Source organism: Bradyrhizobium ottawaense (assembly GCF_900099825.1).
Lineage (GTDB): Bacteria > Pseudomonadota > Alphaproteobacteria > Rhizobiales > Xanthobacteraceae > Bradyrhizobium > Bradyrhizobium ottawaense_A.
Genome location: NZ_LT629693.1, coordinates 618428 through 672203 on the forward strand (window position 1 = coordinate 618428; position 53776 = coordinate 672203).

The 53776-nt window shown below is 60.9% G+C and carries 66 protein-coding genes and 3 pseudogenes (1 of these 69 only partly in view); 31 read left to right on the top strand and 38 right to left on the bottom strand.

All coding sequences use genetic code 11. The features are described 5' to 3' along the window. Positions 1 to 383: 383 nt before the first annotated feature. The 7 genes and pseudogenes from BLR13_RS03090 to BLR13_RS03120 form a co-directional block, all read right to left on the bottom strand. Positions 384 to 1337: a polyphosphate kinase 2 family protein gene (locus BLR13_RS03090; RefSeq protein ID WP_074827729.1), complete on the bottom strand. Its 954-nt coding sequence runs from the start codon at positions 1335 to 1337 to the stop codon at positions 384 to 386. An 18-nt stretch (positions 1338 to 1355) separates the two neighbouring features. Then, a complete protein-coding gene (locus BLR13_RS03095) occupies positions 1356 to 2027 on the bottom strand; it encodes a Dps family protein (protein WP_079586835.1) in 672 nt (223 codons plus the stop codon). A 227-nt stretch (positions 2028 to 2254) separates the two neighbouring features. After that, positions 2255 to 2602, bottom strand: a complete 348-nt coding sequence (locus BLR13_RS03100; protein WP_074827724.1) for a hypothetical protein — start codon at positions 2600 to 2602, stop codon at positions 2255 to 2257. Between the two features lie 424 nt (positions 2603 to 3026). Further along, the gene (locus tag BLR13_RS03110) at positions 3027 to 4040 is read right to left on the bottom strand and encodes a DUF6352 family protein (RefSeq protein WP_074827720.1); all 1014 of its coding nucleotides are present in this window, start codon (positions 4038 to 4040) and stop codon (positions 3027 to 3029) included. Beyond that, positions 4037 to 4336 carry a DUF6505 family protein gene (locus tag BLR13_RS39890; RefSeq protein WP_154070875.1) on the bottom strand — a complete coding sequence of 100 codons (300 nt, stop codon included), beginning with the start codon at positions 4334 to 4336 and terminating at the stop codon, positions 4037 to 4039. Before BLR13_RS39890 ends, BLR13_RS03110 begins: the two co-directional genes overlap by 4 nt. Positions 4337 to 4385: 49 nt before the next feature. Next, a pseudogene (locus BLR13_RS41540) lies at positions 4386 to 4595 on the bottom strand (Crp/Fnr family transcriptional regulator); the annotation flags it as partial. Between the two features lie 382 nt (positions 4596 to 4977). Then, a complete protein-coding gene (locus BLR13_RS03120) occupies positions 4978 to 5277 on the bottom strand; it encodes a hypothetical protein (RefSeq protein WP_074827717.1) in 300 nt (99 codons plus the stop codon). Positions 5278 to 5488: 211 nt separating this feature from the next. Between BLR13_RS03120 and BLR13_RS03125 the strand changes: the two genes are divergently transcribed. Continuing rightward, positions 5489 to 5677, top strand: a complete 189-nt coding sequence (locus BLR13_RS03125; RefSeq protein ID WP_074827715.1) for a DUF2188 domain-containing protein — start codon at positions 5489 to 5491, stop codon at positions 5675 to 5677. A 456-nt stretch (positions 5678 to 6133) separates the two neighbouring features. Here BLR13_RS03125 and BLR13_RS42390 read toward each other — a convergent pair whose 3' ends face one another. The 6 genes and pseudogenes from BLR13_RS42390 to BLR13_RS03150 form a co-directional block, all read right to left on the bottom strand. Next, on the bottom strand, positions 6134 to 6625 hold the full coding sequence (locus BLR13_RS42390) for a cytochrome d ubiquinol oxidase subunit II (RefSeq protein ID WP_349532634.1): 492 nt from the start codon (positions 6623 to 6625) through the stop codon (positions 6134 to 6136). Continuing rightward, a pseudogene (locus tag BLR13_RS42395) lies at positions 6609 to 7139 on the bottom strand (cytochrome d ubiquinol oxidase subunit II); the annotation flags it as partial. The gene BLR13_RS42390 and the pseudogene BLR13_RS42395, both read right to left, overlap by 17 nt. Continuing rightward, positions 7136 to 8536, bottom strand: coding sequence for a cytochrome ubiquinol oxidase subunit I (locus tag BLR13_RS03135; RefSeq protein ID WP_074827714.1), 1401 nt, complete (start codon positions 8534 to 8536; stop codon positions 7136 to 7138). The gene BLR13_RS03135 and the pseudogene BLR13_RS42395, both read right to left, overlap by 4 nt. A 318-nt stretch (positions 8537 to 8854) precedes the next feature. Then, entirely contained in the window at positions 8855 to 9280 is a 426-nt protein-coding gene (locus BLR13_RS03140; RefSeq protein WP_074827713.1) for a DUF3775 domain-containing protein, read from the bottom strand. 4 nt (positions 9281 to 9284) lie between these two features. Next, positions 9285 to 10025: a universal stress protein gene (locus BLR13_RS03145; RefSeq protein ID WP_074827711.1), complete on the bottom strand. Its 741-nt coding sequence runs from the start codon at positions 10023 to 10025 to the stop codon at positions 9285 to 9287. 157 nt (positions 10026 to 10182) lie between these two features. Further along, complete coding sequence (locus BLR13_RS03150; RefSeq protein ID WP_074831994.1) at positions 10183 to 10668, bottom strand: DUF1931 family protein; 486 nt, start codon at positions 10666 to 10668, stop codon at positions 10183 to 10185. Positions 10669 to 10830: 162 nt separating this feature from the next. Between BLR13_RS03150 and BLR13_RS03155 the strand changes: the two genes are divergently transcribed. Then, positions 10831 to 11061: a DUF2188 domain-containing protein gene (locus BLR13_RS03155; RefSeq protein WP_074827710.1), complete on the top strand. Its 231-nt coding sequence runs from the start codon at positions 10831 to 10833 to the stop codon at positions 11059 to 11061. 90 nt (positions 11062 to 11151) lie between these two features. On the opposite strand, the gene BLR13_RS42535 is transcribed toward BLR13_RS03155, so the two are convergent. Continuing rightward, complete coding sequence (locus BLR13_RS42535; protein WP_079586833.1) at positions 11152 to 11493, bottom strand: hypothetical protein; 342 nt, start codon at positions 11491 to 11493, stop codon at positions 11152 to 11154. Positions 11494 to 12224: 731 nt separating this feature from the next. On the opposite strand from BLR13_RS42535, the gene BLR13_RS03165 reads away from it, so the two are divergent. Further along, positions 12225 to 13229, top strand: a complete 1005-nt coding sequence (locus BLR13_RS03165) for an NADP-dependent oxidoreductase (RefSeq protein ID WP_074827708.1) — start codon at positions 12225 to 12227, stop codon at positions 13227 to 13229. A gap of 207 nt (positions 13230 to 13436) precedes the next feature. Here BLR13_RS03165 and BLR13_RS41545 read toward each other — a convergent pair. Continuing rightward, positions 13437 to 13774 (bottom strand): annotated as a pseudogene (locus BLR13_RS41545) (site-2 protease family protein); the annotation flags it as partial. Positions 13775 to 13851: 77 nt separating this feature from the next. On the opposite strand from BLR13_RS41545, the gene BLR13_RS03175 reads away from it, so the two are divergent. Then, positions 13852 to 14115, top strand: coding sequence for a hypothetical protein (locus BLR13_RS03175; protein WP_074827705.1), 264 nt, complete (start codon positions 13852 to 13854; stop codon positions 14113 to 14115). Continuing rightward, complete coding sequence (locus BLR13_RS39895) at positions 14112 to 14267, top strand: response regulator (RefSeq protein ID WP_143039799.1); 156 nt, start codon at positions 14112 to 14114, stop codon at positions 14265 to 14267. The genes BLR13_RS03175 and BLR13_RS39895 overlap by 4 nt, the downstream gene beginning before the upstream one ends. Positions 14268 to 14434: 167 nt before the next feature. Here BLR13_RS39895 and BLR13_RS03180 read toward each other — a convergent pair whose 3' ends face one another. The 6 genes from BLR13_RS03180 to BLR13_RS03200 form a co-directional block, all read right to left on the bottom strand. Further along, complete coding sequence (locus BLR13_RS03180; protein WP_244525072.1) at positions 14435 to 15646, bottom strand: c-type cytochrome; 1212 nt, start codon at positions 15644 to 15646, stop codon at positions 14435 to 14437. A gap of 31 nt (positions 15647 to 15677) precedes the next feature. Next, a complete protein-coding gene (locus tag BLR13_RS03185) occupies positions 15678 to 17456 on the bottom strand; it encodes a GMC family oxidoreductase (RefSeq protein ID WP_074827701.1) in 1779 nt (592 codons plus the stop codon). 11 nt (positions 17457 to 17467) lie between these two features. Continuing rightward, on the bottom strand, positions 17468 to 18190 hold the full coding sequence (locus BLR13_RS03190; RefSeq protein WP_074831991.1) for a gluconate 2-dehydrogenase subunit 3 family protein: 723 nt from the start codon (positions 18188 to 18190) through the stop codon (positions 17468 to 17470). Positions 18191 to 18398: 208 nt separating this feature from the next. After that, a complete protein-coding gene (locus tag BLR13_RS03195; protein WP_143039798.1) occupies positions 18399 to 18893 on the bottom strand; it encodes a hypothetical protein in 495 nt (164 codons plus the stop codon). Positions 18894 to 18933: 40 nt separating this feature from the next. After that, on the bottom strand, positions 18934 to 19221 hold the full coding sequence (locus BLR13_RS39900) for a hypothetical protein (protein WP_074827697.1): 288 nt from the start codon (positions 19219 to 19221) through the stop codon (positions 18934 to 18936). Positions 19222 to 19262: 41 nt separating this feature from the next. After that, on the bottom strand, positions 19263 to 20078 hold the full coding sequence (locus BLR13_RS03200) for a universal stress protein (RefSeq protein WP_074827696.1): 816 nt from the start codon (positions 20076 to 20078) through the stop codon (positions 19263 to 19265). 328 nt (positions 20079 to 20406) lie between these two features. On the opposite strand from BLR13_RS03200, the gene BLR13_RS03205 reads away from it, so the two are divergent. Then, positions 20407 to 20637, top strand: coding sequence for a DUF2188 domain-containing protein (locus BLR13_RS03205; protein WP_074827694.1), 231 nt, complete (start codon positions 20407 to 20409; stop codon positions 20635 to 20637). 24 nt (positions 20638 to 20661) lie between these two features. On the opposite strand, the gene trxC is transcribed toward BLR13_RS03205, so the two are convergent. Then, the gene (gene trxC / locus BLR13_RS03210; protein WP_074827692.1) at positions 20662 to 21114 is read right to left on the bottom strand and encodes a thioredoxin TrxC; all 453 of its coding nucleotides are present in this window, start codon (positions 21112 to 21114) and stop codon (positions 20662 to 20664) included. Positions 21115 to 21341: 227 nt separating this feature from the next. On the opposite strand from trxC, the gene BLR13_RS03215 reads away from it, so the two are divergent. The 4 genes from BLR13_RS03215 (at position 21342) to BLR13_RS03230 (ending at position 24006) form a co-directional block, all read left to right on the top strand. Next, the gene (locus tag BLR13_RS03215; protein ID WP_074831989.1) at positions 21342 to 22082 is read left to right on the top strand and encodes a rhomboid family intramembrane serine protease; all 741 of its coding nucleotides are present in this window, start codon (positions 21342 to 21344) and stop codon (positions 22080 to 22082) included. A 33-nt stretch (positions 22083 to 22115) separates the two neighbouring features. After that, positions 22116 to 22979, top strand: a complete 864-nt coding sequence (locus BLR13_RS03220) for an SDH family Clp fold serine proteinase (protein ID WP_074827690.1) — start codon at positions 22116 to 22118, stop codon at positions 22977 to 22979. A gap of 194 nt (positions 22980 to 23173) precedes the next feature. Continuing rightward, complete coding sequence (locus BLR13_RS03225; RefSeq protein ID WP_074827688.1) at positions 23174 to 23584, top strand: hypothetical protein; 411 nt, start codon at positions 23174 to 23176, stop codon at positions 23582 to 23584. A 26-nt stretch (positions 23585 to 23610) separates the two neighbouring features. After that, positions 23611 to 24006, top strand: coding sequence for a PRC-barrel domain-containing protein (locus BLR13_RS03230; protein WP_079586830.1), 396 nt, complete (start codon positions 23611 to 23613; stop codon positions 24004 to 24006). 11 nt (positions 24007 to 24017) lie between these two features. Here the strand turns inward: BLR13_RS03230 and BLR13_RS03235 are convergent, their stop codons facing one another. From BLR13_RS03235 to BLR13_RS03250, 4 genes are all read right to left on the bottom strand, one after another. Further along, the gene (locus tag BLR13_RS03235) at positions 24018 to 24491 is read right to left on the bottom strand and encodes a phosphate-starvation-inducible PsiE family protein (RefSeq protein ID WP_074827686.1); all 474 of its coding nucleotides are present in this window, start codon (positions 24489 to 24491) and stop codon (positions 24018 to 24020) included. A gap of 26 nt (positions 24492 to 24517) precedes the next feature. Continuing rightward, positions 24518 to 26062 carry a DHA2 family efflux MFS transporter permease subunit gene (locus tag BLR13_RS03240; RefSeq protein ID WP_074827683.1) on the bottom strand — a complete coding sequence of 515 codons (1545 nt, stop codon included), beginning with the start codon at positions 26060 to 26062 and terminating at the stop codon, positions 24518 to 24520. Between the two features lies 1 nt (position 26063). Beyond that, positions 26064 to 27083: an HlyD family secretion protein gene (locus BLR13_RS03245; RefSeq protein ID WP_074831983.1), complete on the bottom strand. Its 1020-nt coding sequence runs from the start codon at positions 27081 to 27083 to the stop codon at positions 26064 to 26066. Positions 27084 to 27584: 501 nt separating this feature from the next. Beyond that, positions 27585 to 28694: an AI-2E family transporter gene (locus BLR13_RS03250; protein ID WP_157793679.1), complete on the bottom strand. Its 1110-nt coding sequence runs from the start codon at positions 28692 to 28694 to the stop codon at positions 27585 to 27587. A 214-nt stretch (positions 28695 to 28908) separates the two neighbouring features. On the opposite strand from BLR13_RS03250, the gene BLR13_RS03255 reads away from it, so the two are divergent. From BLR13_RS03255 to BLR13_RS03285, 7 genes are all read left to right on the top strand, one after another. Next, positions 28909 to 29367 (top strand): hypothetical protein, encoded by a 459-nt coding sequence (locus BLR13_RS03255; RefSeq protein ID WP_074827677.1) that lies wholly within the window; start codon positions 28909 to 28911, stop codon positions 29365 to 29367. An 8-nt stretch (positions 29368 to 29375) separates the two neighbouring features. Beyond that, complete coding sequence (locus BLR13_RS03260; RefSeq protein ID WP_074831979.1) at positions 29376 to 30197, top strand: universal stress protein; 822 nt, start codon at positions 29376 to 29378, stop codon at positions 30195 to 30197. A 108-nt stretch (positions 30198 to 30305) separates the two neighbouring features. Continuing rightward, positions 30306 to 30737: an Hsp20/alpha crystallin family protein gene (locus BLR13_RS03265; RefSeq protein WP_074827675.1), complete on the top strand. Its 432-nt coding sequence runs from the start codon at positions 30306 to 30308 to the stop codon at positions 30735 to 30737. Continuing rightward, on the top strand, positions 30730 to 33162 hold the full coding sequence (gene lon, locus BLR13_RS03270) for an endopeptidase La (protein ID WP_074827672.1): 2433 nt from the start codon (positions 30730 to 30732) through the stop codon (positions 33160 to 33162). Before BLR13_RS03265 ends, lon begins: the two co-directional genes overlap by 8 nt. Positions 33163 to 33763: 601 nt before the next feature. Beyond that, positions 33764 to 34381 carry an HdeD family acid-resistance protein gene (locus BLR13_RS03275; protein WP_074827670.1) on the top strand — a complete coding sequence of 206 codons (618 nt, stop codon included), beginning with the start codon at positions 33764 to 33766 and terminating at the stop codon, positions 34379 to 34381. Positions 34382 to 34790: 409 nt separating this feature from the next. Beyond that, complete coding sequence (locus BLR13_RS03280) at positions 34791 to 36500, top strand: PAS domain-containing sensor histidine kinase (protein WP_074827667.1); 1710 nt, start codon at positions 34791 to 34793, stop codon at positions 36498 to 36500. Further along, on the top strand, positions 36490 to 37119 hold the full coding sequence (locus BLR13_RS03285; RefSeq protein WP_074827665.1) for a response regulator transcription factor: 630 nt from the start codon (positions 36490 to 36492) through the stop codon (positions 37117 to 37119). The genes BLR13_RS03280 and BLR13_RS03285 overlap by 11 nt, the downstream gene beginning before the upstream one ends. A 9-nt stretch (positions 37120 to 37128) precedes the next feature. Here the strand turns inward: BLR13_RS03285 and BLR13_RS03290 are convergent, their stop codons facing one another. Further along, entirely contained in the window at positions 37129 to 37821 is a 693-nt protein-coding gene (locus BLR13_RS03290; RefSeq protein WP_157793681.1) for a helix-turn-helix domain-containing protein, read from the bottom strand. A 261-nt stretch (positions 37822 to 38082) separates the two neighbouring features. Between BLR13_RS03290 and BLR13_RS03295 the strand changes: the two genes are divergently transcribed. The 10 genes from BLR13_RS03295 (at position 38083) to BLR13_RS03340 (ending at position 45721) form a co-directional block, all read left to right on the top strand. Beyond that, positions 38083 to 38595 carry a redoxin domain-containing protein gene (locus BLR13_RS03295; RefSeq protein ID WP_074827662.1) on the top strand — a complete coding sequence of 171 codons (513 nt, stop codon included), beginning with the start codon at positions 38083 to 38085 and terminating at the stop codon, positions 38593 to 38595. Beyond that, the gene (locus tag BLR13_RS03300; RefSeq protein ID WP_074827660.1) at positions 38561 to 39100 is read left to right on the top strand and encodes a DsbA family protein; all 540 of its coding nucleotides are present in this window, start codon (positions 38561 to 38563) and stop codon (positions 39098 to 39100) included. Before BLR13_RS03295 ends, BLR13_RS03300 begins: the two co-directional genes overlap by 35 nt. A 126-nt stretch (positions 39101 to 39226) precedes the next feature. After that, positions 39227 to 39697 carry a PRC-barrel domain-containing protein gene (locus BLR13_RS03305; RefSeq protein WP_074827658.1) on the top strand — a complete coding sequence of 157 codons (471 nt, stop codon included), beginning with the start codon at positions 39227 to 39229 and terminating at the stop codon, positions 39695 to 39697. A 26-nt stretch (positions 39698 to 39723) separates the two neighbouring features. Beyond that, positions 39724 to 40377 (top strand): hypothetical protein, encoded by a 654-nt coding sequence (locus tag BLR13_RS03310; protein ID WP_074827656.1) that lies wholly within the window; start codon positions 39724 to 39726, stop codon positions 40375 to 40377. Positions 40378 to 40608: 231 nt separating this feature from the next. Beyond that, positions 40609 to 41262 carry a BON domain-containing protein gene (locus BLR13_RS03315; RefSeq protein ID WP_074827655.1) on the top strand — a complete coding sequence of 218 codons (654 nt, stop codon included), beginning with the start codon at positions 40609 to 40611 and terminating at the stop codon, positions 41260 to 41262. Between the two features lie 58 nt (positions 41263 to 41320). Further along, positions 41321 to 41791: an Hsp20/alpha crystallin family protein gene (locus BLR13_RS03320; protein ID WP_074827653.1), complete on the top strand. Its 471-nt coding sequence runs from the start codon at positions 41321 to 41323 to the stop codon at positions 41789 to 41791. A 175-nt stretch (positions 41792 to 41966) separates the two neighbouring features. After that, a complete protein-coding gene (gene dnaK / locus BLR13_RS03325; RefSeq protein ID WP_074827652.1) occupies positions 41967 to 43880 on the top strand; it encodes a molecular chaperone DnaK in 1914 nt (637 codons plus the stop codon). 51 nt (positions 43881 to 43931) lie between these two features. Next, the gene (locus BLR13_RS03330; RefSeq protein ID WP_074827650.1) at positions 43932 to 44471 is read left to right on the top strand and encodes a nucleotide exchange factor GrpE; all 540 of its coding nucleotides are present in this window, start codon (positions 43932 to 43934) and stop codon (positions 44469 to 44471) included. Between the two features lie 45 nt (positions 44472 to 44516). Beyond that, positions 44517 to 45431, top strand: coding sequence for a DnaJ C-terminal domain-containing protein (locus BLR13_RS03335; RefSeq protein WP_074827648.1), 915 nt, complete (start codon positions 44517 to 44519; stop codon positions 45429 to 45431). 2 nt (positions 45432 to 45433) lie between these two features. Then, positions 45434 to 45721 (top strand): chaperone modulator CbpM, encoded by a 288-nt coding sequence (locus tag BLR13_RS03340; protein ID WP_074831974.1) that lies wholly within the window; start codon positions 45434 to 45436, stop codon positions 45719 to 45721. A gap of 41 nt (positions 45722 to 45762) precedes the next feature. Here the strand turns inward: BLR13_RS03340 and BLR13_RS03345 are convergent, their stop codons facing one another. The 4 genes from BLR13_RS03345 to BLR13_RS42400 all read right to left on the bottom strand — a co-directional run bounded on the left by BLR13_RS03345 (position 45763) and on the right by BLR13_RS42400 (position 48327). Next, entirely contained in the window at positions 45763 to 46947 is a 1185-nt protein-coding gene (locus tag BLR13_RS03345) for a hypothetical protein (protein WP_074827646.1), read from the bottom strand. 84 nt (positions 46948 to 47031) lie between these two features. Then, positions 47032 to 47415 carry a DUF1772 domain-containing protein gene (locus BLR13_RS03350; RefSeq protein ID WP_157793682.1) on the bottom strand — a complete coding sequence of 128 codons (384 nt, stop codon included), beginning with the start codon at positions 47413 to 47415 and terminating at the stop codon, positions 47032 to 47034. Positions 47416 to 47494: 79 nt separating this feature from the next. Continuing rightward, a complete protein-coding gene (locus BLR13_RS03355) occupies positions 47495 to 48151 on the bottom strand; it encodes a universal stress protein (protein ID WP_349517090.1) in 657 nt (218 codons plus the stop codon). Then, positions 48148 to 48327, bottom strand: coding sequence for a hypothetical protein (locus BLR13_RS42400; protein WP_349517089.1), 180 nt, complete (start codon positions 48325 to 48327; stop codon positions 48148 to 48150). The genes BLR13_RS03355 and BLR13_RS42400 overlap by 4 nt, the downstream gene beginning before the upstream one ends. 300 nt (positions 48328 to 48627) lie before the next feature. Between BLR13_RS42400 and BLR13_RS03360 the strand changes: the two genes are divergently transcribed. Beyond that, on the top strand, positions 48628 to 48840 hold the full coding sequence (locus BLR13_RS03360) for a DUF6894 family protein (protein ID WP_074827642.1): 213 nt from the start codon (positions 48628 to 48630) through the stop codon (positions 48838 to 48840). 69 nt (positions 48841 to 48909) lie between these two features. Here the strand turns inward: BLR13_RS03360 and BLR13_RS03365 are convergent, their stop codons facing one another. After that, complete coding sequence (locus BLR13_RS03365) at positions 48910 to 49197, bottom strand: hypothetical protein (protein ID WP_349517088.1); 288 nt, start codon at positions 49195 to 49197, stop codon at positions 48910 to 48912. 232 nt (positions 49198 to 49429) lie between these two features. Between BLR13_RS03365 and BLR13_RS03370 the strand changes: the two genes are divergently transcribed. Further along, complete coding sequence (locus BLR13_RS03370; RefSeq protein ID WP_074827640.1) at positions 49430 to 49855, top strand: hypothetical protein; 426 nt, start codon at positions 49430 to 49432, stop codon at positions 49853 to 49855. 13 nt (positions 49856 to 49868) lie between these two features. Here the strand turns inward: BLR13_RS03370 and BLR13_RS03375 are convergent, their stop codons facing one another. Genes BLR13_RS03375 through BLR13_RS03390 form a run of 4 tightly spaced genes read right to left on the bottom strand, consistent with a single transcriptional unit; the run spans position 49869 to position 51961 of the window. Then, entirely contained in the window at positions 49869 to 50069 is a 201-nt protein-coding gene (locus BLR13_RS03375) for a DUF2905 domain-containing protein (RefSeq protein ID WP_074827638.1), read from the bottom strand. A gap of 24 nt (positions 50070 to 50093) precedes the next feature. After that, on the bottom strand, positions 50094 to 50828 hold the full coding sequence (locus BLR13_RS03380) for a Bax inhibitor-1/YccA family protein (protein WP_074827637.1): 735 nt from the start codon (positions 50826 to 50828) through the stop codon (positions 50094 to 50096). 25 nt (positions 50829 to 50853) lie between these two features. Next, entirely contained in the window at positions 50854 to 51105 is a 252-nt protein-coding gene (locus BLR13_RS03385) for a hypothetical protein (protein WP_074827636.1), read from the bottom strand. A 49-nt stretch (positions 51106 to 51154) separates the two neighbouring features. Then, positions 51155 to 51961, bottom strand: a complete 807-nt coding sequence (locus BLR13_RS03390) for a hypothetical protein (RefSeq protein WP_244525073.1) — start codon at positions 51959 to 51961, stop codon at positions 51155 to 51157. Between the two features lie 61 nt (positions 51962 to 52022). Between BLR13_RS03390 and BLR13_RS39905 the strand changes: the two genes are divergently transcribed. Both BLR13_RS39905 and BLR13_RS03395 read left to right on the top strand, forming a co-directional pair. Continuing rightward, positions 52023 to 52184, top strand: coding sequence for a hypothetical protein (locus BLR13_RS39905; protein ID WP_154070873.1), 162 nt, complete (start codon positions 52023 to 52025; stop codon positions 52182 to 52184). Between the two features lie 59 nt (positions 52185 to 52243). Continuing rightward, positions 52244 to 52756: a DUF6894 family protein gene (locus BLR13_RS03395; RefSeq protein ID WP_079586821.1), complete on the top strand. Its 513-nt coding sequence runs from the start codon at positions 52244 to 52246 to the stop codon at positions 52754 to 52756. A gap of 52 nt (positions 52757 to 52808) precedes the next feature. Here the strand turns inward: BLR13_RS03395 and BLR13_RS03400 are convergent, their stop codons facing one another. Together BLR13_RS03400 and BLR13_RS03405 are read right to left on the bottom strand one after the other, a co-directional pair. After that, complete coding sequence (locus tag BLR13_RS03400) at positions 52809 to 53495, bottom strand: response regulator transcription factor (protein WP_074827632.1); 687 nt, start codon at positions 53493 to 53495, stop codon at positions 52809 to 52811. 105 nt (positions 53496 to 53600) lie between these two features. Next, positions 53601 to 53776, bottom strand: the 3' end of a protein-coding gene (locus BLR13_RS03405; protein ID WP_074827630.1) for a response regulator transcription factor. The gene runs 229 nt beyond the window's last position; the window shows 176 of its 405 coding nt (coding positions 230-405); its start codon lies off the right edge, out of view — the gene reads right to left on this strand; its stop codon occupies positions 53601 to 53603.

Sequence of the window (53776 nt, forward strand, 5' to 3'; positions counted from 1 at the left end):
CGGCAAGAAGCCGGCCAAGGAGGCGGCCGCGAAGAAACCGGCGGCCCAACGGAAGGCTTGAGCTCTTCCGTTAAGGAGGCGGTCCGGCCTCCCGAAGCGTCTGGATCATGCGGTCGCGATGCACCGGCGAGCGAACTACCGCGGCGGCGCCTTCGTCGGCGAACATGGCAGTTGGGACCGGTCACGCTTCAACGGCTACAAGGTCGTTTTCGTACCGTTCAGCGGCGGGCGTCCGAGCAGCAAAGCCGAGGACAGCTTACGCGATCTTCGGCCAGGCTGCAAAAACCGGTGCGCTGAAGGTCTTGATCGAGGCTTAGGGAGGCAATTTCACCGATCTTTTTACGAGCAGCGACTCGACGAGCGGCCGCAGGAAGGTGTACATCTTAACTTGCTCTTGTTACAGCAGAGCCCCGGCCTTCTTGCTCGAGTACTGCGCGCACTTTCTCCAATTCTTGCAGCGAGGCCTTGTCGAACCGGGGGTACTGGAGCCTCAAGCCTTCCAGCGCGCTGACGATAGTCGAGCTAATCACAACGCGGGCAAACCACTTACGGTCGGCAGGCACCACATGCCACGGCGCCAGCTTCGTTGCCGTATGGGTTATCGTGTCCTGATAGGCCGCCAGGTATTTGCCCCAGAGTTCGCGCTCAGCGATATCATTCATGGAAAACTTCCAGCGCTTGCTGGGCTCCTGCAACCGATCGAGAAGACGTTTGCGCTGCTCCTCCTTCGAGATGTTAAGGAAGAACTTCAAGATCAGCGTGCCGTTGCGCGACAGATGCTTTTCGTAGGCGCTGATGTCTTCGAAGCGCTCGCGCCATACGTTGCGGGTGACAAGTTGAGACGGAATCAGCTCTTTCGCTAGAAGATGTTGATGTACGCGTACGGTTAGACATTCCTCATAGTAGGAGCGGTTAAAGATTCCGAGCCGCCCACGCTTGGGCAACCGCACCGTGGTGCGCCATAAAAAATCGTGGCGCAGCTCAAGGGGCGATGGTGTCTTGAAACTTGTAACGTCGACGCCCTGCGGATTGACGCAGGTGAAAATGTGCTTGATGGCGCTATCCTTGCCCGCCGCATCCATGCCCTGAAGAATCAGCAGCACCGCCCAGTGTTCCGCAGCGTAAAGCCGCTTCTGAATTTCGGCAAGCCGGACGCGGTTCCGCTCGATTATTTCCGTCGCCGTCTGTCTGTCGAGACCTCCCGTCTCGCAGGTCTTTTGCGATTTGAGCCGAAACGACTGCGAGCCATCGGTGCGGAAGGGTTCGATGTATCGCTTCAACTCTTCTGCGAGTGATTCGTGAGTGGAAGGTTTGCATCCATTGCTGCTTTTCGGCATGACCGCGTGCAAAGCCCCTTAGACATGACCACGTGATTTTGTCGCGTCGCCGCTCAGGTAAAGAGATCGGGGTGTAGGCAGAGTTAGCCGTTCGGCGCAAGAAAAGCCGAGGTCGAGCAGCTCCGCATTGTGTTGCCTTGCGTCCGCTAAGACGCGCACCAGTGGGGTATCGACCAGATGTTCTACCAGGAACCAGGCTTCCAACTCTCCGGTGCGGATAACCTCGGAAACGATCAGGTCATTGCTCCCATCGTCGCCGAGCTCCGCGATTTTCGCGGCGGCATCGTGCGCGTCGACCAGCATCGTCTCATGCGCTTCAACCAACCGGGAGAGCATCGCTGGAACTTCTTCGCAGCCGTTCGGAGCACGGCGGATTTTGGTGAGCTCGGCGACGTGCCGAGGGTCGCCGACCGCAATGCCTCCGAGCGTCTGCACGCGTTCCGCGATCTTGTCGATCAGCTCATTTTGCTCATCGGCATGTTTGTCGAGCAGCAGATGAAGCTGATAAAAGGTCGCTCCGCGCATTAGCCAGTGGTGCTTCTTGTACAGTGCATACAGAATTTGGGTGTCCGCGAGGATTTGGTTCAATCGCTTACAGGAGTGGAGCCGCGTATCGCGCGCGAGCCCGACCAGAAAATCGCGGACGGTATCGAATTCCTGGATCTCGATGCGCTCTGTTCGATAGTCCATTCGAGTAGATCAATTCTGCTGCCCATTCACTATGGCGATCTGCACCTCTGGCCACCATGATGGCTGTCAATTTAGGAACCGACCGGCACCGCATGTGAAATCGACGAGGTCTGCGCCAAGGACTAGTCCCGCAAACGCTGGTGCGCCGTGCGCGCGGTTGCCGTGCCGCACCGCCATGCCTCCAGAGGTAAGCGCCGGACGGCGCTCGACTGGACCGACGCGCGGCGTCAACCGTCCTGCAAACGCGGGCCGGCGCAAATTCTAATGCTGATCATTTGCGGGGTCTTTTCATCTCCAAAGACCGCATCGAATTTCGTGCGATAAATCACAGCAATCGTGCCAAGCTCAGTGATCGTAACGGCTTCGCGCTGCTCTTTCTTTCCGTTCTCTATGTCCTTTATCTCTCCATGCCTGAGCCAGTTGACGATGTCCTCGTATCTCCACTTGGCTGCCAATTCACGAAAATAAGGCTCTTCCGTGGGAAGTAACATTCCTTCACCGGCGTCTGCGAGCGTTATTGCACACTCGAAGTCACCCCGGTGCGAATGCTCGATGGCCGCGTATATCTGACGCATCGAAGCGTATCGGATGCAAGTGCCGATGTGTTGCGGGTTGCCTATGGCTCGCTCCCGGCGCGTGATCCGTGATCCGGCCGCTCGGGTGGTTGCAATTCACCCTTAAAGAGATTCCATACGTCTGGCGAGAGCATGGGATCATCGCACCCGGATACAACGCATCGGAACTTTTGCTGGACTGCTTTGGTGGCGATGATGATGCGCATCAGTTTACCGCATTCTGGACAAGGAGGGTAAAAACTCCTGGACATGATCAAGCTCGCGCGTGATGGACGCATCCCTATTAAGCACGTCGCCGCGATCGTGTGCGTTGACGCCCGTCAAGGTCTCCTCGATCGGGCAGCGCCTCGCTGCCGACTGCCGCTCCTGGCCTTGCGCCGCTCGACCACGATGCCTACTGCCATGCGCGCCAGAGCCGTGGATCTCAATGAACCGCCTCCCCACACTGCACCGGCGGGCCAGTCACGAGATTTTGCGGCTTCAGCCACAATTTCTCGTCAGGCGTCATCGCCGCCAGCAGATACACCGGCTCGCCCCTGACCTTTTCAATCATATCGGCGGGGTCGCGGAACGTCAGCCGATAGAGGCCCACCAATCGGGCCCGCATCGCCTCGTCGAGGCTGCCGTCGTTCCAGATCGTATCGCCGATGTGGGTGGCGTCGGCACTGAGGCCGACATACCAGATCCATGGCGCGGCCTGCAGTTCCGCCACAGGTTCGATCGCGACGTCGATCGCAAATAAATGCGCCAGCCAGCGTGTGATGACCTCGCCAAGAGCCGCCCGGCCGCGCCGGCCCGCGGTCAGATCAAGCGCCATGTCGAAGCGGTCGCTGGGTTCCCAGTAGCGGGCTGCGGTCGCATCGCCAAGCAGGTCGACTTCGGCGGTCGCCGGCAATCCCAGGAGCGCCAGCAGTGGCGACGGCGGGTGCCGGGCGAGCGCCGCTCCCGTCTCCTCGTCGATCGCGGTTATCGAACCTTCCTGCACCAGAAGCTTCTGCGGACGGAAAAACATCTCGGCAGCGCGCAGCATGAAAGCGTCGTCGCAATCGTTCAACAGGTTGCGCAGGATCGCCTGCACCAGGTGAGCCATCAGGACGTGAGGGATTTTGATATTGCGCCTGATAATTTCGAGATAGGCGGCTTCGAGGGTCTGGTGTTTCACCAGCTGATCGCGCCAGGCGATCATCATTTCCCAATTGTCGCGAGCGTCCGCATCAGCGATCGCCGCAACCCGCGGGGCCGCGACCGCCTGCCGTGGATCAATCAACAACGCAGCATGCAGACTTCGCTCGGCGGCGCAGGCATCCGGCGGCGGCATCAGTTCGGGGCGCGCCAGATAGGCCTTCAGGAATTCGTCGGTAACAAGCAACTTTCCCGTGGCGTCGCGATCAAGCAAATGATGACCGCAGGAGAGCCAGAAATCGCGCGTCGCACTCACCTGCGCGCCTCCTTCTCCAACCCGGTCAGATCGAGGTGCTCACCGGGCCCATCGTCGTCGCCTGCGACTTCGAAAAATTCGAAAGCGCGCGAATGCCCGGCGCCATCGCGCGGACGTAGCGTGCGGAATGCCTCGCGGATGGTTCCGTTTTCCTGGCTCCGGGTTACGGCGACGAGCACGCCCGGCGGCTGGACGCAGAGCGACGCCGCGAAACCGACCTCCTCCTCCTCCGCTGCGAGACGAGCGGCCGCAGGATCCGGGGCGCCGAAATGCGCGACGAGGAGGGCCGCAAGCAAATCGCCTGACCCACGGCAAATGAGCGAGGATTGTCGGGTCGCAATCGTCGACCTGCACGTGCTCTCCTTTCGTCAACTTTACAACAAGAGAGATCACGCCCTTATGTGGGAGATAAGCGCGCTTAAGAGAGTCGCCGACCTCAACCAGCACCGGTTTCGGGGCCAGGTCGACGGTTCGCAGATGCGGGCGGATCAATTCGAAATCGTCGGCTGCCAGCGATGACAAAAATCCGTTAAGCGAAGGACGAGCTGAATCCAAGGCGGTCTTTGACGGTACGGAGTAAGTCTTTGGGGCTCGCCAGCGCCTATGCACGGTATTCGTCGTATAGGATGAGCCGGGACGCCGATTGCCACAGAAATAAGCACTTTAAATCTCGTAAGATTACGAGGACGCACCGAGCGGGCGATTTGGCCATGCCGTGCCGCCCGTAGCAATGCTGTGGGCCCCCAATGGTGAGAGTCCGCTGGGGTCCAGGAAGAGACGTCGCGCTCCTTCACGCATGACTGGCTGCCTTCAGTCAATACAGGTGCGTTGCACCATCCTTGCCGATCATGGCCTGCAGCGCCTTCGTTTGCGGATAGCCCGCAAGAATTGCAGATTGCCGAAATCTACCGACGGCCGCGGTTCGCTGCCGGCGATCTCAGCGGTTATCCCGCCGCCACTCTTCTATTGCCAGCCGCATGGCTTCCGTGCGGTCGCAACCGCTGCGGTCCATCCAACGCCTTATCAGGTTCTCTCTGCCCTGCGCACTCGTCATCGAGAAGACACGCTGGAAGTCCCGCTGAATTTCGGCTTGCCGTCCAGAGGACCGCTCGATTTCCGGTCGCCGCGCATTGAGAATCGGCCGCTGGAGCTGCGTGCGCTGATGAAATAGATAAAAGACAACCCCACCGACAAGGGACAGAAGCAACACGACTGCGATAATCTCTGGGGTATCCATGTCTGATACTCAGCTTGTGGATCGCTCGCCGTTTATTTCTCCTGCCTCGACCATTTGCATTGACGGATGACAAGATTTTTTCCTGCCAATCTGATACGGATGGCGCGCTGCTCTCGGAGCGAGGATCGGCGGCGCTTTCCGTGCCGCGTGGACAGTGAACTGGAGCCGGGTTCGCCCATCCAGGTTAGGTCCGCTAAATCGGAGATGCATCATGGCAATAGCAAGCTACGCGGTGGTCGGCTCTGGCGGAGTGTGGCGCGTCAAACATGACGGTGAACCCGTGGGCAGCTATCGAACCAAGGAAGCTGCCTTCGAGGCAGCCGTTGCTGCTGCCTCGTCGGCAGTTCGTGAAGGGTACGAGGTGCAGCTTTCAGTACCCGGGATTCGCATCGAACCTTGACTGGCTTGGATCAATTGAAGCTTAACGTCTCGGGGCGGCGCAATGGGGGTGTGGCGCCGAAAGCGGCGGAGAAGACGTCCCGCAGCTACCAGGTCGCCGGATTTACGGCCCCGCCCTTCGCGCGGCGATCCGCGTTATGCCAGACCAATCGGCGTCTCCTTCGCCTTGGGCAGTGGCCTCGATGAAATGATCTCGCACCAGGCTCAGGACCGGCATCGTCCAAGCGTCGGCTGCCGCAAGCGCAGCGCATATCCTTCAACGCAAGCGACGTCTTAGAGCCATCCGGTGGCGCTCGGCCAAGCGCGTCAAGCGCGCAGCCAACACCAAAGGTGGCCGCAACTTGCTGGCGATAGTTTTTCGACATATTCTTATCAGTGAGACGCTGACCCCATTTCAACCTTTTTTTGGTCAGTAGCAAAATCCCGCTGCGATGGTATCCGAGTTGCTGCGGTTGCTTCAGTGATACCCGATGTCGGCCCGCACCTTGCCGCGAAAGACCCAGTAGGACCAGCTCGTGTACATCAGGATGACTGGCAGCAGCGCGAGCGTGCCGACCAGGAGAAAGGCCTGGGTCCGGTCCGAGGACGCCGCCTCCCACAAAGTGAAATGATGCGGCACGATCATCGGGTAGAGGCTGATGGCAATCCCGGACAGCACGAAAAGTCCGATGCCGCCCACGAAGGGGAGAACTTCCGAACGGCTGTGCAGCGCGCGCCATGTAAGAAGCGCGGCGGCGGCTGTCGCAAGGGGAACCGGCGCCAGAAACAGGATGTTCGGAAAAACGAACCAGCGTGAGGCGATCGCCGGATTCATGATCGGCGTCCAGACGCTGACGGTACCGATCGCCGCCAAGACGCCGATTAGGCAAACACTGCCCTGAGTGGCGGGCAGCGTCCTGAAGGTCGCCTTCGGTCTTGAGAATGAGCCAGCCCGCGCCGAGCAGTCCATATCCGAATAACAAGGCTATGCCGGTCAGGATCGAGAACGGCGTCAGGAAATCGAACGAGGTGCCTGAAAACACCCGGCCGCTGACCCGGAAACCCTGGATGAAGCTGCCGAGCACCACGCCTTGCGCGAAGGTCGCAATGCCCGATCCGTAATTGAAGACGTGGTCCCAGAACGTCTCGTGTTCGGCGTCGCGAAAGCGGAATTCGAACGCGACGCCGCGAAACACCAGCGCCAGCAGCATCACCAGAATCGGAAAATAAACCGCGGGAATGATGATGGCGAAGGCGAGCGGGAAAGCCGCGAGCAATCCAAGCCCGCCGAGCACGAGCCAGGTTTCATTGCCGTCCCAGATCGGCGCGATCGAATTCATGATGGTGTTGCGCGCGGCGGTGTTCGGTGCGAAGCCATAGAGGATGCCGACGCGGAGGTCGAAGCCGTCGAGCAGCACGTAGAAGAATACGGCGACGCCGAGGATCAGCGTCCAGATCGGCACGAAGTCGAGAACCTGGCTCATGGTTCGCTTCCTCCTGAAACGCCTGCTCCCGCCAGCACCGGAGCCTGGGGCCGGCCGGCCTCGATCGTCGCATCTCCTTCGGCCGCCGGCATCGGACCGGCGCGGACAATGCGCAGCATGAGAAACAAACCTGTGGGATACATGAAGAGATAGACCGCCATGTAGGCGAGCAGCGAGATCGCGACGTCGCGGCCGGTCAGTGACGGCGAGACGGAGGCTGCCGTTCGCAGCAGGCCATAGACCGTCCAGGGCTGGCGTCCGACCTCGGTGACGGCCCAGCCGGCGATGACGGCGACGAACCCGATGGGAGTAGCGATCTGGCATAGAAGCAGAAACAGCGGCGTGTCGGTAAGCCGCCTGCGCCAGCGCAGCCATCCGCCGAGCAGCACGATGCCGAGCATCAGCATGGCGCATCCGACCATGATCCGAAAAGCGAAGAAGGGTATTGCAACAGGCGGCCGCTGATCGGCCGGGAAATCCTTGAGGCCTTTGATCTCGCCGTCCAGTTTATGGGTCAGGATCAGGCTACCCAGCCCCGGAATCTCGATGGCGGCATGATTGCTCTCGGTCTTTTCGTCGGGGATCGCGAACAGGGTCAAAGGTACGTTCCGGCCGGTCTCCCAGCGCACCTCGATGGCGGCGAGTTTCGCAGGCTGGTGCTCCAGCGTGTTGAGGCCATGATGGTCGCCGAGAAAGATCTGCAGCGGCACCAGCGCGGTCAGCAGCCACAGCGTCATCGACAGCATCGTGCGGCCTTCTTCCGCAAATTTTTCGCGGCGGAGCAAATAGGCTCCGACGCCGAGCACGACAAAACCGGTGGTGATAAAGAAGGCGACCACGGTGTGAGCCTGCCGGGAAGGAAAGGAGGGATTAAAGATCACCTGCAGCCAGTCGGTCGGAAAGAAACGGCCATCGACGATTTCGTAGCCGGCCGGCGTTTGCATCAAGCTATTCGCTGACAGAATCCAGAAAGACGAAAACAGCGTGCCCATCGCCACCACCAGCGCTGCAACAAAATGGGCCCAGCGTGGCACCAGCTTTCGCCCGAACAGCAGGACGCCGAGAAACGCCGCCTCGAGAAAAAACGCCGTCAGGCCTTCATAGGCGAACAGCGGCGAAAGGACGTTCGCGGTCGCATCCGAATAGCGGCTCCAGTTGGTGCCGAGTTGAAACGGCATGACGACACCAGTGACAACCCCCATGCCGAAGGCGATCGAGAAAATCCTGGTCCAGAACATCGAGACGCGAAGATAGACGTCGCGCCCGGTCGCAAGATTGTATCCTTCAAGCACGGCAATGAATGCGGCGGCGCCGACGGTGAAGGCTGGCAGCAGGATGTGCCAGCCAATCACCCAGGCGAATTGCAATCGCGACAGGAAAACCGGATCGAAGTCCATTTCCGTCACTCCCGGCAGCCATGGCTACGTTCGAACTGCCACAGAAACCGAATACAACTTACGGCATTTCGGACGCGCCGTTAACCGCCTGAGGCAGCTTTGACAACCCTTTTTGTGCTTTTCCGGCAATCCACCGCAATCCGCGCAAACTGCAGCAACAAAATGCGCTGGTTCTTGTTAGAGCAAAAACAATACAATCGACGCAATCGCTAATTCGGAGAACCGGTATCCGGTGCTACATTCATTAGCCCGCGCGGGCTGCCCCGATCTCATAAGAGCAGCGTCGAAACCGCCGGCTTTGTGGGTCCCTGGCGGATCTCACAGGTGGTCCTTTTCAAACTCTTCGCACGAACGGCCGAACGCCGCGAGAGCCTCTTCTAAATAATCGGCCAAAAGGGGTTCTCCAAGCAGGTACGATGCCGTGCGTTTGTTGTGCACACGCGCGGCCTCGGCCCTCAGATCATCCCAGTCTGCTAAGGTACCATCGCCTCGGCCGAGCCAGGTCAGGGTGACGAGATCGACCTGCTCGTCTTCGCTCACGGCTTCGATAAACGCCACCAGTTCCTGCTCGACAGGATCATCCGGCCGATCCTCCAGCACCTCGATCATCCGGTCGTCGACCGGATGATATCCATCATCGCCGAAGGAGGTGTCGACGTCCTTGACGTCGAATTCACGCGCTTTCATGACAACAAAGCATATCTTTTCCGCCGAAATCGACAGGCTCGGAATCGGATCGGCCATTTTTTCATCTCAGGGAGGCAAGTTGCGTCACCCGCGGGTCTCCATAGCGGCAGGGACGACTACGTGACCGACTCCGCAGGAAACGCCGGTAACCGGATTGCAGGGGCAAATGTCCATATCCGCCCATGACGATGAGGTTGGCCTTGCGCCGTTCCGCCTCTGCCATCAGCTGGGTCGCGACTTCTTTGTGGCTGCTCTTGATTCGATGCAGCGCGGCGTGGATTTCGTGGTGCCTGAGATGATTAACGGCGTCGACACCGAAGACGGCCTCTTCTTCAGTTGGGTGCTCGCTGGTCACGACCACGACCGTCACCTCTTCCGCCAGGCATAAAAATGGGATGCTTTCGCTCAAAGCCCGGGCCGATTCCCGGCTGCCGCTCCAGGCTATCAGGATATGACCGAAGTCAATGTTTGGCCGCTCGGTCTCGGGGACCAAGAACAGGTGCCGGCCCGATCCGAACAAAACCCCTTCGACCAGCTGATCGGGATCCATCGCACCATCGGGACGCAGCGACACAAAGGTGTCGGCGGAGCGGGCCTCGCGCGCCGCGATCTTGGCGATGTCGTCCTCCAGCACATCGAACCGCCTGATCTCGACCGGCCGCTCCAGCATCTGAAGGCGCCTCGTCAGCACCTTCTCGATTTCATCACCGGCCTCGCGTGCATGCTCGATCAACTCGGTCGTCGCATCCCCTTCGACCGGACCGGGCAAGGGCAAGGGATTGAGAAACAGGCCGATGATCACTTTTGGTTGGAGCCGTCGGGCAATATCGGCGACCGCCGCAAGGCGGACTTCGTCAGAGACGCCTCCATCCAGCTACACCATCACATCCTTGATCATCGCACCCTCCTGGCTCGGCCACAAACGCCGCGATGCGACCGCTTCCATTTGCGGTGCCGTATTACATCAGCAGATCAAAAATACGGAAGCAGAGCTGCCAGTGTTCGGTGTGCGGATGCTTCAAGTCGCCATCGATGATCCTGAAGGCGCGCGCGAGCGCCACGCTGAGCCCGCCTGCCACCACCGGCAGGTGATCCTCGATATCTTCGTCACAAACCAGGCCCAGCGGCGGACGCGGGGTGAGCTGATCGAGAACCGGCCGCAATTCGATCTGCTCGTCGATGTTCTCGAATTCCTGGATGCATTTTTCCAGGCCCTTGGTGATCGGCAGATCGACTGGCTCTATGATAGCCCGGCCGTTTGCTTTCGCGGTGGCTTCAGCGCGAACCAGGAGGTCGTAAACCTTCTGATTGATAAAATCGCTGTAGCGCTTGAGGTCCTGCTTGTCGACATCGAGCCCGGCCGCGATCCGGAAGAATCGCTCGAATTTCGCCACGCTCATGACATGGCTGGTGTTCTTCTTGCTCGATTCTGCCGCGGCGATCATGGCTTCTGATTCCTCGCCGCGATGGTGCCGCGAGTGGGCGGAACTCGCATTGACGGCTGTCAGATTCTCCTGGTTTTCTTGCTGGTGCAAAACAATTGATCCCCGTCAGGGCACCGCCGCCGATCCTGTGCCAACCGTTACTCGCCGGCGGGAGTTCAGGCGATGGCAACAGCCGCTATTCATATTGTTCCGGACGATAGCTTCGACGACTGGATCGTGCGCGGCGACATTGGCGACGAGTTCGGCCACTACCCCACCAGAGAAGCCGCCGAGCGGGTCGCCGAGGCAATCGCGCAACAGCGCGAGACCGAACTCGTCGTTCACCTTCCTGACGGGAGAACAACCTGCAGGAGCTTCGCGAAGGGGTGGCTCGCCAGATTGTTCCGGCGATGATCGGACGCAATCGGCCAGTTCCCTATTACACCTTGACGCCGTCAACGTGTGAATAAGCGTGCAAGAGTGACCCCTCCACCGCTAGATGCATCAATAGTTTAGCGTGCCGATCGGCGTCGGGACCCCGCGCCGATTAACAGCTTCGACGCCGAGAGCGCAGCGCACTGGCTTCGCGAAGGCTTGGGCGACCTCATCGCGTTCGGCCGCAAATTTATCGCAAACCCCGATTTGCTCGTCCGGCTGCGCATCGGCACACCGTTGAACGTCGACGATCCAACTACCTTCTACGGTGGAGGCGCGAAGGGATATCGCTCCGGCGGAGCCCCACGGTGCGTTCAACAACTGAAGAGAATTATTGCCAAACGACCATTCGGGATGAGTCCCCTCGATCAGGCCCGCACCGTTTTCAACTAGCCCAACGGCCAGACCCAACACCGTATTCGGGAGGGCCCATCTTTCCTACTAATGAGGATCTACCCTCGACCCAGGTCCTAAAATCGGCGCTAAAGGCACCGAGGATCGCTCCATTTGCAAACTTCTCTCCATTAATCGCTGAAGTAGTACCGCCAATCAAACTGGACTTCACAACATTACCTGTATAGCCCATTTCCTGGGGGCCATATGTGCTGACTGCTGTGGCAATGAGGCCGGCTTCGAATCCGGTCCAGAAATTACCGCCTTCCGCAGCCTGACGAGTTCCGGCAATCGCACCATGGGTGGCAATCGAACCGACCCCGGATGCGGTCGTCGTCTGCGTACCAACCGCACCAAAATAAGCATTGGCTTCCGCGGACGCAGCGCCCGCAAAAGCGCGCCGATTATGTCGTCCGCGCTGCCTCCGTACAGAGCAGCTCCGAGCGCCCCGCCAGCGGCACCAGCGGCCATTCGGAGCTGGAACGCCTTCGTGGTCTTCTTGTCCGAGTTGCGATTTCTCAGACGGAGTTCGATGGTCTGTCCGCCTCGCGCCAAACCGGACCTTCCTCAAACGTGGCTTTTGACCCTGAGCCGACGTATGGTGGTGGTGCCGGCTTGCAGCGCCAATTGTCATTCCCACAGACCGGCACAAGAGAAGCGAACGATTTAGGCCCGAGTGACGTTAGGGTTGGGGCTATTCAACCCAGAAGGGGAGTGGTGATACCCTCGAACCCTGAGCGTGAAGACCCATGCGCGCATACGTTCTCAAGCATTACGGCGGCCCTGAAGGCTCGCAGTTGATGGATGTCCCGGCACCTACGCCGAGGCCGCGCGATATTCTTGTTGAAGTACACGCTGCCGGTCTGAACCCGGTAGACTACAAGTTCCGACAAGGGAAGCTTCGCGCAATCCTACGGCCAAAGCTTCCGTTCGTGCTCGGCAACGAACTCGCGGGCGAAGTTATTGCCTTGGGCAGCGACGTCAAACGGTGGCGCGTGGGTGACCGTGTGTTTGCCCGGGTCGCAAAGGATCGTGGTGGCGCATTCGCGGACCAAGCATGCGTCGACGAGGATCACGCTGCGCTTATGCCCCGGAATCTGGATTTCACGACTGCCGCGGCCGTACCGCTGGCGGGGCTGACCGCTCTGCAGGCATTAAGGGACGAGCTCGGTGTCAAACCAGGACAGAAAGTGTTCATTTCAGGCGGTGCCGGAGGGGTCGGCACCTTTGCGATTCAGATCGCCAAATGGTTGGGTGCACATGTAACAACAACGGCTTCGAAGCGAGGTGAAGCGTTGGTGCGCTCGCTCGGCTGTGATGGGGTGATCGATTATGCGACTCAGGATATCTCCAAAGCGGAAGGCAGATTTGATGCGGGGTTTGACCTGATCGGCGGCAAAACCCTGGAGCAAATGTTCGAAATCATGAAGCCGGGAACCAAGATCGTTTCAATAGCCGGTGTTCCGGAGCCGCAAACGGCGATCAAGGACCTCGGAGGCCGCCGCGCCCTTGCCGTCGTGTTCTGGATCATCAGCTACGGTATCAGATCGCGAGCTCGACGCGTAGGGGTCAGCTATCGATATCTTTTCATGCATGCAAGCGGTACTGAGCTCGCTGGGCTTGCCGAACTCATCGAACAGGGACAACTGAAGGTCATCATCGACAAAACATGTCCGTTTACGAAAATTCCCGAGGCTCTAGCCTACGTCGAAAGCGGACACGCCAAAGGGAAAGTCGTAGTTACGATGAGGTGATGACTTGCCCCGCCTCGACGAGGTGGCCCGGTGCTCATCAGCGATTTGCGGATGCTTGGCCCCACCGTTAACGCGCGCACCTTGTGCCAGCAAATTGCACAAAGCGTCAGTTATAGCGGTGTAACGACATGTCCCTAGTCGGGTGCACTGCGGCCAAAGTCTCGCTTTTGGTAGAGTCGAGATGTGGCGCGGTGGCGTTAGACCGAACGCGATCACGACATTGACCAGCGGGCCCGCGATCGCGATGAGGAATTCCTCCAGCGGTTTTTCCGGAATGCGCTCCAGCCGCGCAACGCCACCGATCGGAAGCAGGATGACATCGGGTGTCAGAACGCCGAATGCGCGCGCCGTCAGGATGTGGCCGAATTCATACGCCAGCACGCAGAGGAACAGAAGCACCACGAATAGATGGCTGCTCTCCACGCCGCGTTGGGCCCGCCCCAGACGTAGCTCGCGCCGAAAATCCAGGCGAGGAAGAGGATGAACGTGATGTGGATCCGAACGGCTGTTCCGGCGATGGAACCGATCTTCAGGGACCAAGACATGGCTTGCCTCGCAATGGTCGGGCTTCGAGGCAGACTTAAGGAGGAAGTCCTGCTTTTTCGAGGGCCGCGGCGTTAGGATGAAGCGGCTGTCCTGCTGCCGCATTGACAAACCGCAGGCCCAAGCGGGCGTCATGAAAGCGAAATTGACCGACGAAGCCCGCAAATCAGTGCTTGCCAAGTTGTCCGGCTGGAGCGAGGTGGCCGGCAGCGATGTCGCCTCACGCGTCAGCCAGACGCCTTATGCGGTCTCGATAAGGACATCCTTTGCTCGCATCGTGGTGCACCGCTCGGCCCGACGGTTGAGCTTCGGGGCTTTGGCGCGAAGCAATGCGATGAAATGACAGGCGTTGAGCTCGCGAAAGCGATCCACGCCACATATCCGGGCTTGCCGGTCATCGTCGTCACCGGCTACGTCAATCGCGAGGAACTAAAGGATTTCGGCGAAGCACGAATGCTTCAGAAGCCCTATACCGAAGGCGAACGCCTGTGGTGAGCCAGCAGGCGGCGCCGCTGCCGCCGAAGATCGAGGTGCGCCCCGCGCCCGGTGTGGCGCGGCCGGCGAAGCCGCGGCGGCCGCCGCTCGTCCTGACGCCCCCGGTTGCGAATCCACCGCGATCCGCGGTCTAGGGCGGATGCAGAGCGCGAAGTTGACCCGTCCCTCTAATCGGATCGGGTGCGAAGTTGGTCGCGGGCCTTTCCCACGGTTTCAGCGGAAACCGGCGCGGCCGCCGTTTGCCAGGCATTTCGAACGTAGGTCAGGACGGCGGCGACCTGGTCGTCATTCAATTGCCAGCCGAACGACGGCATGCCCGGCGCGGTCGGTTCGGCTGTGGTGGCCACGCTACGTCCGCCGCGCAGGACAAGTCGAATGGCTGTCGTTGGGTCGCTGGCATGGACAAGCGAAGATTGCGCCAGCGATGGAAACAGCATCGCCACCCCGCGTCCGTCGATACCATGACAGGCGGAGCATTGATCGCGATAGATGGCCTGGCCTGCGGTCATGACGGGTGATGCTGCTTGCGCCGTCGTCGCATCCTGCCTCCCCGGCAGTGACTTCAGATAGATCGCGATCGCATTGAGATCGCTGTCGCTATATTGGGATGTGGAATTGAGGATTTCTTCAGTCATCGGTCCGATGGCAGCGGTCAACCGGTTGTGGCCGGTCTTGAGATAGCCTGTGATATCGGCCTCGCTCCACCGGCCCAGTCCCTGATTGGTGTCTCCGGTGATATCAGGTGCAAACCAGCCCTGCAGGTTGAAGCCGCGAAGGTTATCGCTGGTCTTGTCGCCTCCGAGCAGGGATTTCGGGGTATGGCAGCTCGTGCAATGGCCGGGGCCTTGCACCAGATAAGCGCCGCGATTCCAGGTCGGGGACTGGTGGCTGTCGGGCTGGAATTCTCCCTCGGTGAAATACAGCGCGTCCCAGGCCCGCATCGCCGCCCGAATATTGAATGGAAACGGCAGCGTGTTGGAATTGACCGGCTGATGTACGGGCTCGACCGTTGCCAGGTAAGCCCGGATCGCAAGCACGTCGTCACGCGACATCTTGGTGTACGCAGGAAACGGCATCGCAGGGTACAGCCGGCTGCCATCCGGATGCAGCCCTTTGCGGACCGCGTTTTCGAACTGCTCGTCGGTCCATGCGCCGATACCGGTGTCGGCGTCGGGCGTGATATTGGACGAGGTGATAACGCCGAACGGCGTTTCGATCGCACGACCGCCGGCAAAGGGCTTGCCGACGTTCGGCACGGTATGACACGCGTAGCAGTCTGCGACCGTCGCCAGGTAATGACCCTTTTCGATCTGATCGAACGCCTGGGCGTCCGGATTCGCAGCGCCGCTGAATCCGAGCCCGGACAGCCAGACGGCCACCGTACAAATCAGAATTGAGGGTGTCCGCGCTCTATGCATGGATCAGCGGCCCCGGATTCTTCAGATACTGTTTGCGGATTGCCGCAGCCGACCAATACGCCAACGCTGCCACCGTGCCGGTCGGGTTGTAGCCGGGGTTTTGCGGGAATGCGCTGGCGCCCATCACAAACAGGTTCGGTACGTCCCAGTTTTGCAGGTAGCGATTGATCGCGCTGGTAGAGGGATCGGCGCCCATGATCGCGCCGCCATTGAGGTGCGTGGTCTGGTAATCGGTCGAATCGTACGGTCCCTTGCGATACTGCTTGTCGACCGTATGCGCGCCCATCTCCCGGATGATCTCGGCGAACTTGTCGGTTAGGAAGACATTCTGCTTCAGCTCATTGTCGTGGAAATCGATGGTCAGCCGCACCAGCGGGCGGCCGAAGCGATCCTTGTAGGTGGGATCGAGATCAAGATAGACATCGCGATAGCTGTAGAAGCTTCCGTGGACGCCGGTTCCCGGTTTGACGGTGCTGAGATAGTTGTCGCGCACCGCGCTCTTCCAGGCCGCACCCCATTTTGGCGTGCCGGGCGGCACAAGCGTTGACTGAATCGGCCGGCCGTTGGTCTGCACCTGGCCCATGTAGCCGCCACCGACGAAGCCGTGCGGGCCGTGATCGAAATTGTCGCCGTTGAATTCGTCGATGCACATGCCGATCGAACCCGACGAAATGAACGGATTGAAGTTGAATTTCTTGTTGTCGAAGAAGCCGTTGACGCTCGATATCGTCTGATGCGTGAAATTTCGGCCGACCACGCCAGTGTTGGCGGCGGGGTCATAGGGGCTACCTATCTTCGAGTGCAGCAAAAGGTGCACGTTAAAGATGGCGTAGGCCGACAGGATGACGAGGTCGGCGGGCTGCTCCCATTCGACGCCGCCGGTATCGACGAAGGTGACGCCGGTGGCATGCTTGCCCGAACGGTCGAGGTCGATGCGTATCACTTCCGAAGTGTCGCGCAGCGAAAAATTCGATTTGCGGATCAGGAATGGCAAGATGGTCGTCTGCGGACTGGATTTGGAATAATTGCCGCAACCGAACCACTCGCAAAATCCGCAATAGGTGCATGGGCCCAAATGAAGCCCCAGCGGATTTGTATAGGCCTGCGACATATTGCCGGACGGCTGGGGAAAAGGCTTGTAGCCGAGGTCGCGCGCGGCCTTTGCAAACAGTGTGTGGCTGAAGGGCTGTTTTTGCGCAGGGTTGGGGTAGGGCCGTGAGCGCGGTCCCTCAAACGGATTACCGCCTTCCTGAATCTGGCCGCGTAGATTGCCCGCCGTGCCGCAGGTGCCGGTAAGATACTCGAAAGCGTCGTAATGCTGCTCGAGATCGTCATAGGTCACGCCCCAGTCCTGGATCGTCATATCCTGGGGCAGGAACGAAGCGCCGTAACGCTCGGTCAAATGGGTTTTCAGCAAGAAATCCGATGGCAGGAAGCGAAAGGTTTCCGCATTCCAGTGCACGCCGCCGCCGCCGACGCCGTTCGGCGGCATGAATGAGCCCCAGTCGCGGATCGGCAGCGCGGTTTGATCCATCTTGTTGCGGAATGTGAAAGTCGTTTGCTCCGGGCGCAGGAAAAGCTCGTGGCGGATGCGATAGCGCAACTCGTCTTGGGCATAGTTTGGCGGGAATTCGGTCGGAGTGTCGCGCCAGGGACCGCGCTCGATTGCGATCACATCGAGGCCCTCGTCGGTCAGCTCGTTGGCCATGATGGACCCTGTCCACCCAAGCCCGACGATAACGACGTCCTTTTTTGGAAGCTTCCGCGACATCGCTCCTCGCTCTAAGTTTTCGGTGACCAGTCCGTGCGGCCCATGATGCTCACGGGCGGCAGCGGAAAGCGCTCGTTGTGGCGATCGACCCAATCGAGATAATTGTAACGCGCGCCGGGGTAACCGATCATCTTCCACGCGACCATGTCGCGGTTGCCGCCATACAGCGGGTCAGCAAAGAATCCTTGCTGCACATCCTTGATGACTTGCGCGAAGAAGACTTTGCCGTCGACGCCTTCGAGCTTGACCTTTACATCCTCAAGGCCCTTGAGAAGGTCGTCCTTTTCCTGATCGGACAGCTCGGGGAAGCGCTTTCCCTGATGTTTCGACTGACAGTATTTATCGAGCGCGGCGAGAGCGTCGCGATAGCTCGCTGCCGGGCCTTTCGCAGATTGCGCGCCTTGCTGCTTCGTTCCCGGCATGAAGGGTGGTCTGGTGTAGAGGCCGTCGGACCGGCCGTAGGGGCCGGCCAGCTGGCGATCGATAAATACGCCGCAGCCAGAATCCTTGCCGCCGGGGGTTTGTGGATCGGGCGGAATGATGCGATCGGCGAGCGCCTCGACGGCGTGGCCTTCATCTGAGGTGAAGTAGTGCCACGGGCCTGGCCTCACCGGGACCGGAGGACTGCCCGCATTCGGCGTCCACGGCAGGCCGCCGGAAATGACTGCGGCCCGGCTGTTCATGGTGCTGAGCACCAGGATCGCAGTCCCCGCCAAAAAGTCGCGGCGCTTCATCATCAAGATCCAGCTATAACTGCCAGCCGACCAATGAATGCGGATGTCCTGAAAATGTTTCCTTGACGCCCGTCAATTCCGCGCATTTGAAGTTAGCGATCCGTTGCAATCGCAACGAGGTAGCGATGATGTCGGAGGTCCATTATTTGCTTGAGCGATCGTCAGAGCCTGATCTCCCGTTCCACCCCGATCGTTGCTGGCGCGGGGCTCACTCGCGGGGATGGATATTAATCGATGGCTGCCGAAACTTGGCCGTTCCGGAAAATGACCGTAGATCGTCGTCATAGTCACCCATCTCTGGATCACCGTGTAGCTCGATGAACAGAGTCACAGCGCGCCAGTATTCAGAAATCGTACCTGTTGGCCGCTCACGCGCCTTCTCCCAGCCTTCGAACGCAACCTGAAGGGTCCCCCCAGCCTCAAGCGCTCCGGTCAAGCCCGCTGCGAACTTGGGTGTCTCGACTGGCTCACCCGCATTGCGCTGCTCAAGGGCCTGCAGGGCACGCACACATGCGCGTAGGACGGCGATGCCTAGCGCCGGGTATGACGGACTGCCCGGGGCGAGGTTGATTCCGAAGGCGGCTAGCGCGTCAGCCACATCCTCCTCGACCGCTGCGATGTCGCCCAAGGCTAACGCCTCTCGCATCGACTTCAGGCTCTCCTCATCCAGCACGCGACGATAGCGCAGTTGATCTACGGACAAGCCATGCGGCGGCAACGTCTCGTAAGGGAACGCCCACGGCTCAGGTCACGACGGCTAATGCGCGCTCCAGGCTGGGGCCTGGCGTGCATTGCGTCGCCTCGATGCGGAAGCGCATCTGGGCTATCGCAAAGGAAAACAGAGCGGCGTTTGGTTTCGCCCATTTCTCCAGCTTGAACGCGCCTCCGCCCGCCATATTGGTCCTGGCGAACTCCATAGCCCATGGATCTTTCTCGGGCGGTCGAGGGCCGCCGGATCGGCGAATGCGATCGATTTCCCGCGGCGCAAGCGTTGGGAACATCTGCTCGCGGCGGCTATCGATCGTCGACATCTCAGGCCTCGCTTTATCGGGGATGTGGGCGATGCGTGTCTCTAGTGCGCCATCAGCAGCGGTACAGGCGCTTCATGCATCAGGCTGTAGGTCACCCCGCCCAGCAGCCGCTCGCGCAGGCGATGATGGCTGTATCCGCCCATGACGATCAGATCGGCCTTTCGTCGATCGGCCTCTGCCATCAATTTGGCCCCGACCTCGCTGGGGCGGCTCTTGATGCGATGAAGACCGGCATCAATGCCATGATGCCTGAGATGATTGACGGCGTCGATGCCCATCACGGCCTCTTCCTCGGTTGGTCGTTCGCCGATCGCGACCACGACCCAAACCTGTTTCGCCTTGTGCAGAAACGGCATCGCTTCGGCGAGCGCCCGGGCCGCTTCCCGGCTGCCATTCCAGGCGACAAGGATGCGGTCGAACGCGATCTTCGGTCGCTCCGCCTCGGGAACGAGAAAAACGTTCCGGCCCGATCCGAACAGTACGCCTTCGACGAGTCGTTCGGGATCCGTCGCGCCGTTCGGACGGAGCGCCACAAACGTGTCGGCCGAGCGCGCCTCACGGGCGGCAATATTGGCGACGTCGTCGGCGAGTGCATCGAACCGCCGGATCTCGACCACCCGATCAAGCATTTGCAGCCGCTTGGCCAGCGCCGCCTCCATCTCGTCACCCTCCTCGCGCGCCCACTTGACGATATTGGCGGTGACATCACCCTCGATCGGTCCGGGCAAGGGCAAGACGTTGAGATACAATCCGACAACCACCCGGCTCTCGAGCCGCCGGGCCATGTCGGCAACGGCCGCGAGCCGAATTTCGTCGGAAGCGCCGCCGTCCAGCCAGACCATCACATCCCAGATCATCGCTATCTCCTGACACGACGACAGACGCCGCGATGTTTGGACCGCAGCGCTACATCGACAGATCGAAAATACGACATCGACGCCGGCGGAGATCCGGATAATCGTTCGAATTTCGCCGCGCTCATGACGCGGGTAGCGGGCGGTTTGTTCGATTGCACAGCAGCGGTCATGGCCAACTCCTTGGCATGATCTTGCCGCGCATGGCACGGACTCCCATTGATACCCGTCAGATTCTCTCGGTTTTCTCGGCGGGCTCAAAATTGATCCTCGTCACGGCATCATCGTGATTCCTCCGACTATCATTACGCATCCGCGTGGAGTCCGACCGATGGCGGCCACCGCTATTCACGTTGTTCCCGACGATAATTTCGACGACTGGGTCGTGCGTAATGACAATGGGCACGAGATCGGTCACTATCCAACCAGAGAGGAAGCCGAGCTGGCTGCGCATGCGACCGCGCGAGAACTGCAGACGAAGCTCATCGTTCATCTCCCCGACGGGAGAAGGAAGTGCGAGAGTTTTACCAAGGGGTGGCTGGCCAAATTGTTGGGCAGTTGATCCGACGGCATCATCTAACGCCCGTCACACCTTGACGCCGTCGACATGCTCACGGGCCCACGCCAGTAACTGGGGCAATGATACGGCGCCGGACTGGCGGGCGGTCTCCCTACCGTGATGCATCAGCATTAAGGTCGGTATGCTCTGGATGCCGTAGCACTGCAGCAGTTCCGGCACCGCATCGCTGTCCACCTTGATCAGCCGCACCTCGGGCTCGAGTTCCGCTGCTGCCTGTTCGAAGACCGGCGCCATCGCCTGGCAGGGACCACACCAGGCGGCCCAGAAGTCAACGAGCAGCGGGACGTCGCTGTGCCTCGCATGCTTATAGAAGCGAGAGGCATTGTCGAGCGTCGCCGGCCGCCCCTCGTAAAGCGGGCGATGGCACGACCCGCACTTGGCATGATCACGCAATCGCTCGCGCGGCAAGCGGTTGACGGAGTCGCAATGCGGGCAGACGACGTTCAGCGCACTGGTCATGTGAACTCCCGGGCAGGCTCAGTCTCGCAGGATGACGCGCCGCGGCAGCGATCACCTTGACTTGCGAAAACTTATCGGACCCGCGCGGAGAACAATTGTTGTCGCCGCCTTGACGGCCATCATTGTTTCGGCACGGCGCCCATGCGCGAATTGACCAGTTCATCGTCCTGGCGACTGCGCGCGGGCCTCGCAGCCGCAATATGATCGCCCGGTCCGAAGAGACGCAGATGATTCCGATCAGGAATGCTGTCCCATCCCGCTACCCGCCAGTGATCACCTGGATGCTGATCGCCGCCAATTGCCTCGTGTTCGTATTCCAGGACAGCCTCAGCCCCTCCGAACTCGTGCTGTTCGTGCGCCAATTTGCGCTCATCCCCGCGCTCTATTCCGATTTCCTTACGTCCGGGGAGACCGATCTGGCTGCCAGCGATTTCCTCCCCTTTTTCACGATGATGTTTCTGCATGGAGGCTGGCTCCATCTCATCCTGAATATGTGGACGCTGTGGCTGTTCGGCCCGAGCATCGAGGATCGGCTGGGCCATGGCCGCTATCTGGCGTTCTATCTCGCCTGCGGCCTCGCGGCTTCGTTGGCTCACGTCCTGTTCAACCCGGTCTCGATCGTACCCGCATTGGGCGCGTCCGGCGCAATCGCAGGCATTCTCGGATGCTTCATGCGCCTGTTTCCGCTGGCGCGGATCATCGTGATCGTCCTTATCCTGTTCATTCCGCTATTCGTCGAAGTCTACGCGTTTGTCTTCATCGGTCTCTGGTTCCTGATTCAGCTGTTCCAGTCGACGATGGGACTGCTGCTGCCATCCTCCAGCGGAGACGTCGCGTGGTGGGCCCATGTTGGAGGATTCCTGGCGGGGTTCACGCTTGGCCCTCTCCTGGTCCGGTCCAGGCAGCGCTACCGCGTCTATTACCCGGACGAGGGTATGCTCGGCTTCGATACCAATGGGCGGATATGAGCGGGTGTGAGTGTCAAGCCATAGGAGGATCCCATGTCGATCGGTGATATTGTCTGGCTCTTCTTCATATTCTCCGCGGTCCAGCCGATGCTGCGGCAGCAGATGCTCGAGGCCATGCGTATCCGCAAGATTTCGCAGCTCGAGCGCGAACGAAAATCGCGGGTGATCCTGTTGGTGCATCGGCAGGAGACCATGCGGTTTCTCGGCTTTCCGATTGCCCGCTACATCGACATCAATGATTCCGAAGACGTTTTGCGTGCGATCCAGATGACCGACGCCGATGTGCCGCTCGACCTCGTTCTCCACACGCCGGGCGGTCTCGTCTTGGCCGCGCTGCAAATCGCGAAGGCTGTCCGTGAGCATAAGGGCAAGGTCACGGTCTTTGTGCCCCACTACGCCATGTCAGGCGGTACGCTGATCGCGCTCGCCGCTGACGAAATCGTGATGTGCGAGCATTCCGTGCTGGGTCCGATCGACCCGCAGCTCGGTGAGTCACCGGCGGCTTCGCTCATCAAAGTGATCGCCGAGAAACCGATGGCGAAAATCGACGATCGGACGCTGATCATGGCCGATGTCGGACGCAAGGCAATTGCGCAAGTCAAGGAGGCCGCAACCGAACTCCTGACCCGCCGCCTGTCCGCGGAAAAGGCTAGCGCCCTCGCGGACAAACTCACCTCGGGTACATGGACGCACGACTATCCGATCTGGGCCTCGGTCGGAAAATCGCTCGGCCTGTCGATCAGCACCGACATGCCGGATGACGTTCTTCAATTACTGAAGCTGTATCCGCAACCGGTTCGCATGCAGGGCGGCGGCGGCGTGGAATACCTGCCGGTGGAGCGGCGATTGCCGGGAGGGTCCAAGGTGGATTCGTCGGGGTGGAATTCGGCTCGATGACGCCGCAACATCGTCGCCCGCCCCCGACCTCCGCATGTTCACGGACCAGCCGATCTAAATCTGCGCCATCTTGACGGAGGTCAACGCCGTCGGGGCCTGCAATGTCTATCAAGGCCGGATAGCCACGCGGTTGGCGCGATGTGTCGCCCCGGCAGCGCAATTGGTCTGAATCCTCAATCCATCAGGAGGCAAACATGAATCAACTCATTCGCGGAGGCGCCATCGTCGTTGCGATCCTTGGTACAAACGGCTTCGCCGCCGCCCAGCGGACCGGCTCCGCGCAACCCGAGTTAACGGCAAATCAGCAACAGACCGTCAGCCAAGGGCTCGCAACATCGCCTTCACAACCTACACCGTCCGGCGAGCAAGCGCAGGTCGGCACGCATGTTCCGGATTCCATGTCGCCGCAGGCGATGCCAAACAACGTCACCGATCAGGTTCCGGAGACGAAGAATCTCCTCTTCGTCAAGCTGCCGGACCGGATCCTGTTGATCGACCCCGACAACAAGCTGGTGACCCAGATCGTCATGGACGACAATTCGAGCACCACCGGCTCGAATACCGGCGGATCGAGCACCAATACTTCCGATCGGCCTTCGCGGTAGAAAATCGGATCGGGCAAGGTAATATCATGAACAGGTTCCGCCTCTCGTGGTCAGCCGCGGTCGTTCTTACGATCGTCGCTCTCATTCCGTGGACGGATCGCGCCGCGGCACAGGAAGTCGCTCTGACGCCCCTGGAGGCGACCGAGGTCGCGAGAGGCTACCGCGCCGAAACCATCAAGCTGAAACCTGTCGTTAACGACAAGAACGAGACGATCGGGCGCATCAACGATTTCATCTTCGGCAAGGACGGCAACACCTATGCTATCCTCGCCGTCGGCGATTTCACCGGCCTTGGCGGCCACTTGATTGCGGTCCCTTTCCGCAACCTCAAGCTGGACGATCCATCCGGCTACGTCGTGCTGCCCGGAGCCAGCCGTAGCGCGCTCGAGAAACTGCCGGTCTTCGTCGGCAATAATCGATAGCGCCGCCCACGTCAGGCCGCCTCGTCGCCTTCCCGGTCGCGGACACCGATCAGCCAGTAGATAAGGCCGAGCGCTAGGATCGCGGCTGCCAACGCCAGAATGTGCAGCGCATCGGTCTCCGTGAGGTCGAGGATGATGACCTTGCGGCAGATCGCCAGCAGCGCGATCATCACGACCGATCGGATCTGGACCACGGTGTTGCGGCCCTCGGCCACCACCAGAAGCGATTTCTTGAATTCGAGCGCAATGATTACGGTGAGGATCATGCCGAACACGGCCTGGAACGCCGAGTAATCGGATGGGTCAAGGCCTCCCGAGAGAACCAAGCCGAACAATATCTTCAGCGTCAGGGTCCACAGCGCGGCCACGACTATGACCACGATCAGCGCCGTGAGGAACATGACGACGAAGTGCTCGAAGCGCTGATAAAGCGACAACAGCCTGAATTTCTCCCTCGCCTCCCTAAACTCCTGTTTGATCGACATCAGAGCCTCCGGTGCGGCGCGCGATCTCAAGCTTCTGCAAGAGTTCCCGCCTGACGTTCCTTGCCAGGCGGTCGGCGTGGCCGTTGTACCAGCAACACCAGGGGAATCGCCAGCAGCGATACGAACATCATCAGCTTGAAATTGTCGATGAACGCGACGGCTTCCGCCTGCGCGGTCACAAGCTGGGCAAGCGCGGCGCGCCCGTGAACGGTGGCAACACCGAGTTGCTGGGCATGGTCGCGTATCACCTGCCTGTAGACGGTCACATGCTCGACCAGCCCGGCCTGCGTGACGGCCGAATTGCGCACCAGCAGATAACCCATCATGGAGATGCCGATGCTCGCGCCGATATTGCGCATCAGGTTGAACAGCCCGGTTCCCTGCGTGCGCAGCGCCGGCGGTAGCGTGCCGAATGCCACAGTGCCCAGCGTCACGAAGACAAAGCCGATGCCGAAGCCTTGCAGCAGGCCGGTGCGGACCAGGGTGCCCTGCGACACATCCGGGGTGAAGCCGGTCATCAAATAGAGTGAGAATGCGGTTATGCCGAGTCCGGTGGCGATCAGAAGCCGCGCATCGACGAAGCGGATGAGCTGTCCGGCCAGCAGCATCGCGGCCATGGTGCCGACGCCGCGGGGGGCGAGAACGAGGCCCGCCGTCAGCACCGGATAGTTCATGAGCCTTTCGAGATAGGGCGTCAGCAATGACAGCGTCGCCAGCAGCACGACGCCGACGATGAAAATCAGCATGATTCCGATCACGTAATTCCGGTCGCTGAACAATGCGAGGTCGATGAAGGGATCGGACGCGGTCAGCGAGTGCACGGTGAAGAGGTAGAAGCCGAGCACGCACAACGCAGCCTCGAGCTGGATTTCGCGCGAGGCGAACCAGTCGAGCCGCTCGCCCCGGTCGAGCAAGAGCTGCAACGCGCCAATGCCGAGGCTCAACGACGCGAAGCCGAGCCAATCCAGTCGTCGGGTCAAGGGGCGATCGGCGCGCCGCCCGAGAAACAGAAAAATGCCGAACGCGCACAGCACGCCAAGCGGCAAGTTGACATAAAACACCCAGCGCCAGCTGTAGGAGTCCGTGAGCCAGCCACCGAGTGTCGGCCCGAGAATGGGCCCGAGCATCACGCCAAGCCCGAATACCGCCATCGCCTGGCCCTGCTGCTCCCGCGGATACGCGTCGAGCAGCACGGATTGCGACAGCGGCACCAGCGGCGCGCCAAAGATGCCCTGTAGCAGCCGGAACACCACCATTTGCGCCAGCGAAACCGCGGCCCCACACAGCATCGAAGTCACGATGAAGCCGATCACCGCTGTCAGGAACAACGGCTTGCGGCCAAACCTCGCTTCGAGCCAGCCGGTCGCCGGCGTGATGATCGCAGCCGCCACGATATAGGAGGTCAGCACCCAGTTGATCTGGTCGCTGGTCGCCGACAGGCTGCCTTGCATATAGGGCAGCGCGACGTTGGCAATCGTGGTGTCGAGCGCCTGCATCAGGGTCGCAAGCATCACGGTTGCCGTGACCATTCCCCGATTGATGACCCCGCTCGTGGCCGCATCGCCCGCCATTTCAGGCTCCAAAGATCGCGGTAAGGTCGCGCCACAGCTCTCGGAGCGAGCGCTGGTGGCCGGTATCGATCGAGACCTTGACGCTCATGCCGGCGCGCAAGGCGAGGTGCTCCGGGTTCTGACCGAAGGAAAGCCGAACCGGCACGCGCTGTACCACCTTGACCCAGTTGCCGGTGGCATTTTGCGGCGGCAACAGCGCAAACACCGAACCGCTCGCAGGGGCCACCGTCGTCACTTTGGCCGCGAGCGGAGCATCCGGATAGGCGTCGACGACGACGCGCGCGTGATTGCCTTGCCTCACATAGGTCAACTCGGTCTCCTTGATATTGGCCTCGATGTAGAGATTGCTAGCCGAGACCAGCGGAAAGGCGGATTGGCCGGCATTCAGAAACACCCCGACTGCGATGCTTTCAACATTGTTCGGGACACCGTCGAACGGCGCGACGATGGCGGTGAGCCGCAGATTACGTGCCGCGAGATCGACCGCCGCCTGCGCCTGCTTCACCGCAGATTGCTGATCGACCGGCAAATCCGGATTGCCGCCGAGCTGCGCGAGCGCCGCCGCGGCCTCCCGCTCCAGACTCGCAAGATTGGCCTTCGCGGCCTGAAAGTCGCGGATCGCAGCATCGAGCGTGGCCCGCGGCGCGGCGCCAGTATCAAAAAGGTGCTGTTGGCGCTCGAAATTGGTTTGCGTGTAGTCGACCGTCGCCTTGGCCTCATCGATCTGCTTTTGACGGGCGCGATAGGTCTCGATCAGGGTGTGGGCCTGATCGCGCGCAATGCCGAGCTGGGCCTGGGCGTTGGCGAGCGCGATCCGGTAAGGCTCGGGGTCGAGGTTGAACAGCGGAGCATCCTTGCTGACCTCTGTGTTCGACTTCGCTGCGATGCTGACGACCTGGCCCGCGACCTGCGGGCTGATCGAGGCACTCACAGTCTGCATATAGGCATCTTCCTCCGACACGTAGCGGCCGGTCGCCAGATAAAGGCCGATTGCGCCAACGACCAGGACAACTGGACCCATGATCAGGAGCGGCCGTCGCCAGCGGCCCGGTGACGCGGCCGGCGGACTTTGCTCACCGGATGCCTGCGTCGAACCGGAAGTTTCCCGATTCTCCTGAGGCGAACGCCGGGAGGCTAGGCGTGCGGTGCCCGGTTCGCCGGATTGCGAAATCATATCGAGGCTGCCATCTGCCATTGCGCGATGCCTCCGCCATCCTGGTTCCCGTTAATGGTGCATCAAGCGAACGATCGACACCTTGATGGGTATCAGTGTTCCTTTGGCCCAGCGCATCGACGACACGTCCGGCGCGCCTTGCAAATGCCGCGAGTGTAAATTGAGCGCCGTCAATGCATGGGGTTTTTCGAAATGCGAGATAGAGCCTGCGACATCCTCATGTCGCTCCCCTCCCGGGGCGTTTCCTCCCTAGACTTGGACCGCCGGCGAAAGCCGCGCGGTCCTTTCTTTTGCAGACGTATCCGGACTGCGGATGTGTGGAGCGGCAGGACCCGGGCGCACCAGCCGTCAGTCTCCGACGCCGATCCATTCACGCCATACGGTCAGGAGGGCCGCCATGATTACCGGACCGAGAAAGAGACCGACCAATCCGAATGATTGGATGCCGCCGAGAATTCCGATCAGCACCAGCAGGAAGGGCAACTCCGCGGATCCCCCGATCAGCGCCGGCTGAACGAAATTGTCACCGATCAGCAACGTCCCCGCGCCAAAGACAAACAGTGCAGCCGGCACCAACAATGTGCCGTCTTGAAGCGCCAAGGTCAGGACGGCGACACCAAGCGCCAGCCACGCTCCAAGTGGCACCATCGCCAACGCCATGGTCAGAAACGCGAACAGCACCGGATGCGGCACGCCCGTCAGGATATACGCAATACCGATGACAGCGCCTTTTACGATCGCAGCCGCTATGGTCCCGTTCACGGTGGCGCGGGTCGCACCGGCGATCTTGCCGACGAGGTGCGCCCCGCGATCACCGAGCAGGCGGTCCGCGATCACAAGCGCGCGATCTGCCAGCCATGCCCCGTCGCGCAGTACCAGAAACAGCGCGACCAGCGTGATGGCGAACAGAAGCAGACGATGCAGCAATGCGCCTCCGAGTGTGCCGGTCCACGCCGTCAGATTTTCGACATTCACGCCGCGAAACCATTCCACCAGGACGTCGGGATTACTGAGGTTGGCGCGCCACCAGAGATCGAGGTACTCACCGGCGACCGGCAGTTGGGCAAGCCAGGTCGGGACCGCGATCCCACTCTCGCGCAGGCGATTGAGCACACGGACGAAGGCCTCGCTGCCCTGCGCGAGCTGATGCACCGTCACGATGATCGGTACAAGCAGAACGAGACCGGTCACAAGCGTGAATAGTAGCGGCGCCAGCGATCGCGAACGATGGCCAACGAGCCGCTCGAAGCGCAGGTAGATCGGCCAGCATGTGATCGCGATCACGGCGGCCCAGGTCAATGCCGCCAGAAAATCGCGTGCGACCCAGACTGCCAGCAGCACGATCGCGACGGCAATGGTCGCCTGAGTGGCCGCGCGCGCCCGCAAATCGAGCGACGGCGCGGACTTCTCAGGCGGCCAGAATTCGCCCCTTTCATGATCCGGCACAACTCGCGGCACTGGCAATCAGATCCTTCTCCGTCACATTCGTGCGGCGCCGTGCAGGCTACATCGCGCATCGCCCCGCACGTTGATAACCATCAATTTCCGGGATTGTCGCGCGTTACACGTCCGACCCTGCAATTAGCCCGGACCGATTTGACAATTGTCATGGTGGTGTCCTGCCGGTCCGGTTTCGTTGCTGCAGCCACACATTGGATCACAGGATGGCACCATGGATACCTTGTCCGAGTTGACTGAACTCTCCGACCTTAATCGCATCCTGCTCCATCTTGCCCGCTCCAGGGAATTCCCCGATGGCTCGTCCCGTCATGGATATGATTTCATCGCGCCGCTGGATGCCCAAGGCCATATCGATCCGGTGTTATGGAAGAAGTATCGGGACTATTGCCGCGTTCGCCGATTCTGGGATGGCGAAGACGACGAGGTCGGTCGCCTCATCCACAAGCCTGGCGGCACCGACCGCGCGCGCTGGGTCTTCGACTACAGTGACAGCGAGGATGACGGCGACGAGGCCGGCTACAGATTTGAAGCGCATGCCTTTTGGCCGGGTGAATACGTCTCGATCAGCGGGCAGGACCGCAAGCTCCACACGTTTCGGGTTGTCACAGTCGATCCGGTCCTGCTGTCGATGGCCTTGATCAAATCGTTCGAACTACAAATCAAGGTGTGAAAGCCGCCATGATCAAGGACGTGATGGTTCAGCTCGATGGAGGCTCCGGAGACGACGCGCGTCTGGCCGCCGCAACACAGATCTCTGAGATTTTCCAGAGCCATATCACCGGACTGTTCTTCAATGTAGTGCCGGACGAATTCAACGGCGCCAACGTCAATCAAGCCGCCCAGGCGCCCGACGCTGCGAGGCGAGCCGGAGACGCCGTCGAGACCATGCTGTTGCAGCGGCTGACCCAGTTGCAGCAGCCGACCAATCTGCGGCGGTTCGACGTAGCCGGCGTTCTCGATATTTCCGTGACCGCCCTGCCCTTGGTGCGCACCGCCGATACCTTCGTCGCGCTCCGGCCAAATGATCGGTCGAACGAACCGGAAGACCTGTTTGAAAACCTGCTGTTCGGCACCGGACGTCATCTGTTTCTGGTTCCCGATGACTGGAAAGGCTTCACGCCCCTGGACAACATTGTCGTGGCGTGGAACGGGAGCCGGGAATCGGCGCGCGCGCTTGCCGAATCCCTCCCCTTCCTGCACCAGGCGAGCAAGGTTGGCGTTCTCGTCGTGGAAGGTGAGCATCAGACCAAAACCGACGCGCTGAAGGCCAACGATGCCGTTCTGCACCTTCGCCACCACGGCATCAACGCCATCAAATATCGCGCCGTCGGCGAGGAAGACGAGACGGCCGACGTGCTGATCGCGGAGTGCCGCAGCCTCGGTGCAGACCTGCTGGTGATGGGCAGCTACGGCCACTCTCAACTGCACGATTTGCTGCCGGGATCTACGACCAGCCGGATCCTGCACCGTTCACCGGTCCCCCTGCTCATCGCGCACTGACTGCGGTTCTGTGGATCCCGCGCCAGCGATTGACGGTCGTCAAGGTGACGCCATGCATCGCATCATAGGTTCGTTCGGCGCCTTCACAGCAGCTCAGGAACCCGTCTCATGGCCGCGACCGATCCAGGAACGCTAATGTGGGCCAGGGCTTGCGAGTTGATCGATCGCGCCGAGCGATTGCATCGCCAGTTCTTCCAGCCGACGGCCGCGCCGGTCCGCGATCTCTGCTGGCAACCCCCAGTCGATATCATCGAAACCGACTCCGAGCTCTTGATCGGCGTCGCGCTTCCCGGCGTCGACAGCCGCGCGGTGAAAGTGACGGTCGATAGCAATACGGTCATGGTGACCGGCTTCCGCCGAGCGAACACGCTCCCGCGTGGCAGTCGGGTTCATCGGCTGGAGATTCCCTACGGAAGATTCGAACGCCAGATCACCTTCCCGGCGAGCGGCCTCCAGCTTGGCCAGGCGGAATTTGCTGACGGCTGCCTGATGCTGAAATTCTCCAAGCAGCCTTTGACCGAAGAGCGGATCGATGTCTGATGCAGCCGACAATCCGGGCACAGTGCCCGATCAAAGCCATCCTTCCATCCCTGCGGATGCCACGATCATCCTGCCGGTTCGAAACACGTTGCTGTTTCCGGGCATGGTACTGCCATTGACGATCGGTCGGCCGGCCTCGATCGCCGCGGCTCAGGAGGCGGTTCGAAGCGGCGGCAAGATCGGCCTGTTGCTGCAGGACGATCCCGCCGTCGAACAGCCGGGACCTGAGCATCTGCGGCGTATCGGCACCATTGCCGAGGTCCTGCGCTATGTGACGTCGGGAGAAACCCATCACGTCATTTGCCGGGGGCTGCAGCGCTTCCGCGTCAACGAATTTCTCACCGGCTTTCCCTATCTCGTCGCGCGCATCACCGAGATCGGTATATCCGAAGCGGTCACGCCCGACATCGAGGCGCGGATGCATCTGCTCAAGATGCGCGCACGCGACGCGCTCGGGCTGCTGCCGAACCCGCCTGCGGAGATCGGGGCCGCCATCGACAGTCTGGACTCGCCGACGGTGCTCGCCGACTTTATTGCTGGCATTATCGATATCCCGATCAGTGAAAAGCAGGATCTGCTGGAGACGTTTGACGTCACGCTGCTGCTCGACAAGCTACTGGGGTTGCTCGCGAAGCGGATCCAGGTGCTGGAACTCTCAAAGGAGATCGGCGAACAGACCCAGCAGACCCTGTCGTCGCAGCAGCGCGAGCACATCCTTCGCGAACAGCTCCATCAGATCCAGAAGGAGCTTGGGGACGACGACGTCAAGTCCACTGAGCTGAAGGAACTTGCTGAAAAGATCGATAAAGCCGGCATGCCCAGGGATGCCGAGGAGCAGGCCAGGCGCGAATTGAGGCGGCTTGAGCGCATGCCGGAAATGGCGGCCGAATACGGGATGGTGCGGAGCTATCTCGATTGGCTGGTTGAACTGCCATGGTCGAAGCTCGATCCGGAGCGCATTGATATCGCGGAAGCGCGGCGCATTCTCGATGAGGATCATCATGGCCTCGAGAAAGTGAAGCGCCGGATTGTCGAATATCTGGCGGTCCGCAAGCTCAACCCCGACGGCAAGAGCCCGATCCTCTGCTTCGTCGGCCCGCCCGGCGTCGGCAAGACGTCGCTTGGCCAAAGCATCGCGCGCGCGACCGATCGAAAATTCGTCCGGCTGAGCCTCGGCGGCGTCCACGACGAGAGCGAGATCCGCGGACACCGGCGGACCTACATCGGCGCGCTTCCCGGCAATATCATCCAGTCGATCCACAAGGCCGGCACCCGCAATCCGGTGATGATGCTGGACGAGATGGACAAGCTGGGTGCCGGATTTCACGGCGATCCCGCGGCAGCGTTGCTGGAGGTACTCGATCCCGAACAAAATGCCACGTTCCGCGACAATTACCTTGCCGTCCCCTTCGATCTCTCAAAAGTCCTGTTCATCGGTACCGCAAACGTCGTCGACAATATCCCGACTGCGGTTCGCGACCGGATGGAAATGATCGAGATGCCCGGCTACATCGAGGACGAGAAGCTGGCGATCGCCCGGCGTTATCTGGTCAAGCGACAATTAGCATCGGCAGGATTGACCGAGGAGCAATGCCAGATCAGCGACGACGTCCTGCGCGCCATCATCCGCGACTACACCCGTGAAGCCGGGGTCAGAAATCTCGAACGCCGGATCGGAGCGATTTGCCGTCACGCCGCGATGCGGATCGCCGAGGGCAACGCGACGCGCGTCACCATCACGGTGGCGGACCTTCAGGCCATACTGGGGCCGAAGCGCTTCGAGCAGGAGATCGCCATGCGCACCAGCGTGCCGGGCGTTGCGACCGGTCTCGCCTGGACGCCGGCGGGCGGCGATATTCTGTTCGTCGAGGCGACCAGCATTCCCGGCCGAGGCAAGCTGATCCTCACGGGCCAGTTGGGCGACGTGATGAAGGAAAGCGCGCAAGCCGCGCTGACGCTGGTCAAGTCGCGCGCCGCCGAATTCGGCATCGACCCGGCCGAGTTGCAGAAGTCCGACGTCCATGTCCATGTTCCGGCCGGGGCCATCCCCAAGGACGGTCCGAGTGCGGGAGTTGCGATGTTCCTGGCGCTGACATCGCTTTTGACCGGACGCACGATCCGCAGCGATACCGCCATGACCGGCGAAATCTCGCTGCGCGGACTGGTGCTTCCGATCGGAGGCGTGAAGGAAAAGGTGCTGGCGGCGATCCAGGCCGGGATCACCAGCGTCATGATTCCGGCGCGCAACCGCAAGGACATCGAGGACATACCCGAAAACGCCCGCGACCGGATTCGGTTCGTCTGGCTTGAGCGCGTCGACGACGCGATCGAGGCCGCCCTCAATCCGCCGATGGTCAGCGAGCCGGGCCTTTCTCGTACGACGCATACGGCCACGACGGAAAAACGCGCAGCGCGATCCCGATAGCCGACGGCGTGGACCGCCCGTCCGACGCATTTGATCCGCGAAATTGACCGACGTCAGGGCCACGCGCATCGGATGCCGGCACTTGCGGCATGACGGCCGCTCAAGGATTGTGCGTTTCACAAACGTATCAAGCGGATCTGGGAGCATCGGCTTCACGCGTGGATCAGCTACTATTTCATCTTGGTCCTAGCAGTTAAGTGAACCTTCGCGCTATGTCGTAATGATACGTAAACCTGCGCGCTTAGGCCCGGACCCGCGCCGACAAGGGTGGCACCGATCTTCGTAATCCGTTCCCCGGGCATGAGACGTTGCCCCCAACGGAGCGTGTCGCACTCGCCCCAAATCATCCGAGGAGGCTCCGGCAAGGAAGCCGGACTGACGCTCGGCATCAGCCTACGCACGGTCGATTTCCGCCGCACCAGTTTTGCTGAAAACGCTGGGCACCCGGAACGCCGCCGATCTCGTCCATAGGGTGCTCGGAGAATAACCCTCTGCCGCTCATGATCGGCAAACCCGCTTTTTGACAGGCGTCAATGCGTGCCGTCCCACACGCGCTAAACATAACCGCGCGTCAACCGACCAACCCGCTGCGGAGCATGTCATGGCCAGCACCACTTTTAACAGCGCCTCCGACGTTCAAACCGATTCTGCGACGGCGACGCTCGCGCAGAACTGGTGGCTGTTCACGCTGCGAGGCGTTTTTGCCATTATCTTCGGATGTCTCGCGCTGGCCTTTCCCGGGCCAACGATGTTGTCACTGGTGCTCCTGTTCTCCGCCTATATGCTGGTCGACGGGGTCGCCGAGATCATCTCCGCCGTGCGGGCGATGCGTCGAAGGGACCGCTGGGGATTTCTAATCTTCGCAGGTCTTCTCAATATCGCCGTGGGTATCTGTGCTTTCCTCTGGCCGGGCCTTACCGTCCTTGCCTTCGTGTTGCTCGTTGCTTCCTGGGCAATTGTCACCGGTGCGTTGATGACGGCCGCGGCTTTCCGCCTGAACATAGAACATGGCCGGTGGTGGCTGGTGCTGGGCGGGCTGTTGTCGCTTGCGTATGGCGCGCTGCTGATCTTTGCGCCCCTGATCGGTGCGCTCGTGCTGACCTGGTGGATGGGCGCCTACGCCCTCGCCTTTGGCATCGCGCTGGTCATCTTCTCGCTCCGGCTTCGGTCGCGTCAGCATCAGGGCGCCAGCCCCACGGCCGTTGGCACCGCAGCTTGAGGCGAGCCCGAGACGATGCAGCAGAGACCGCGTCATCAAAGTCAACGAGGCCGGGCAACCGCCCGGCCCACGCCGGAGACGGAACCGACCGACGTCGACGATGAACTCACGTTGAGCCTCGTCGAGACGTTTCCCGCGAGCGATCCTCCCGCCTGGATTCCCCTGGCCCGGGTTGGCATCCCCGACCGACGGGCAAAATCCCGTTCCACTGCAAAATAGCCTCGTAGATCGAAATGAGTTTTCGATAATATTTCTCCGAACAGCCCGGCAATGTACGGTAGCGGGCCAAATACCTTCTTCTCTGGATGGCTCTCGTAGCAAGGCCGCCTCTATTTTTGTGCATTGCCAACCCCAAAATATCGGCGTCAAATCATCAGGCCGCCGCGAAGACCGACGCGAGGCTCTGGTAATGCCGTGGACCGAGCCGCTTGCAAACTCTGACGAGTTGCGGCGTTGCATTCGCGATCTCGTCGCGCTTTCAACGTTTCCCGCGGCATGGCGAAACTATGAGCGCCAGATCGGCGACAGCATCGTTGCGGCGCTCATCACCATGCTGGCCGCCGATTTCGTTCTCATCATATTCCCCGGCCAAGGCAATCAGCTTGCCGAACTGATCCGCAGCGAACCTAACCTGAATCCCGCAAGCCTGGACCATGTGCGGACGGTGTTGAAACAGGAAAAAGCAGCGTTTAGCTTCGAACAGGAGTTCATTGTCGGCAATGCGGCCGGCGGCAACGTGCACGTAGCAACCTCACCGATCGGGCTGGGCGGCGATGCCGTACTTGCCGCCGGTTCCTCTCGCGGAACATTTCCCACCAAAACGGAACGACTGCTGCTGACGACCGGGGCAAATCAGGCGGCGATTGCCTTCCAGCAGTGGTTGGGCGACGCCGATAAGAGACGGTTCACCACGTTGGTGCAACGGTTGACCGATTTTGTAGGCATCGCCTCGCTTAGCGGCCATATTCGGTACGCCAATCCGGCGGGTCTGCAATCGCTCGGACTTTCCACCCTCGACGATGCGCTGCGCCTTCACGTGATTGATCTCGTTTCGCGAGAATACCAGCAGGCGTTTCGGAACGAGATCTGGCCCCTCGTGCTGCGCACCGGACGGTGGAAGGGGGAACTTGATCTCCAGCATTTCGGGTCCAGGACGCCGATGCCGTTCCTGATCGACTGGTTCAGGATCGACGATCCACGAACCGGAGCGCCGATGAATGTCGCAACGGTCAGCCGCGATCTGAGTGCACAAAGGGCCGCAGAAGTGGAACTGCGCCTTCTGAACGAGAATCTCGAACGACGCGTGGAGCAACGAACAATCGAATTGGAGTTCGCGCACCGAAAGCTGCTGGCGGATAATTTCGAGCGCGAGCAGGCCGATCGCCGCATCCAGAAATTGCGTGACGAACTCTTCCATATGGCGCGCCTCACGGCCGCAGGCGAAATGGCTGCCGCCTTCACCCACGAACTTACCCAGCCGCTCACGGCAGTCATCAATTCGGTCAATGCAGCAAAGCGGTTGTTGGCACGAGAGGATAGCGCCAGCCTCGCGATAGTGCAGGACATCGCAGATGAGGCGGCTAGCCAGGCATTGCGGGCGAGCGAAATTATCCGCGGTTTCCGCCAGCTCGTCAGCCTGGACGAGACCGAGCGGCGAATCGAGGCGCTTCCTTCGATGATCGAGGAAGCGGGCGCCCTGGCATTGAGCAGCGCTGCTCCGCTCGCGGCGCGCCTCACGTTCAACTTTGACGATCAAGCCGCGGACGTATTCGTGAACCGGATTCAAATCCAGCAGGTTCTCGTCAATCTCATCCGCAACGCGTTTGAGGCGATGGTGGATCAGGAATCGCGTGAAATCACCCTGGCAACCAGAGTTCTCGGCGACGGCATGGTCGAAATTGCGGTGAGCGATATCGGATCCGGAATTCACGATGATATTGCCGGCCGGCTGTTCGAGCCGTTCGTCTCGAACAAGCACAATGGCATGGGATTGGGCCTGTCGATTTCGCGTTCGATTGTCGAAGCGCATGGCGGCAAATTGACGGCGGGGCAGAAACCCGGGGGCGGCAGCATCTTCCGTTTTACCGTGCCGGCCGGCGGAGCAACCGATGCCAGCTGAACGAACTGTTTACGTTTTGGACGACGACGAAGCCGTCCTTCGTTCGCTGGAACGTTTGCTGAGTTCTGCCCACTTCGAGCCGGTCACTTTTGAGCGGCCCGAACCGTTTCTCAACGCAGCGAAGACATTCAAAACCGGGTGTGTCCTGCTCGATGTCCGTTTGCCAGGCATGAACGGCCTGGACGTTCAGGCGCACCTCAACAGGATGCGAGGCGATCTGTCGGTCATTATCGTGACGGCCCAGGGCGATGTCCAAACGGCAGTTCGTGCGATGAAGGCGGGCGCCAGCGATTTCCTGGAGAAGCCCTACAGCGATCACGCCCTGCTTGGGGCCATCGAGGTCGCGTTTGAGCGGGAACATCGCGTGACCAGCGATCACGAAATCGTCGATGCCGTTCGGCGCGTCACAAGCCTCAGTCCGCGCGAACGGGACGTCCTTGACGGGCTGATGGCCGGCCGTCCGAACAAGCTGATTGCCTACCAGCTTGAAATTAGCGTACGCACCGTCGAGGTGCACCGCGCGCGCATGATGGAGCGCCTTGGGATACGCCAGCTCGCGGAAGCCATCCGCCTTGGCGTGATGGCGAAGCTGAGCGTCGCGCCAGCCGCGGACAAATGATGGCGCAGCTCAAACGCCCGCCACCATCGAGCTTTCGCTCATGCGGTCTTCCAGTGCGCTCCGGTTCAGAATCTTGATCGTCCGTTTACCCGCCAGACGAATAACGCCCCGCTGCCTCAGATCGGTCAGCGCGCGACAAACCGTTTCGACCGACACTGCGAGATAATCGGCAATGTCATATCGCGAAACCGGCAACACAACCTGCCCGCTTGCATCGGACGCGCGCCCGTCAAGGGAGAGAAGGAAGGAGCCGACCTTCTCGAGCGCGGTGAGCCGCCCAATGATCAGAAGCTGGGCCTGGGAGCGGGTGAGAGACTGGAACGCGACATCGCGAAGTTCTCTCGCGAGCTCGACATCGCGTTCCGCGACCAGTTCAACCCGCTGGCCCGGATAGCTCGCAAGCACCGTCTCATCGGCGATCGCTTCGATAGTCGCCTCATTCTGACTGTCCGAAACAAAGAAGAAGTCCCGCGGCAGCATCAGGTCGACGATTTGCCGTCTTCCGTCCGAACGCACGGCGCATCGCCGGACCGCGCCGGTGATGACGTAGTACCAGTGGCCCGCAGGCCCCGGGTTATTTGGTATTTCCCGACCGCGGTTGCACGCCATGATCTTGGCAAACGCATCGAGGCGTTTCAGTGCATGGGGCTGCATCGAAAGCATCCGCCGATAGTAGTCGGCTGCATGGATCTTTGTTTTCATAGTCGCACCCTTCATTTTTTTTGGAAGCCGAGCGCAGGGTGAACTATCGCGCTGCAGGAATGTTCGAATGAATTTGGCAAAACTGCGTACGTAAAAGTACGTAATGCAGCCGAGCGTGTCACAATAGGGACGGAGTGCAACATCGGATGGCCGGAACATGGAGGTACAGGAAATTGACTGCGGTCAACGACGCGAAGTCGTGCTAATTGTAACCTTGCAGCTCCGAACGACCCATCCCTCTCGACACGCGTGAGGCACGAAATGTCATCCATTCTGGCTGCCGGGACCGCTGCACCGGATTTCACGCTGCGGGTCACCCCTGATCAAAGCCTCACGCTCTCTAACCTCCGAGGAAGGCCCGTAATACTGACGTTCTATCCGGCCGACTGGAGTCCGGTTTGTGGCGATCAGGTGACGCTGTATAACGAGGTTCTTCCGGAGTTCCACAAGCACAAGGCCGAGTTGCTGGGTGTCTCGGTCGACGGCGTCTGGTGCCATGCCGCCTTTGCCCGCGACCGCCGCCTGCACTTTCCGTTGCTCGCCGATTTTGAACCCAAGGGCGAAGTGGCGCGGAAATACGGCGCCTATCGTGCCAATGAAGGGGTCTGCGAACGCGCGCTGTTCGTGCTCGATCGAGAGGGGGTCATTGCGTGGAGCTATTGCTCTCCGATCGCGGTCAATCCCGGCGCCGACGGAATTCTCGACGCCCTCGAAAAACTCACAGATCAGGCTAATGGCTATGGCGAATTTGAGAACGCCTATCACGAAAAGTGATCATGTTCGCGGACCGGAATCGGCGCCGATCACGCTTGTGGAATACGGCGACTATGAATGCCCGCATTGCGCGCTGGCCCATCCGATCGTCGACCGGGTGCAACTGTATTTCAGCAGGCGCATGCGGTTCGTGTTCCGCCACTTCCCTATGACCGAAGTTCATCCGCACGCCGAGATCGCCGCCGAAAGTGCCGAATTCGCAGGCACCGCCGGGCTGTTCTGGGATATGCACGACGCCCTATTTGCGAACCGGAGCAGGTTGAGCCTGCCAACGATCTTCCTGATCGCCGAACAACTCGGGTTAACCGAAACGGCGCTGCGGAACGCTCTGGAGACGGGGCATTACAGAAACAAGGTGCGCAGCGATTTCATGGGTGGAATCCGCAGCGGCGTGAATGGCACCCCGACCTTCTTCATCAATGGCGTGCGTCATGACGGCGGTTACGATTATGCCTCCTTGGTCGCGGGAATCCAGATGCGCCTCGCCGCCGACACGAGCGCATAGCGGTTCCGCGGGCGACATTGGTGCTATTTTGCGATTCAAAAACCCTCCACGAATTGACAATGATCAGTGCCGCATCGAGGCTTCCGGATTATTCCTGCAACCCTGCTTAACACCCCAGGAGAGAGCATGGTTGCCTTCGCAGGATTTCAGACGCCATCCCAATCGCATGTCGATGCGACTCCGTTACCGCAGAGCCCGACGCGTGCGGCGCGACGCTCTTCAGGCTGGATGATCTGGACCGCGCTTGCGGTCGCCCTCGCCGCCGGTCCGGCATTGCCGCAGGCAGGAGTGCAGCTCATCAAGGTCGATCTTTCGGTCGTGGCGAAGGGCTATCGGATGAGCAAGCTGATCGGCACCACCGTGATCAACGACAAGAACGAAAAGATCGGGACCATCGACGACGTGGTCGCCGACAAGGACAAGAAGCAGCTCAGTTTCGCGGTGCTGCAGGTCGGCGGCTTCCTCGGCCTCGGCGGGCAGCTTGTGGTCGTACCGTATGACAGCCTTGTCATCGATGAGACCGGCCAGAAGATCACCCTGCCCGGCGCGTCCAAGGACGAACTGAAGAAGCTGTCGGCATTCAACTATCCGGCGTGATCGAAACCGCTGCTCGGAAAACATCCATGCGCGCGTCGCCAGACGATATCCTAGACCGGATGCGCACCCGCGAAGTGACGGGCGTCTTCCACGCACGGAAGGCGCTCCTCGACGCCGCTGAGGAATTGCTTGTTGCGGGATTCGATCGCGCGGACATCGATGTCAGCGCCCCTGCCGATGAGCTGCAGCGGCGCTTGAACTACGCGTCGATTCCGCCGGCAGATCTTGCCGATATCCCGATCGCGCCGAGACGCCCTTTCACCGGCTACGACGATATCGCCGGCACCCAGGCCGTCGTCGGCAGCATCGCCGGTTGCGCCGCTGCGGTGGCAACGGCGTGCTTTCTCGTGGTGAAAGACGTGAGGCCGCTCGGCATCGGAATTCTGTCAATACTGTGCGGGCTTGTCTTCGCCGGCATCGCCGTGCTCGTGGTACGTCGCCGATTCGACCACGAGCGCAGGCGGGGACTGGATAAGTTTTCCGAATGGGACGGCCTGTTGATCTGGGTACGGGTCAATTCGCCGGAGAAGGAGGCGCTAGCTCAGGAGATCCTGATGCGGCGCGGCGGCGACGCGGTCCACGTTCATGAAATCGAACTGGCGCGAGGAACGGACGATCTTCCGCTCCATTCGCTGCGCCCGGATCCATGGCTCGGTGACGAACGGCTGGGACAGCCATAGCGCGAGTTGCATTCAAGACCTGTCGCCGTCGATCCAGCACGAACCTTTGTCGCCTGCCGAGAGCATGGCGACATCCGCGGCCCCCCGGCGAACCGCGCTTTATACAACCGACGATAAATTGGGGGCGGAAGTTGACCATCGTCATGGCCGCGCGCGTGATCACTCATAGGATCGATGACGATCGGTAGCGTTATCACACCGTGCCCGCAACTTGCAGACCAGGAGCCAACCATGAAATCCGATAGTGAAATCGAGCGTGATGTCCGTGAAGAGTTGAAATGGGATCCCGACCTTGACGCCGAAGACATCGCCGTCTCGGTCAAGAATGGCGTCGTTACGCTGGCGGGCTTCACCCACAGCTACACCGACCGGCTGGAGGCCGAACTTGCCGTCAAGCGCGTCGCCGGCGTTCACGCAGTCGCAAATGATCTCGAGGTCCGGCTGCCAGCGATCGATCAGCGTCCGGATCCGGACATTGCCAGGGATGCGGTGGCCGCCCTGAAGTCGGAGCTGCCGATTTCGCACGACAAGATCAAGATCATTGTCAAGAACGGCTGGATCACCCTGGAGGGGGCGGCGGAGTGGCAGTATCAGAAGACCGCCGCCGAGAGCGCCGTGCGAAAGGTGAAAGGCGTCAAGGGCGTGACCAACGTCATCACGGTCAAACCCAAAGTCCAACCCACCGACATCCAGCGCAAGATCCAGGAAGCGTTCAAGCGCAACGCCGAGGTGGACGCCAATCGGATCACCGTCGAAGCTAACGGCGGCGAGGTGATCCTGAAGGGTACCGTTCGTTCCTGGATCGAACGCGAGGAAGCCGAGCGCGTCGCGTGGTCGGCGCCCGGCATCACCCACGTCGAAGATCGGATCGTAGTCAGTCCGTAGCACGGCGAGCCGCAGCGTTCGTCAGAGATCGTCTTATCCAAGACAAAAGGAGAATCCCATGAGGTTAAAATCGCTGGTTCCGTTCCGTGAAGGCGGCGCGCTGATGCGGCCGGATTTCGGATTGTTCGGCCTGCACCGGGAGATTGACCGCCTGTTCAGCGAATTCGCGCAAGGCATCGGTCCAGGCGGCGCACAGTCCATCATCCCGAACATCGAAATCACCGAAACCGACAAGGCGATCGAGGTCAGTGCGGAGTTGCCGGGACTCGAACGCAAGGACGTCGAGATCTCGATCGAGGACGATACCCTGACGATCCGCGGCGAGAAGAAGGTCGAGGAAAACCAGAAGGACAAAAACGTCCAGCTCAGCGAGCGCAGCTATGGCGTATTCCTGCGCGTGTTGCAGTTGCCCCCTGGCATCGACCCATCGAGCGTCCAAGCCACGATGTCGAATGGAGTCTTGAAGCTCACAATTCCGAAACCGGCCAAATCGGCACCGAAGAAAATCGAGGTCAAGGAAGCCGCTTGAGACGCCGAGCGGTAGCGGGACGCGCTGGCGGTGCCCTCCTCCAACGCTTGCGCGCCCCGCACACGGTCGAAAGACGATCGACGCGACGCCCGATTTGAATTCGCGTCGAGGCATGGCCCGGCGACGCACTATACATCGAGAGCGCGAAACGCGACCCTAACCAAGGAGCCTGATCATGGCGAAAGCAATTGGCATCGATCTCGGAACCACCAACTCTTGCGTTGCCGTGATGGAAGGAAGCAAGGCCAGGGTCATTGAAAATGCCGAGGGCGCCCGCACCACGCCATCGATGGTCGCCTTCACCGACGATGGCGAAGTGCTGGTCGGGCAGCCGGCCAAGCGCCAGAGCATCACCAATCCGGAAAATACGATCTACGCCATCAAGCGGCTGATCGGTCGGCGCTACGACGACCCGATCACCGAGAAAGACAAGACGATGGTGCCTTACCACATCGTGCGCGGCGACAATGGTGACGCCTGGGTCGAGATCAAGGGCAAGAAATACAGCCCGAGCCAGATCAGCGCCTACATCCTCACCAAGATGAAGGAGACCGCGGAAGCCAATCTCGGCAGCAAGGTGACGCAGGCCGTGATCACCGTGCCGGCCTATTTCAACGACGCGCAGCGCCAGGCGACCAAGGATGCCGGCCGCATCGCCGGGCTTGAAGTGCTGCGCATCATCAACGAGCCGACCGCGGCCGCCCTCGCCTACGGGCTGGACAAGAAGGGCAGCGGCAAGATCGCGGTCTACGATCTCGGCGGCGGCACCTTCGACGTCTCGATCCTCGAGATCGGCGACGGTGTGTTCGAGGTCAAGGCGACCAACGGCGACACCTTCCTCGGCGGCGAGGATTTCGACAAGCGGATCATGGATTATCTGGCCGACGAATTCCGCAAGGAGCAAGGCATCGACCTGCGCAAGGATCGCTTGGCGCTGCAGCGGCTCAAGGATGCCGCCGAAAAGGCCAAGATCGAACTTTCCAGCGCCACCCAGACCGACGTCAATCTGCCGTTCATTACCGCAGATCAGAACGGGCCGAAGCACCTCAACATCAAGCTGTCGCGCGCGAAGCTGGAAGCGCTGGTCGACGACCTGATCCAGCGCACGATCGAACCGTGCAAGGCTGCGCTGAAGGACGCGGGCTTGCAGGCGTCCGATATCAGCGAGGTCGTGCTGGTCGGCGGGCAAACCCGCATGCCGAAGGTCCAGGAGATCGTACAAAAGCTGTTTGCGCGCGAGCCGCACAAGGGCGTCAATCCGGACGAAGTCGTGGCCATCGGCGCGGCGATCCAGGCCGGCGTGCTGCAGGGCGACGTCAAGGACGTGCTGCTGCTCGACGTCACCCCCCTGTCGCTCGGCCTCGAGACGCTCGGCGGAGTGATGACCAAATTGATCGAACGCAACACCACCATCCCGACCAAGAAGAGCCAGGTGTTCTCGACGGCGGAGGACAACCAGACCGCGGTCACCATCCGCGTCTTCCAGGGCGAACGGGAGATGGCGGCCGACAACAAGCTGCTTGGCCAGTTCGATCTGGTCGGGATCCCGCCGGCGCCGCGTGGCATGCCGCAAATCGAAGTCACGTTCGATATCGATGCCAACGGCATCGTCAACGTATCGGCCAAGGACAAGGCGAGCGGCAAGGAACAGAGCATCCGGATCCAGGCGTCCGGTGGGCTGAGCGAGGCCGACATTCAGAAGATGGTGAAGGAGGCCGAAGCCCATGCCGATGAGGACAAGCGCCGCAAGGAGCTCGTCGAGGCGCGCAACCACGCCGATGCGATGATCTACTCCACTGAGAAGGCGCTGAGGGAATCGGAGACGAAGATTCCCTCCGACCTCAAGATGCAGGTCGAGCAGGTGATCGCCGACGCGAAGCAGAGCCTGACGGCAGACAACCCGCAAACGATCCGTCAGGCGGCAGACCGTCTGCAGCAAGCGGCGTCAAGGATCGGTGAAGCCCTTGGCCAAGCGGCCTCGCAGGGAGCCGGTGGCGCAGACGGGCGAACGGCTGACAGCCCTTCCGGCGACGACGTCGTCGACGCCGAGTTCGAAGAGGTCGATCCCCGCGGCCGCAAGGCATCCTGAGGTCCCTGAGACTTCAAGTTGCCTCGACGCGCTGAGACGCAGGAGAACGGCATGACGACGAACACAATGGATAAGGATGCCGGCTCGTCAGTCGCGGGCGAAGCCCAAGACAACGACAACGCGTCCGAAATCGCGTCGTTGCGCGAGCGGTTGATGCGGGCGCTGGCCGAGACCGAAAATACCAGGCGGCAAGGCGAGCGGCGCGCGCAGGACGCCGGGCAGTACGCGATCACGAACTTTGCTCGTGAGTTGCTGCAGGTTGTCGACAATCTCCACCGCGCCATCGAGGCCGGCGCGGTGGATTGGGAGGCGAGCGGAACCGACGGGCTGATCGAGGGCGTTGCCGCCACCGACCGCATCCTGACTCAGATTCTCAATCGCTTCGGCGTCGAGGAGATCAAGGCCCTCCACCAGCCATTCGATCCCAAAAAGCACGAAGCAGTGATGGAGACGGATGAGACAGACCAGCCGCCCGGCAGCGTGGCCCAGGTTCTGGAGAACGGCTACATGCTTCACGACCGTCTGCTGCGGCCGGCGCGCGTGGTGGTGGCCAAGTCCCGGCAGCCATCGTCGCAAGCGGAACAACCATGAAGCTGCATTCGCTCGCCATGACCAAGGCGCAAACAGGAGTGGGCATTGGCCGCAGATCCCTACACAACGCTGGGCGTGAAAAAGGACGCTACGCCAGACGACATTCAGAAGGCTTATCGCCGCCTGGCGAAGAAGCTGCACCCCGATCTGAACCCCGGCAACAAGACAGCAGAGGAAAAGTTCAAGGAAGTTTCGGCCGCCTATGATCTGCTGAGCGACCCCGAAAAACGCGCGCGCTTTGACCGCGGCGAAATTGACGCTTCGGGAACGGAGCGGCCACGCCAGCAATATTATCGCGATTTTGCCGATCAAGGCGGCTGGTCGGCCTACACCAACAACGCCGGCTTTTCCGATTTCGGTGATTACGCCGGCGCCGAGGATATTCTCTCCGAAATCTTCGGCCGCGGCGACCGCGCAGGTCGCCGCCGGCGCGGTCAGGACGTGCACTACCATCTCGATCTTGCGTTCCTGGATGCCATCAATGGCGGCAAGCAATCTCTCGTCCTCCCCGATGGCTCCGCGCTCGACGTCAGCATCCCGCCGGGCACGCGGGACGGTCAGGTTCTGCGCTTGAAAGGCAAAGGTCGCCCGGGAGTGGGAGACGGCCCGCCCGGCGATGCGCTGATCGAGATCAGCGTGCTGCCGCATCCCTATTTCACCCGCAAGGGCGACGACATCTATCTGGATTTGCCGATCTCCCTGAAGGAGGCGGTGCTGGGCGCCAAGATCAAGGTGCCGACCCCGAGTGGAACGGTCACGGCGGCGGTGCCGAAATGGTCGAATGCCGGGCGGGTTCTCCGGCTGAAGGGTCGCGGCGTGCCGCGCGCCGACGGCAGCAAAGGGGATCAATACGTCACACTGAAGCTGGTGCTTCCCCAAAAGCCCGATCGGGAGTTCGAGAAATTCGTCGCGCAGTGGCAGCCGGTGGCGGACAGTCCACGGCAATCGATGGGAGTGTGACCGTGGAGACCCAGGAATTCATCAGCCGATCGCATCTTGATGCCGCGACATTGAACGTCTGGATTGATGAGGAATGGCTGATACCGCGCGCCAGCGGCAGCGCTCTTCAGTTCTCCGATGCCGATCTCGCGCGGGCCCGGCTGATCCGGGATCTCAAGTTGGACCTTGGTGTCAACGACAAAGGCATTGCGATCATCCTGCATCTCCTCGACCAGCTTCACGGGCTGCGTTCCCTAGTGAGGGATATCCACGCGATCGAAACGACCGACCGGGCCAAGGATTCCGGCTGAGGATCCCGGGTGACCGGTGGCGCGGGAATACGGCGCGCTCTTCAATGAAACGCGTAGCGAAGAATGGCGGCGAGCGGGGCTCGATCCGGCAACTCCTCCCTCCGCGCGCCCATCACCCTCGCGCCGGTGTAAAGCGCGCGCCGCGCGACTTCATCGACGACGCTGTAGGTCTCGGCATCATCGGAGGCTGCGTAGGTAACGCTGCCGTCGAGGTCGCTGACGACGCCGGGAACGACCGCATCAAGATCGACGAGGAGCTGATCGATGGCACCAGCGGTCGCGGCATGCGCGGCATAGGACACGTCCGTCGTCGCGAGGCGCGGCTTCAGTTCGTCGTAACGGGCGATCACGGCCGCCAGATCGCGGGAATAAAGCCGATCCAGGATCGGGATCGCGACATCTTCCAGTTCGGCATCCGACGTCTGATCCGGATTTCCCTCGATCATCTCATCTGCCAGTCCCGGGTAGGTGTTGACCGAACGGAACATCGACGCGAGCGGCTCGGCCGCTGCTAGAACCAGCGGCGTGTTCCGTCCGGCCAGCACGCCGTGGACGGCCTGCTCGACCTTCCTGACATATTGCTGCAGCAACACCTTCTCTCCTTCCAGATTCTGCAGGTTGCCGCGTGGCGCCCGGACATGAACCGATGGCCGCCGCGTTGCCTCCTCCGCATTCGCAGGCAGGCCCGGAACCTGCAGCCGCTCCGGCGGAAAATTGGCGAACGCATGGACCAGGCGAACCCCTTCCTTCGCCAGCGCGAGCACGTAGACATCGTGAGGAGACGTCATCGCCCGTATCAGCGGCGTCAGATGGAATCGGTCCGCGACCTCTGCCAGCGGCTTTGGCGAATTCGGAAGGCGCAAGGTTCGCGTTGCGCCCGACGTGGCGAGCACCGCCAGCCCATTGGCCTGATGATGCCAGAAGGAATCGACCGGATCCGGCTTTGCGTGCTGCTGCTTTCGGACCTTGTCCTGGTCCTGGACATCGGGCTCGACGCGTGCGAGACGATCGAACTGCTCCGCGAACGCGGTAATCTCAACCTTGCCGATACCCGCTTCCTTCAACTGAGACAGGGCTTTTTTGGCGAGGTCCTTGAAGGCGGTGCGATTGGCCTTGGCGTCGCTACCGAGGTGAGACGTCGGCAGATACAAGGAAACGCAGGTTTCACCCTTGACCTGCGCCAGCGCCTTGAACTCCTCCAGGCTCGGAATATCGATATGGAGCATCGGCGCTCACCTCCGCCGGCCGAGAGACCGTCTTGTCGGGCGATGTTGGCCGAAGCACGACACGTCGGCATTGATGGCCGTCAATCAAGGCGGCATCTCCAGCGGCCAGGCGAATGCGCAACACGCGGCAAATCCGATCAAGGCGTTTCCCCATTCGAGAAGCCCCCGGTCCCGCATCAGCTTCCGGATCGGCGAAACCGGTTTCCCGAGTGGAACGGCGAAAAGCCAGATATTCACCGGCATCATCACGAAATAGGCATACGGCCAGCTAGCCAGAATGGTGATGCCTCCGATGATCCAGCGGACGTCGCCATTCATCCTGAATTGGATGAACGCGATCGTCGCCGAGAGGACAGCAAGCACCGACAACACCAGCGTGCCGCGCCTATTGCTCAGTTTCAATTCCTGAACCATGGCACGGCTGTCAAGCTTCAGCCGGGCCGGCTGCTCGACAAGGCCGATGTACATCGTGGCGCCGAGGAAGGCGGCGGCGACAGCGAATGCGTAAAGTCCGGGCCGCATCGTTTTGCGCTCCTGATGCATCCTTTCAGTGCGACATAAATACCGGAACGGTCATCGATTTCAGCATCTCGCGGGCCACACCGCCGAGGATGACCTCGCGTAGTCTGGCATGGCCGTAACCACCCATGACGATCAGCGTTCCGGAATTGTCCGCGACATAGGAGAGAATGGCGCTGGTGACGTCGATGTCGGCCGCAGGCACCGTTTGGAGCTGCACCTTGACATCATGGCGCGCGACGTGGGTCGCTATTTCGACGCCGCGAATCTCCCTGTTGTCGCTGTTTGTCTTCTCGTTCAACACGATCAGCAGATCGACCTTATTCGCCCGGGTCAGTAACGGCAACGCGTCGTTGAACGCGCGGGCCGCCGCGCGGCTACCATCCCAGCAGCAGACCACACGTTCGAGCTTCAACCCGCTCTTCTGAATATACGGTACCACGATGAGCGGCCGTCCGGACTGGAACAGCGCGGTTTCGATCATGTCATCGTTGTCGACGCGACCGGGCTCGGATTGCATGAACACGCTGAGATCGAAGCGGCGGGCAAGGGTCGCCAGGATCGTTGGCGCCTCCGCGCCCAGCGTCCTGAGCAACCGGTGCTCCGCCGAAATCAGGCTCCATTTGGCGGCCGCATCGAAGCGCTCGATCGCAGCCATCGCTGATTTCTCGCTTTCGGCGATCATCTGGCCACGATATCTGGCGGTATTTCCATCATCACATAGCCCGGAAACTCCGGAGTGTATGCGAAAGCAACTCCCGCGAGATGGGTGTCGCAGACCTCCGCGATCGAAATGGCAAAATCACGGGCCGGATCGCGCGCGACCTGGTACTCCAGGTTGACGATAATGTCCTTGATCATCGAAATGCTCCGATAGCAGACGCGGGGCGCCGTCCCAGGACGCACTGTCGAGTACCGCGCGACTTTGGGCATTGATGCCGGTCAACGAACGCTGGCAGTCATTGATCAATGCGGGGTTGACCAACCATCAATTGTTCACTCATTCATCAGGAACCAAACGACGCGAACGTGGTTGTCACGGCACCGTTCTGAACGCTTGCTTGTTTCCCGCGCCCGCGCCGGCTCTCGTTCGCTTGAGCCGTGGCGTTCTTCGTTGTCTCGCTTTCGCCCGCAACGGCGTCTCGGAATCCAACCAAGTCCATGCCTCGCTATTTCTTTCATTTCCGGGCGGAAGCATCCCTATTCAAAGACGAGGACGGCGAAGTGCTCGCGGATGCTTCCCTGGCCCTGCAGCATGCCAGGCGCATCGCGGCCGAATTGGTGCACGGCGGAGAATCGACGAACGCGGCGATCATCGTGGTCGAGGACGGTCGGCAACTCTTCGAAGTTCGGCTGTCGGAATGTGGCGACTAAGACGACCGTCGTCGAATTCCCGACCCTCCGTCCGTGTCCGAAAGATAGCTCGCGACGCCGACAGCCGCTTCAGTAGCAATCCTCGATGCGGCGAACGCGCCAACCCCATCCGTCCCAGAAGCGTTCGCGCCGGACGTAGCATCGTGGTCCGAAATAGACCGGCTCGTATGCTACGCTGTAGTACGGCCTTGGTGCGGCAAGCGCAGCGCCCAGAATGGCGCCCGCCGCCAGGCCGCCGATAACGGGGCCAACAGGAAAGCCACGATGCCATCGGGCATCTGCAGGTGTTGGGATCGCAACCGCACCGATCGCGACAGTTGCAGCAACTGCGAGTGTGGCCAGGGTCTTTTTCATCATGCGATCTCCACTTTTTCGTTGCGGCGCAATCCAGCATCCGGCAAGACGAAGTTCCGGACACTGATCCGCGACAGCGTGATGGTAGCGGCTCGAACGACAACCGCATTGGCGTTCGTCAAGTGCCCGACCAAGAAACGCGATTATTGATCGCCGTCAGCGCGTCGAACGTCCCACTGTCTTCTATGGCACTGCCAGCTTCGGCAACACACGCGAGCTAAACAGGAGAACAGCCATGGCCGTGACCCTTAACCGACGAGCGTATGAGCACGCCAAAGCGTTCATCAATGAAGGACGATTCGTATTCGACGAGCGCGATGACTGGAGCGAGCACCAACCGTCTGCCGTGCAGGAAAGCGAATATATTCGTCTCCACGGTTTTGAAGAATACGGCAAATGGTTTTTGGGGATCAACGACGAGAGGCCCGAAAATACCAAGGCGCACTACGCGTTTCCCTTCGGAGATTTCAGGGATATTCACCGTTGTGGCGTACTGGCTGCGGAAAGCCGGGCCGGCCAATACCGGCATTACGACATCGAGAATGCGGCAGCTCACCTGCACGGCATGCTGGAAGGCCGCAAGGCTGCAACGGTGCCGAGGCGTACACGGACAGCTTCGCCCGACAGGGCAACGCGCGGCACCCGACATTCGCCGAGATAGTGCCGACTCCGCGTCAGCGGTTCACGACCCACAGCACCACGCTGAGCAGCAGGCTGATGAGCAGGCAGGTCGCGAGCGGGAAATAGAGCGTCATATTCTCCCGCTCGATCACGATATCACCGGGCAGCCGTCCCAGTCCGAGTTGGCTCAAATAGGGCCAGAGCAGGCCGGCCGCCAGGATCGCAAGGCCGAGGACGATCAGAACACGCGCCATCGCGGTCAATCCTCGCATCTTCCGTCAGTTGTCGCGGCGCTGACCGAACAACTGAAGGAAGATCATGAAGAGATTTATGAAATCGAGATAGAGCGACAGCGCGCCGAGCACGGCCTTCTTGCCGGCGATATCAACGCTGTCGGACTCCAGATACATCTCCTTGATGCGCTGGGTGTCATACGCGGTAAGGCCGACGAATACGATGACCCCGATGATGGAGACGGCGAACTGAAGAGCGCTCGACCCGACAAAGATATTGACGAGGGACGCGATCACGATACCGATCAGGCCCATCATGAGGAACGAACCGAAGCGTGAAAGATCGGACCTGGTCGTATAGCCATAGAGGCTCATGACGCCGTAGGTCGCCGCCGTGATGAAGAACACGTGCGCAATCGATTCACCGGTGAACACCAGGAAGATGCTTCCGAGCGAGAGCCCCATGACGGCGGCATAGAGCCAGAACAACACCATCGCCGTTCCTGCGCTCATGCGCTCGATGCCAAAACTGAGCGCCAGCACGAAGCCGAGCGGAGCCAGCATCACGAGCCAGATCAGCGGCGTGGCCGCAATGGCCTGATAGAAACCCGAGGCCGCCGCGGCGTAGGCAGTGATACCGGTCAGTGCCAGTCCGCCGGCCATATAGCCATAGACGCGCTGCATATGGGCACGCAGGCCCGCGTCGATCTGGGCGCCGGCCGACGGCGGAAAGCCTGTTCCGCGCGAAGCCCTGCGAGCATCGGAATCATAATAGCTCATGGCTTGCTCCTGTGGTTGCTCACATCTACCAATAAGCGCCGTGCCGGGATCGCCGATCGATGAGCAGCAGTCCGACGAGCAGCGCCAGCAGCAGCACGGCGACACCGTAGGTACCGGGGAACACCAACCAGAACACCCAAGCACCCAATAAGGCGGCGAACGCAGCGAACCAGAACAGCGTCGCCGCCGCGACGCCAGCCATCACCAGCAGGACCGGCAGCAGCAGGACCACGACCGCGACCACCAGGATTCCGAATATCAGCTGCTCGAGGATCATTGCGACCTCCAGACGGCGTGGCCACGGACGTCAACGCCCGGCCGGCCCGTTAGTGAGCATGCAGCGCGCGTTCGCTGCGAACCTGGTCGGCGGTATAGGGCATGGCGGACGGATCGAACGCCTGCCAGCCGGATTTGCGGTAGAGGTCGCAGCGCTCCCCAAGCTTCACCGCGGATTGGTTCATCATCGCCTCTACTCGCGGCACGTCGGTCGGCGATACTCGCGCGGCAACCAATGTTCCGCCGCGGCGCACGCCCTCCACAAACACGTGTGCATCTTCCTCACCGATGCCGGCATTGGTCAGCGCGCCAAGCAGCCCGCCGGTTGCGCCGCCGATCGCCATGCTGCCCAACAGCGCCGCAAGCCATCCGGCGCCGACGACCGCGCCGACGCCTGGAAGCGCCAGCATGGTGACAAGGCTGGCAGCGGTCGCCGCTGTCGCGCCGATCGCGACCCCGACCGCTGCGCCCTCGAATTTACCGATGGTCGCAGCATCTCCGCTCGCGCCCTGCTTCCGCAGAGCAACCACGTTGGAGGCCTTCCCGGTCCGGTACCAGCTGTCGGAATTATTCGAGATGAGGCTGGTTTCCGACAGCGCTATGCCTGCGGCTTCGAGGCCGATGATAACCCGGTTCGCGTCGGCACATGAATCGTAGAGACGACAGATAGTGATCAGCATGATACGGTCCCACGGCGCAAGCCGCGGATCGGCCGAGACCGGCGCGGCAAAATAGCGATGTTGATTTTCTTCGTCGCCCCGTTCCATCACCTTGACGAATATCAAGGAAACGTCGAGGATTTCGCCGTGATGTGAGCGCAGTCTTTTGCCAATCTCGGCGGGCGATTGTCTGCGCATCTGCAAAGAGGTTGCGGGGTTCGCTGACTTTCTCCGGCCGGGTCATGAGGATGCGGTTCGTATGTCCACTCTTGTTTCAGCGTTCCAGGATGCCGCGGACTCGCGGGAGGCGTGGCCCGATGCGCTCAAGGCGCTGACGGAGGCGGCCGGCGTCGCAGGCGCGGCCCTGATTATTTCGAATAAGAACACGGGAAATGTCGAAGAGGCCTGTTTTTTGGCCTGAGCGCCAACTTCAAATCCGATTATATCAGGCACTACGCCGCCCTCGACCCATACTCGCCGTTGCTCGATCGAAGCTGGAAGAAACTCTCCGAATGCTTCCCGGATCCGGTATTGCGAAGAAGCGAATGGTACAACGATTTTGTACTGGCATGCGGCGTTCGCGACATTCTTGGGGCACGGCTTGTCGATACGCGCGACTATCGCGTCATCTTCGGTATTCATCAGCAGATCGGCCGGAGTTTTCCCGCGAGGCTCGATTCTCTCGTCGAGTTGGTGACGGATTCTTTGCGGCGAGCAGCCGAGCACAACGTCGAGCATTCGCGTTCGACAATTGGTGCACGCCATGAACCCGCCGCCGAGCTTTCGGCTGATGGCAGCCGGTTTTATTTCCATATCGACAATGGCACGTGGTATGCGGACGAAACAGGATCCGTCCATTCAACGCCGGATCAGGCTGCGGCGCATGCGCTTACGTTCGCCCGGGAACTGGCGCAAGACGACAGCTGGCATGGATCATCGGTTCTCGTGACGGACGCCCGGGGACGCCAGATTGCGCGCGTGCGGATCGGGTGATGACGCCTGGTCGCAGGCTTGGCCCTGTTCCCATGGAGCAAGGAACTGCCGCCTATTTGGGCAACGCGCGCGCGACGACATCGCTCGGCGGATCGACGGCCGGCGATCCATCATGGGCATGCGCCAACTGCGCCAGTACCGCCAGCCGAACCGCCTCGGCGGGAGTACGGGTTCCCAACCGCGCAAACATGCGCGCGCGGTGCACCTCCACCGTTCGCGCGCTGATGCCGAGATCGTAGGCGATCTGCTTGGTCAAGCGCCCGGCGACCAGCTTGTCGAACACCTGGCGTTCGCGCGGGCTCAACCTCGCAATCCGCTTGGCGGCCTCCATGCCTTCCCGATCATGCACCGGGGCCGTCTCCATCGCCATTGCCTCGTTGATTGCGTTGAGAAGCTTTTCGTCGTCGAAGGGTTTTTCTATGAAATCGACCGCCCCACCCTTCATTGCGCGAACCGCGGTCTCCATGTCGCCCTTCAACGTCATCACGATGATCGGTAGCTTGAAGCCAATTAATTTGAGTTGCTTCTGCAACTCTAGGCCGCCCATACCCGGCATTCGAACATCGAGGATGACACATCCGTCAGCAAGGTCGGGCGCCGCCTTGAGAAAGGCCGGCCCCGACTCGAACGAAGCCGCAGTCATCCCCACCGAGCGCATCAGACGCTCGACCGCCCTGCGAAAAGCCGCGTCATCGTCGACGATGTAGACAGGCCGTCGTGGTGCACGTTCGAATGTCATCGCTGCGTCCGTTAGGTGTGAACCGAGCCATCACCGAACCGTACTGTTGCACTGCTCGCGTCGAAACATCGCTTCCCACGTTCGGCATACGACGGGTTGGCATGATTACTGCCGCCGGGGCTGCAAAGCGGCGCCTTCCGGCGCCTTCAATGCAGCGTGAATGCAATCAAGGAGTTCGTCGTCGGCAAACGGTTTGGCGAGGTAGCCTATGGCCCCCGCTTTCAGCGCCTGGACGCGCGCCCGATCGTCGGTAAAAGCCGTGATGAAGATGATCGGGATCG

Bases quoted from the DNA above. Each gene is read 5' to 3' on its own strand.
- BLR13_RS03090 (WP_074827729.1), bottom strand. From the start codon at position 1,337: ATGCCGAAAAGCAGCAATGGATGCAAACCTTCCACTCACGAATCACTC.
- BLR13_RS03095 (WP_079586835.1), bottom strand. From the start codon at position 2,027: ATGGACTATCGAACAGAGCGCATCGAGATCCAGGAATTCGATACCGTC.
- BLR13_RS03100 (WP_074827724.1), bottom strand. From the start codon at position 2,602: ATGCGTCAGATATACGCGGCCATCGAGCATTCGCACCGGGGTGACTTC.
- BLR13_RS03120 (WP_074827717.1), bottom strand. From the start codon at position 5,277: ATGGATACCCCAGAGATTATCGCAGTCGTGTTGCTTCTGTCCCTTGTC.
- BLR13_RS03125 (WP_074827715.1), top strand. From the start codon at position 5,489: ATGGCAATAGCAAGCTACGCGGTGGTCGGCTCTGGCGGAGTGTGGCGC.
- BLR13_RS42390 (WP_349532634.1), bottom strand. From the start codon at position 6,625: ATGGACTGCTCGGCGCGGGCTGGCTCATTCTCAAGACCGAAGGCGACC.
- BLR13_RS03135 (WP_074827714.1), bottom strand. From the start codon at position 8,536: ATGGACTTCGATCCGGTTTTCCTGTCGCGATTGCAATTCGCCTGGGTG.
- BLR13_RS03140 (WP_074827713.1), bottom strand. From the start codon at position 9,280: ATGGCCGATCCGATTCCGAGCCTGTCGATTTCGGCGGAAAAGATATGC.
- BLR13_RS03150 (WP_074831994.1), bottom strand. From the start codon at position 10,668: ATGATCGCCGCGGCAGAATCGAGCAAGAAGAACACCAGCCATGTCATG.
- BLR13_RS03155 (WP_074827710.1), top strand. From the start codon at position 10,831: ATGGCAACAGCCGCTATTCATATTGTTCCGGACGATAGCTTCGACGAC.
- BLR13_RS03165 (WP_074827708.1), top strand. From the start codon at position 12,225: ATGCGCGCATACGTTCTCAAGCATTACGGCGGCCCTGAAGGCTCGCAG.
- BLR13_RS03175 (WP_074827705.1), top strand. From the start codon at position 13,852: ATGAAGCGGCTGTCCTGCTGCCGCATTGACAAACCGCAGGCCCAAGCG.
- BLR13_RS39895 (WP_143039799.1), top strand. From the start codon at position 14,112: ATGACAGGCGTTGAGCTCGCGAAAGCGATCCACGCCACATATCCGGGC.
- BLR13_RS03185 (WP_074827701.1), bottom strand. From the start codon at position 17,456: ATGTCGCGGAAGCTTCCAAAAAAGGACGTCGTTATCGTCGGGCTTGGG.
- BLR13_RS03190 (WP_074831991.1), bottom strand. From the start codon at position 18,190: ATGAAGCGCCGCGACTTTTTGGCGGGGACTGCGATCCTGGTGCTCAGC.
- BLR13_RS39900 (WP_074827697.1), bottom strand. From the start codon at position 19,221: ATGTCGACGATCGATAGCCGCCGCGAGCAGATGTTCCCAACGCTTGCG.
- BLR13_RS03200 (WP_074827696.1), bottom strand. From the start codon at position 20,078: ATGATCTGGGATGTGATGGTCTGGCTGGACGGCGGCGCTTCCGACGAA.
- BLR13_RS03205 (WP_074827694.1), top strand. From the start codon at position 20,407: ATGGCGGCCACCGCTATTCACGTTGTTCCCGACGATAATTTCGACGAC.
- trxC (WP_074827692.1), bottom strand. From the start codon at position 21,114: ATGACCAGTGCGCTGAACGTCGTCTGCCCGCATTGCGACTCCGTCAAC.
- BLR13_RS03215 (WP_074831989.1), top strand. From the start codon at position 21,342: ATGATTCCGATCAGGAATGCTGTCCCATCCCGCTACCCGCCAGTGATC.
- BLR13_RS03220 (WP_074827690.1), top strand. From the start codon at position 22,116: ATGTCGATCGGTGATATTGTCTGGCTCTTCTTCATATTCTCCGCGGTC.
- BLR13_RS03225 (WP_074827688.1), top strand. From the start codon at position 23,174: ATGAATCAACTCATTCGCGGAGGCGCCATCGTCGTTGCGATCCTTGGT.
- BLR13_RS03230 (WP_079586830.1), top strand. From the start codon at position 23,611: ATGAACAGGTTCCGCCTCTCGTGGTCAGCCGCGGTCGTTCTTACGATC.
- BLR13_RS03235 (WP_074827686.1), bottom strand. From the start codon at position 24,491: ATGTCGATCAAACAGGAGTTTAGGGAGGCGAGGGAGAAATTCAGGCTG.
- BLR13_RS03240 (WP_074827683.1), bottom strand. From the start codon at position 26,062: ATGGCGGGCGATGCGGCCACGAGCGGGGTCATCAATCGGGGAATGGTC.
- BLR13_RS03245 (WP_074831983.1), bottom strand. From the start codon at position 27,083: ATGGGTCCAGTTGTCCTGGTCGTTGGCGCAATCGGCCTTTATCTGGCG.
- BLR13_RS03255 (WP_074827677.1), top strand. From the start codon at position 28,909: ATGGATACCTTGTCCGAGTTGACTGAACTCTCCGACCTTAATCGCATC.
- BLR13_RS03260 (WP_074831979.1), top strand. From the start codon at position 29,376: ATGATCAAGGACGTGATGGTTCAGCTCGATGGAGGCTCCGGAGACGAC.
- BLR13_RS03265 (WP_074827675.1), top strand. From the start codon at position 30,306: ATGGCCGCGACCGATCCAGGAACGCTAATGTGGGCCAGGGCTTGCGAG.
- lon (WP_074827672.1), top strand. From the start codon at position 30,730: ATGTCTGATGCAGCCGACAATCCGGGCACAGTGCCCGATCAAAGCCAT.
- BLR13_RS03275 (WP_074827670.1), top strand. From the start codon at position 33,764: ATGGCCAGCACCACTTTTAACAGCGCCTCCGACGTTCAAACCGATTCT.
- BLR13_RS03280 (WP_074827667.1), top strand. From the start codon at position 34,791: ATGCCGTGGACCGAGCCGCTTGCAAACTCTGACGAGTTGCGGCGTTGC.
- BLR13_RS03285 (WP_074827665.1), top strand. From the start codon at position 36,490: ATGCCAGCTGAACGAACTGTTTACGTTTTGGACGACGACGAAGCCGTC.
- BLR13_RS03290 (WP_157793681.1), bottom strand. From the start codon at position 37,821: ATGAAAACAAAGATCCATGCAGCCGACTACTATCGGCGGATGCTTTCG.
- BLR13_RS03295 (WP_074827662.1), top strand. From the start codon at position 38,083: ATGTCATCCATTCTGGCTGCCGGGACCGCTGCACCGGATTTCACGCTG.
- BLR13_RS03300 (WP_074827660.1), top strand. From the start codon at position 38,561: ATGGCGAATTTGAGAACGCCTATCACGAAAAGTGATCATGTTCGCGGA.
- BLR13_RS03305 (WP_074827658.1), top strand. From the start codon at position 39,227: ATGGTTGCCTTCGCAGGATTTCAGACGCCATCCCAATCGCATGTCGAT.
- BLR13_RS03310 (WP_074827656.1), top strand. From the start codon at position 39,724: ATGCGCGCGTCGCCAGACGATATCCTAGACCGGATGCGCACCCGCGAA.
- BLR13_RS03315 (WP_074827655.1), top strand. From the start codon at position 40,609: ATGAAATCCGATAGTGAAATCGAGCGTGATGTCCGTGAAGAGTTGAAA.
- BLR13_RS03320 (WP_074827653.1), top strand. From the start codon at position 41,321: ATGAGGTTAAAATCGCTGGTTCCGTTCCGTGAAGGCGGCGCGCTGATG.
- dnaK (WP_074827652.1), top strand. From the start codon at position 41,967: ATGGCGAAAGCAATTGGCATCGATCTCGGAACCACCAACTCTTGCGTT.
- BLR13_RS03330 (WP_074827650.1), top strand. From the start codon at position 43,932: ATGACGACGAACACAATGGATAAGGATGCCGGCTCGTCAGTCGCGGGC.
- BLR13_RS03345 (WP_074827646.1), bottom strand. From the start codon at position 46,947: ATGCTCCATATCGATATTCCGAGCCTGGAGGAGTTCAAGGCGCTGGCG.
- BLR13_RS03350 (WP_157793682.1), bottom strand. From the start codon at position 47,415: ATGTACATCGGCCTTGTCGAGCAGCCGGCCCGGCTGAAGCTTGACAGC.
- BLR13_RS03355 (WP_349517090.1), bottom strand. From the start codon at position 48,151: ATGATCGCCGAAAGCGAGAAATCAGCGATGGCTGCGATCGAGCGCTTC.
- BLR13_RS42400 (WP_349517089.1), bottom strand. From the start codon at position 48,327: ATGATCAAGGACATTATCGTCAACCTGGAGTACCAGGTCGCGCGCGAT.
- BLR13_RS03360 (WP_074827642.1), top strand. From the start codon at position 48,628: ATGCCTCGCTATTTCTTTCATTTCCGGGCGGAAGCATCCCTATTCAAA.
- BLR13_RS03365 (WP_349517088.1), bottom strand. From the start codon at position 49,197: ATGATGAAAAAGACCCTGGCCACACTCGCAGTTGCTGCAACTGTCGCG.
- BLR13_RS03370 (WP_074827640.1), top strand. From the start codon at position 49,430: ATGGCCGTGACCCTTAACCGACGAGCGTATGAGCACGCCAAAGCGTTC.
- BLR13_RS03375 (WP_074827638.1), bottom strand. From the start codon at position 50,069: ATGGCGCGTGTTCTGATCGTCCTCGGCCTTGCGATCCTGGCGGCCGGC.
- BLR13_RS03380 (WP_074827637.1), bottom strand. From the start codon at position 50,828: ATGAGCTATTATGATTCCGATGCTCGCAGGGCTTCGCGCGGAACAGGC.
- BLR13_RS03385 (WP_074827636.1), bottom strand. From the start codon at position 51,105: ATGATCCTCGAGCAGCTGATATTCGGAATCCTGGTGGTCGCGGTCGTG.
- BLR13_RS03390 (WP_244525073.1), bottom strand. From the start codon at position 51,961: ATGCGCAGACAATCGCCCGCCGAGATTGGCAAAAGACTGCGCTCACAT.
- BLR13_RS39905 (WP_154070873.1), top strand. From the start codon at position 52,023: ATGTCCACTCTTGTTTCAGCGTTCCAGGATGCCGCGGACTCGCGGGAG.
- BLR13_RS03400 (WP_074827632.1), bottom strand. From the start codon at position 53,495: ATGACATTCGAACGTGCACCACGACGGCCTGTCTACATCGTCGACGAT.